We start from the raw sequence: 57671 nt of genomic DNA, 5'->3' as shown, positions 1-57671 counted from the left end.
CGGTCGGGTTGTCGAGGTTTCAGGTGTTATCGATCCGGCTGGCGAGCCAGTCGAGGACATCGCGGACGCCCTGGTCGTAGCCGGTCTGGTGCACACCCGAGGTGAAGAACTCCGCGGCGTCGCCGCCTTGGCGGGCGAGGTCGGCCATATCCGACAGCGCGGCGCTGGTGGCGGGGTCGGTGCGGGCGGTGAGATCGGCGGCGAGTCCGGTGAGCTGGCCGGCTCCGTCACCGACGAGCGCTGATGCGGCGGTTGCCGCGAGATCGGTCGCTACCGGGGCGAGTCCGGTCAGCTCGAGGCCGGCGCCGACGGGATCGCCGGCGGCGAGTCGGTCCACGGCCCGCCAGGCAACCTCTTGGGCGAGGCCGATATTCGTGGCGATTCGGCCGATATCGACCCGGGCGACGATATCGACGACTTGCGCGGCCACGGCGGTCCAACCACTGGGGTCGGCAGCAGCGGCCAGCGACAGCGCCCGCGCCACCAGGCGCAGGTCGACCTCGTCGGCAACCTGGACCAGCGGGTTGAACAGGTTGTTGAGCTCGCCGCTGATCCAATGCGCGCCGGGAATGTCACCGGCGAGCACGGCGTGGGGGAGCCGGGCGACGTTGTCACCGATCGAGGGAAGGTTCGCGGTGAACTCGGCCAGCCCGCCGAGCACGAGGATCACCTGCCGTGCTACCGACGCCGGATCCAGCACGCCAGATGAACTCGCGGCGGCGGGATCGTCGAGCAGTGCGGTGTTGCCGGTGAACGCACGCCCGACCGCCGCGAGGGCGGGCGAGGTTTCCGGGGAGGTGGCGCAGTAGAGGTCGCCGGCCGCACATACGGTACGGATACGGTCGGCGAGGCTGCCGAAGTCCTCGCGCGGACCGGCGATTCCCTGCCCGTACACCGGTTGGCTGAGCTGTGGTGTGCGCGGGTCGCGGTTCGGGTCCGACAACAGCCCGGCGGCAAGGACCCGTGAGTCGGGGATCGGGCCGCGGCCGTGCCCGATCCCTGCGAGCACATCGCCGACGATGTCCGCGCCTTGGGAGTACCCGGCCAACACCACCTGCGTGGTCGGGCACAGCCCGGCCAGTGCCCCGGATAATGCCTGCACGCCACCGGATTCCGACTGCTGATACGGCGCGGGTGCGGCGGCGTACGGCAGGGACCGCACGTCGATATCGGCGCCGTAGCGGGTGCGTAGGCCGTCACCGATCGGCGCCAGCATCCCCACCGCCGCGCCCGGGTCCGCGCCGGGGGTGGTTTCCCCAGTGCCGGGCACCAGGACCGCGGTCCAGCGGGGACAGGTGCTGGTATCGGTGGGTTCAGCGCTGGCCACCCCGGTGGTGGTTGTGAGGGTGGCGGCGCCGATCGCGACGGTGGCGGCTGCCGCTACCAGCCGCGCGATCCGCGGATTTGTTGCCGTGCCATGACGGCGTATGGGGGCACGTCGGGGTGTGTGTCGGTGGTTGAACATGAAGGGCTCCCAGCGGGTGTCGTGTCCGGTCGTGCGGGCAGGTGGTGTCGCCGTACCGGGGACTCCGGGTTTTGCGACGCCTTTTGGACACGAGTGGTCGGCAAACCCCGCCGACCACGCCACACGAGTTGCCGGACACCGCGCTGGGCGGCTCGGGAGCCCCGCTGGAGCGAGGCGAGTACGGAAAGAGGGGCATGGATTCTCTTGGCCTGGAGCCGAAGACGGGAGCCGCACACCCTCGGCAAGGGGGTGCGCGGCTCCCGGGTGAAGAGGCTGTGTGGGTCAGGGCTGTGCGGGCTGGGCGAGCATGAACTTCTTGGGTCGTTCGGTGGTCATCTGTGCGACCCCGGTACCGACCAGCCGGAGCAGGGCGTTGTAGACGGCGCCGGACGAACGTCCGCCGAGGGCCTTGCCGATCTGATGCGGCGAGAACTCCTGCCCGGGGTGATCACGCAGGTGATCCTCTACCAGCCCCCGCAGCGCCCCAGGAGCGAGTTTGCTCACCTCCGGTGCCTGCTCGCCGTCGGCCTGTCCCGGCGGTTGCTGCCCCACACCGGTTTCGGCGCAAGCGCCGGTGTCGGAGTCGGTATCGGTTTCGGCGATTGGTTCGGACGGGGCGGTCTCGGTCGCAGGTTCGGTGTCGGCGTCGCCTGTATCCGAGGTGCTGTCGTGTTCGGGCGGCTGTCCCGAGCCGGAGGGTTCGGGTTCGGGTTCGGTGCTGTCGTGGGTTTCGGTGGGCAGTGCCCAGCGGGCGGCGGAGCGGGGGTTGGTGTCGTTGGTGTGGCGGGTGACGGTGCCGTCGGTGGCCCACTGGTTGAGCAGTTTCCGAGTTTTCGACTGGCTGATACCGGCGGCGATGGCCAGCTCGGTGGCGGGTGTGGGTTCGGTGCCGATGACCGCCCAGAGGGCGTCTTCGACAGCGGTGCGGGCATATTCCGTCGTGGAATTGGACATGACTGGTCCTCCAAGGAAAGTGGTGGCTGGTGGTGATGTTTCGTCATGTCCCGGCCGGGACGGCACCCCGGAAAATATTGGATTCGTTGGGCGCCGGTATCCATGGACGCTCGATACGGGGTGAATTGTCAAGCGGAATCGGAGATAAGCAGCCATGGCGGTGTGGCCGATGTGTGGAATCGGTGAATATTCGCGCGGGGAACTGTTTTCTCGTGTCTCGGATGCGGGGTTGACAAACGGGCGGCCATCGAGCGTTCATTGGTGCGGAAACCCCTGCGTTTCGGTATTCACGCCGAACGTGGAGGCGACCTGCCCCGGCCGGGACATCGCACACGGTTCACTCACCACTGATATCCGGAGACGAGTCATGTCCACTGACAATGCGCTTTTCGATATGTCCGGCCGCACGACAGCGGCCCGAAACATGGTGTGCCTGCGGTTCGAAGGTTTCCTGACCAATCAGTGAGGGTGGCCCCGACCTCGCCCTAATACGGCCCGAATTCTTGGAGTGTTTCTGATGGATACCACTGTTCTCATCGCGCGTCTGGACGAGTCGTACACTGTTTTCGGCACCGGCGAATTCGTTCACCGGGTCAGAGAAGTTGTATTCCAGGTGACTTCAGCCGATGAGTGCAACCACCGTGACGGCTCGATCTGTACTGGGTGCGCTCCGTCGTGGCAGCTGGACTACGAATTCGACGAGCCGTTCCCCTTCGAGCGTGTCCGGCGGGTCACTGTGGCGGAGCTGATCGGGGCGGGACGGGTGAAGGTGGGCGATCGAGTCGCCAGTCCCGAGTTCGACGTCACGGCGGTAATCACCGCCTGCGGTGGATTGATGCTGCCCGACGGCCGCATCTTCACCAACCCTTCCGCCGCCGCCCACGCCGCCCGAGCTGCCTCCGCTGAATAACACCACGGTCCACCTCCTGACCCGCGGTCTCCCCCTTTTTTCGGGAGACCGCGGGTCGCTCATACGGAGTGCATCATCCGAGCCATGGCGGCTACCTCTGCCCTGTAGATCTGATTCACCCGTGTTGGTAATCCTCGGACGGCCGGTGATACGACCAGGGATGCTCGTTGCGATTGGTGTGGCGATTCTGTTGTCAGCAGCCAGTCAACTCCCGGTTGGTGGCCCTACAACGGGGAGTTGACTGGCCGTGAAAGCAATCCTGTCGCAACAGGAGTGGCGTTCAACAAGCCGCACGCATGGGGCTTTTCAGTTCATCCGCTAATCCAGTGGTTGTGCGGCCATCCAGTGAAGAATAAATTCGCACCCCTTCTCGGTTAGCTCGACCTGCTTGGAGTTCAACCGTGACTCCTGTTCAGAAAGTACCTTGCTGCGAAAGGTATCCCGGAATTCTATGAGTCCATCGTCGAGAAGGTTCGTAAATGCCCACGTCATCGGTTCATAGATACGGATCCTACCGCCCTGGATCATACTTTCCTGGTCCTGAAGTGTTATCCGCTCCGGACTCCAGCCGTCTTCTAACCACTCCTGGGGAAGCCAGGGGTCGTTATCGTCAATGAGGCTTTGTACCCACTTCTTTGTGTCATTCCACCTACGTATAAATGCCCTGAGGAGCTGTCGTTCGAGGTCCGTGTACCGATAGTTTAGAATGTCGAGATTCGCCTTATACTGGAGCATCGCTTTGCGGTCGATGTCACCATGGTCGAATCGCGTGTGACAGGTGGGGCATAGCGCGATGAGATTGATGAAAGTGTGCTGCTTGACCTTTGCCCATGGCGTTATATGGGCCAGTTCGACTGGTGTCTGGCGGCATGTCGGGATGGCGCATCGGTGGCCGGCCTCGACGAGAACAGAGCGCCTGAGTTCGGCGGATATTTCCGGTCTTCCTTCGGGCATCAAATGATCTTATGTTGCAAGCTGGGTGAGTCGGGCTCGGATATTTGTGCTCGCGTCGGTCATCGCGTCGCTGGTATCGCGATGTCTGCTGGGTACCGTGTGGTCACGGATCGGTGGTGTTGCGATATTGCTTGCCCCAGGGCAGGGATTCGGTGAACAGGTGCTGGGAGGTCCAGGTGTGGGCGCAGTGGGCACAGAGAGTGTCGTGGTGGGTGCATTGGCGGGGGTCGGCGAGGGGGATGTCGACTTCTTCGATGTGATGGACGAGTTCGGTGCTGTCGGGTGGGATGTTGGCGAAGTCGACCAGGGCTCTGACGGTTTCCGGTGGCTTCATTCGCGATCTCCCTTCGAAACGTGACGCTCCGCGCACGGCAGCGGGTCTACAGTTGCGGGTCGGGTGCTGGGGCCAGGGCGGCGGGCCGGGTTGCCGCGTAGTAGTCGTCGCCGGGCCAGCGGTAGTCCGAAATCTGCACGGGCTGACCGAAGGTCGGTGCGTGCAGCATTTTCCCTGCGCCTAGGTAGAGGCTGACGTGGTGGACGTCGGAGGCAGTGCCGTAGAACAAGAGATCACCAGGCTGGAGCTGGTCTTCCGGGATGCGGGGACCGGTGTGGACTTGGTCATAGGTGGTGCGCGGGATCGTGATGCCGGCTTTGGCGTAGGCGGCTTGGGTGAGGCCGGAACAGTCCCATCCGCCGGATTGTTCGGGTCCGTTGCCGCCCCAGACATAGGGTTGGCCAAGTTGCTGGCAGGCGAACGAGATCACCGTCGCGGTGGTGGGGTTCGCGGCCCGGATGTCGGTGCAGTCGCCGCTGCCGGGCGGTGGTGTGGTGGCGTGGGTGGAGTAGCGGTCGGCTTGAGCGAGGACGTCACGGACGTACCAGTCGGCGTGGTTGTAGGCGAAGATCGCCGCATACAGGTCGGCGGGTGCCCCGGAGTCGCACAGGTAGTGGGCGGCGGCATGGATGGCATCGTGGGGGTCGTACCGCGAGGGCGGCGTCGCTCCGCCCGGTGGTAGTGGATGGCGGGCGACGACGGAGTCGAAGGTCGGGGCGAGGAACTGCATCGGCCCGCCTGCTCCGGCGAAGTTCTCCCCGGAAGCCACACCTGGTAGTGGTGAACGGCCGTGGTCGGTTTCGACCTTGCCGATCGCGGCGAGGATCGACCAGTCCAGGCCGGGACACGAGCCGGCGCCTTGCTGGTAGAGCACCAACATCTCCGGTGGGATATCGGTGAGCGCTTCGGTACTCGGCGCAGTACCCGGTCCCGGGGTGGGAGTGTGGTCGAAGACAGCGACGGTGGCCACGACTGCGGCGATGACGACCGAGCAGAACACGACCGCCGCCGCGCCCGCCCCGAGTGCCTTGGCGAACATCACCGTTCTCCCTCGACGCTGGGCGGATGGGGCGCAGGTGCAGGCAGCACTGTGGGGCCGTCGTCGGCGGGCGCGCCCGGCGTGCCGGTGGATGCCGGTGCCGAGAGGAGATATGGCCACGCGGCCGGGAGCCGGTGCAGCGCAACACGTCCGCCGCTGGTGTCGTCGAGTGCCAGCCATACCCGGTCGGCGGGGCTGGGATGTGGGGCGGTGGGGTCGAGGAGGTCGGCGGCGGCAGTTGCCACCGGCACTGCTGCGGGGTCGGGTAGCGTGCGCCAGGTGTCGAGCAGTGCGGGCCGGGCGGTGGTCTCGCGGCGGGTGGTGGGCACCCACAGCAGGACGGGGGTGATGATGCCGGTGGAGCGGGCGAGTTCGGCGTAGCCGGCTAGTTTGTTCGCCACTGTGGACAGGGTGATGGTGCCGAGGTCGTATTCGAGGAAGAAATCCAGCACCGTGTCGGGGTGGGTGTAGCGGCCGTAGGCGTCCGGGCGTACAAGGTCGCCCCAGAGGCGGCGGCAGCGGGTTTCCGACCACCACGCCAGCACCCGCCCGCCGCCTGGTGCGGTGGTGAGGGCGGTGAACCATTCGTTGACGCCGACGGTGTGGGCCAGGTGCAGGCTGTGGGCGATGCCCATGGCCTGTTCGTGGCGGTAGTGCAGGTCACGGACCTCGACACCGGCTTCGGCGGCCAGCACAGCGGCCCCGGCCGGGGCGAGGACCCAGTGCACGGGGGCGCTGCCGCGGGTACGCAAGGGCCGGAACCGGTCGAGGACCCTGTAGCGGTACAGCGTCAGGAGGCGGCTGCGTGCCTTGGCGTAGGTGGGGAATCCCAGCGCCGCGAGTTGGAGGGTGGTCAGGACCCGGTGCTCGTGCAGCATCCGCAGGATCCACCGATCTCGGGTGGTGAGTCGCACGACCAGCCGGGCATGGTCGGTAGCCGGTGCCCGGCCGGGCCGGGGGGCTCGCAGGTCGGACTGGCGCAGCGGGCGATTGATCATGTGAACCGACCTCCGAAATGTCGAGCAACGGTGCTGGCCAAAGCGATTACTGCCGTTTGCGTGGCGGCGAGCGTTAGGAACGGCGGGGATCGCTGGCGCTCGCCGACCGAGTGCGGGGTGTGGCGAGACCCGGTCCTGGTTCGGCAGCCGGCGCCGACGGTGGTGGTGTGGCGAGGCGTGCCCGCGCGGCGGCACGGATCTCGCGGGCACGGCCCGGCACCGCTGGGGGCAGAGGTTTCGTGGTGAGCGTGAACGGTGGTGCCTGCTGGCCGCGGACCAGAACCCGGGCCGCGGCGTGGTAGGCGTCGAGGTGGGTCAGGTCGTGCTCGGACAACCAGGGGCTGGTGTGGCGGGCCAGGTCACGAGCGTCTTCTGGGGAGGCGGTGAAGATGACCTTGTTGCGGGCGTTCGCCGAGACCGCGGCCCGCATATCCGAGGGCAGCTGGCCGAGGTTCTGGTGCGCGAGGACCAGCGACAGGCGCAGGCCGCGGGCTTCGGCGAGCATGTCCTCCAACGGAGTGGCCAGGTTCAAGAAATTGTGGGCTTCGTCGAGAGCGAGGGTGGCATCCGCGCGCTGGTCGGGGTGGGTGCCGACGCGGGCGGTGGTGGCCTGCCAGGTGCGGGCCACCAGCAGCGATCCCATGAGTCGGCTGGTGTCTTCGCCGAGGGAGCCTTTCGGTATCCGAGCCAGGCAGATTCCACCCTGATCGAGCACTTCGCCCAAATCGACCGTCGAGGGGCCGGCGGCGAGAGCGTTGCGGACGAATTGCCGGAACAGGAAGTGCCGCAGCTTGTTCAGTAGCGGTCCGATGACCTGGTTGCGGGCGGAATCGGTCAATTCCTCATATGAGGACCAGAACCCGCGCAGCACCGGGTCGGCGGTGGCGCGGGTGACCCGGGCCCGGAACGCCGGTTCGGTCAACAGCCGGGGGAGGTCGGTGAGGGTCGCGACCCCGGGTTGGCGGCACAGGGTGAGCAGGCTGGCCCGCAGTACGTCGTCGGTGCGCGGGCCCCACCATTGGGCGAAGGTGCGGTGAAAGATCGTGGCCAGGTTGTCGACCACCAGGTCGGTGCCCGCACGATCCGCGGGGGTGTCGAGGGGATTCAAACACGGTGGCTGACTGCGGGAATCGGCATCGAACAACACCACCCGATCCGCGCAGCGCTGAGGCAAGCGGGCGAGGATATCGGTGATGAGGTCGCCTTTGGGGTCGACGACGACCACGCCGCGGTCTTGGTCGGCCTCGTCGAGGATCAACTGGGCGAGCAAGGTGGATTTCCCGACGCCGGTCGGGCCCAGTACGTGCAGATGGTGGCGGGCATCGGCGACCCGCACCGCAACCGACCGCCCACCCGGAGCATCCGAGAGCCCAAGAGATTTCGCGTAGGTGCCCGCGACCGGGATCTCCGGTGTCGGAGCAATAGCGCGGGCACCTGCCCGCTGAACACCCGGGATCGCCGGATCGTGCGGAAGGTGCGCAACCGCGGCGAGTTCCGGGACCGAGAGCAGATCCCCACGGCCCAGTCGCCTGCGCGCAAGCGCCGAGCCGAGTCTGCGGTGTCTGCGGTGCCGATAGTAGTTGTGGTCGGTACAGGACCCGAATACCACTGCCAGCGCATCCGCCCGCCCCCGCGCAAAAGCCCGCGCCGCGCCCCGGTCACCGGTCTCGGGCACAGGGACGGTGACGGCGTAGCGGATGACGCTTTCCCAGTGCGCGCCCCGGGCTTTGTCAGCGGCAGCACGGTGCTCGGTGTTGTCCTGCATGGCCGCCTGAGGGTCTTTGACCTGTGTCGCAGCGGCGGCGCGGGTTCGCCCAGAGCGGCGGACCGGGCCCGGGGTGAGGAGATCCAGAATCTCGCGCAGCAGTGGCACCGGCCACGCCGCCGTTCCGCTGCGGGTGCGGGTGCCGCGGCGCACGCGTCGGCCGGTGACCGGCCGCGCTAGCACTTGTACGCAGGCGGCCTGGCCCGGGGTGAGGTCGTCGGCGGCGGAAATGAGATCGCGGACGAGATCGCCATTTCCATAGTCGGTACGGATCGGCAGCACTTCCCGGCGCCCCAACCGGAGTTCACCGCCCGAGAGCATTCTCCGGACCTTGGGGCCGGGGAGGGGGAGAGGGTCGGTGGTGGCGTGACTGGTGCGGGTGTGCGCGCCCGGCCATGCCGAGGCCACCGCCCGCTCCACCAGTCCCGGCGGAACCTGTCCGGGTACCCAGATCCGGATGGCGACACCGGCTTCCGGGGTCACCGTGTATTCGAACCCGAGGTGCGGTTGCCCGAACACCATGCGCCGCCAGGCTGGGCGCAGTTGCCCGGTCAGATGCGCCCACAACGCTGCCGCGCCCTTGGGATCGACCTCGGGTGGGGTGAGGACGGTGACCTGGCGGGCGCCGGCACCCAGCCGGCGCCGGCGCACACCGGTGAGCACCCGTGCCAGCGCGAGCACCACCGCGGCCAGAAGGACGCCGGTGACCGCGGCCGGACCGGTCACCACCGATATAGCGGTGCCGAGGAGATCGCGCAGCGTCGCGGCAGGGTCGAGCAGGAACCTGCCCAGTTCGTCCTGGGACGCCGAGAACAGCAGGCTCGACATGGCCTATGCCGCCTGTACATCGACGTAGACGTCGCCGTCGTCCTCGCCGTAGCTGTCCTCCTCGCCGGTGCGGGGACCGTCTGTGTCACCGTCGGCGGGCAGGGGGGCGGCGAGGTCGAACTCGGTCTTACTGCTGTCGGTGGTGTCGGCGAGTTCGCTGGGGTCGGTGGTGATCAGCGCATGTTCCGCAGGCGAGGCCATAGCCGCGAATACGGCGCGGTCGGTGCCGAGGGCGAGAAGTCCTTGGCCGCGGGCAGCCGAGAGCAGGAATTGGCGTTCGCCGTCGGAGAGTTTGAACGCGCCCGCGACCTCGTCGATCGCCTGCGGCGCCTGATGCAGCAAGATCTGGGTGGCCGCGTTGGACACAATCGCTTTGCCCAGATCTGTGCCCAACACGTCGGCGCAGTCCTGAGTTGCGACAGTGAGACCGGCCCAGTACTTGCGGAACGATTTCGCGGCCCGGAACAGGAACTGCGCCCCGGCCGGCTGGCGCATGATCAGCCACGCCTCGTCCACGGTCACCATCCGCGGCCGACGGACGGCCGGGTCAGCGACTCGCCGCCAGGTCGCGTCCAACACGAGCAGCGTGCCGACGGGTTTCAGTTCATCGGGCAGCTCTCGCAAGGAGTAGGTGACCATTGCCGCGTCCGGGCTGACGGTGGTCGGCCCGTCCAACAGTCCAGCGAACGCCCCCTGGCCGACGAACGGAGACAAACCGGCGGCGAGATCGTCGGAGACCGCCGACCCGAGTGCCGTCAACTGCTCACGCAACATGCCCAGCGTCGGTGCAGGCTGCGTCCATGTGGCGGGGTCGTCGGTGATGCCTGCGCTGGTGTAGGTGGCGGTGACCGCGGTGTCCAGGGTGGCACGCTGCGCGGCCGTCTGCTCGCCGAGCAGGACGGCGATGATGGTGTGGCAGAAGAGCTTTCGCCGGTTCAGTGCATCGGAGGGTGCGGTGCGGCGGCCGTCAGGTCGGGTGTGGACCTCCAGATCGAAGGGGTTGAGGCGGATTCCGGGGGCACCGAGGTGGATGTAAGCGCCGCCGACCGCCTCGGTCAAGGTGCGGTATTCGTCTTCGGGGTCGATGATCACCTGCTCGATCCCGCGGAACAGCGACCGCAGGATCTCGGTCTTCACGAAGTAGCTCTTGCCTGCGCCGGAACGGCCGAGCACCACTGCGTTGTGGTTGTCGGCCTCGGCGCCGAACCGGTCGACGAACACGAAACCGGCTGCCGCGTCGCGGCCGTATAGCACGCCCTCCGGGGAGGCCGCGTGTGCCGGATCGCCGACGGGAAGTTGAGGGCTGGAGAACGGGAACGCCGCGGCGAGGGCGTTGGTGTCGAAGGTGCGCCGCAACCGCACTAGGTCCAGGCCCAGGGGCAGCGTGGACACCCAGCCCTGGGTAGTGCGGTAGGACAGGGTGCAGGTGTCGACGAGCAGGCTCGCCGCCAGGGCCCGTACCGCGGCGATTTCGTCGGCGAGCTCGGCTTCCGAGCTGGCGTGTACGGTCAGGTACACCCCGACTCGGAACAGGCGGGCTTCGGCGCGTGCGACACGGGCGGAGAGTTCGGCGGCGTCCTCGGCCGCGACCTCGACCAGCGGGTCGCTGCGCCGTCCGTAACCGGCGTCGTGCAGTCGCGAGGATTCCAGTCGCGCGAGCTGGCGCCGCAACCGCGACGCCGCGGTCACCGGATCCACAGGATCGACATGCACCGCGACATCGAGACGACCGGGGTGCGACAGCAGCGGCGCCAGCCATCCGGCGGTGACTTCCCGCGGGTAGCCGGTGACGGCGAGGGTGGCTACCCACCCGGAGCCGACCTCGAGGTGACGAGCCTCGATCGCCAGCGAATCCGGACCGAATTCTCCTGCGGTAACGGGGGCTCGGCGACCGGCTCCGGGGAAAAGTCCATGCTGTGGAGTGGTGGCCCCGGTGGTGTCGTCAGTCGGTGCGATTTCGCGGTTCGTGTGCTCGCCGCCGCCGGTGGTGGTGATGACGGTGTGCGGGCCGGCGATATCGGCCGAGGATGGTATGAGGCTGCCTGGGTTGCAGGCTCCGGTTACCACTGCGGTGGCCTGGAGATCATCGAGCGGTGTCACGGTGACACCCATGGGCGCGAGCAGGTCGGTGGCCTCGTACACGCGGCGCAGCAACCGTGACTCCGCGGCACGGCGCGCCGCCTCCGACAATTCCCGGCGGGCGCGGCGCCGCCCCGAGGCCAGCCAGCCCAGCATCGCCGCCGGCGATGGCCCACTCAAACTGTCACCGGTGGTGGGAAGGTCGAGGGGTTCACGCCAGACAAGCAGCACTTGCCGGTGCATCAGATCTTCGCTCGCGGCGAGGCCTTCCAGATGGTCGGCGTGTCCGTGTGCGGCAGCGGCCAGCTCCGGCGACATCTGGCCGACCGACTCCCGCAGCCGCGCCAGTTGGCCGGTCAGATCCAGGCGGGTCGAGCGCAGCAGAATCTGCACCGGCTGCCGCAGCGTGTGCAGCCAGCCCCCGAGCTGAGCCATCAGGCTGTCTTGTTCCTCGGGGGTGCGCAAGGCGAGGTTGACCGTCCCGGCCGCGGCGATCACCGCGAGCCCGTCCGAGCCGAGATCGACCACTCCGATGCCGCTGTTACTGGTGATCGACTCGGGCAGCTGTAATTCTCTGGCTGACAGCTGTTGCGGGGCCGGGGGTTTCGGTTGTCGTCCGGCAGCGTGGGTGACCCAGTGCGGCGGGGACGCGATGCCTTCGGGTGCCGACACCAGGCGGCGGGGTCGTAGCCGGTGCCGCAGGGCGGCCAGCAGCAGCCGGTCGGCCGACAAACCGTCGCGGGTGGCCAACACCAGCGCCGCGACCACCGCGCCGACCGGGACCGCGGCGGCGACGAACACCGCGGGCGGAATCACCTCACGTGTCGCGGTCCATACGAGGTAGAGCAGGAGCGCGGTGACGGCGAGTACGGAGAGTTGGCGGGCGGTGAACGGGCCGATCAACCGGTCCGGCCGGTCGACGTCGGCGGGAATACGAACGGGTGTACTCATCGAGTGTTTCCTCCTCGGGGCGAGCGGCGGGCACGGCGGCGCACCGGCAGATCAGGGAGCGGGAGATGCAGCTGGCGGCCCGTTGGTGGTGAGGGCGGAGACGCCACTGGCGGTGGTGGTGGGCTGGTTCGTTCGGTGGGCTGGACCCGGGGGACCGGGAACGGGAGCCGGTACTGGCCGCTGCGCAAGGACCGGTTGCCCTCGTAGGGGTCGGGTGGGTCGAACTCGAACGCCAGCTGCGTGCCCCGGCGAGGCCTCGGCGGGGACGTAGCCGGCGATTGAGGTGGTGGTGTAGACCGTGTGACCGGGGCGGGTCCCGGTGTTGGACGTTGGGCTGGGGAGCGCGTGGCGCCGGGCCGGGCTCGGGTGACCGGGATCGGCAGCGGGTATTGGCCGCGGTGGTTGGCGCGGATCCCTTTGTAGGGGTCCGGTGGGGTGAAATCGAAGGCCAGCTGACGCCCGCGCCGTGTCTTTTGCCCGGTCGCCGCTGGAGGCACGCCGGGCGGTGCGGTGCGTGCCGAAGCAGTGGTGCCCGCGTGCTGTGGTGGTGCCGAGGCCGCCGGAGTCGGCCGGACACGGCGCACTCCTTCCAACGGCAGTATCAGCTGCCCGTCTCTGGTCGCCCGTGTTCGCGCATACGGGTCGCTATCCGCGGCAGTGGGGACAGCGGCCGGACGGGGTCTTTGGAGCCGTGCTGTGGAAGGCCGGGCGGTATGGCCGGGCGTGGCGGCGGCTGGTGTGGGCCGGCGGACCGCGGAGGCGACGGCCTTCTCCCCGCCCTTGAGCAGGCCGAAGGTCTTGTAGGTGACGTAGCCGCGGGCCAGGGACCCGATCATGCTCCGGCCACCACCGGTGCCGATTCTCATGCTCGACAGCAGCCAGAACGGGACCTTGATCAACACCGCCATCAGGGCGAGTCCGATGATCAAGCTCACCAGCCCGTCGGCGTTGGGGCCGAAGAACTCCCAACCGCCGGGAGTGAGGAACACCCGCAGCGCGGTCACCAACACCAGCGACTGCACCACCTGGATCGCCAGGCACGCGGCGAAGGAGCGCCACCACCACCGTGCCAGCGCATCCAGTCCCGGTAGTACGTGGCACATCAACGCCAGCGGGGCGGCGACGACGAGGATGATGGTGATCGCCACCCGGATGACGTAGGTGATGAGCAGGATCACCAGCAGCACCACGAGCGCGACCTCGAGCAGGATGACGAAGATCCCGGGTCCCGCGGCCGGGCTCACCAAACCTCGCACTGCGGTGATGGTGGCGAGCTCGCGTAGGGCGGCGCCGGCGGAATCGGGGTCGAGGCCGTCGCCGGCAACAGCAGTAGCGAGAGCGTTGGCGAAGCGGATCGCCTGCGAGGCGACCAACAGACTCATGGCACCGGCGAGGAACCCGACCACGATCCGCGGCGCCAAATCCTGGACCGAGTACCGGGTTTGCAGGGTTTCGCGGACCATCAACAGCACCCCGGCCGCCATCACCAGCAACCCGTAGATCGCCAGCATCAACTGCCACGACGAATCCCACAATTCACCGACCCGCGGCAAATCACCCGGTTCTGGAGTCGTCAGCAAGGTTTGCGACAGGAGATCCAGCAGCGGGTTGAGCGCGGATTCGACCAGGCGCTGGAAGAACCCGTCGATCGCCTCGGCGACACACGCGGAGATATTGCGGACCCCGCACTCGGAGTCCTCCCCGCCCGACGGCTCGACCGGCGGTGCCGTCGAATCCGGGCTCGTGGGCGACGGTGCCTGCGATGGCCGGGGGACCGGAGTTTCCGGCGCGGCCGGACTGGTGGGCATCGGAGTCGTGGGTGCGGACTGCTCAGGAGAATTCGACGGGGGCGGCGGCCAGTGCGGTGTCGTCGAATCTGGCGGGGGCGGCGGTGTTGTGGGCTGCGCCGCGACGGTTCCGCCGAGTCCGAGCCCGGTCACGAGCAGCAGGACGGTGACGACCAGAACCCGGCGAGTCCAGGTCGACCTGTGGCCTGGTGGTGAGGTGCCGATGGGGTGCAGGGCCGTCATGGTCAGGCACCCACGATCGACTTGAGGACGGCGACGATCACCGGGGCGAGCATCGCCAGCCCGTACCCGATACACGCCGCCCGCAGCGCGGTCTTGGACTTCTCGACCTCTCCCGGATCACCGGAGGCCAGTACGTAGCGGGCGCCACCCACGGTCACGCATACGGTTGCCAGGCCGGCGAGAATGCCGACCAACCAGTTGCGGATGTTGTCGAGCACCTGATCGAACGACTCGGCGATGGCGAGCACCACGACCGGGTCGGCGGCAGCAGCACCTGCGGTCACAACGAGCGCCGCCATCGCCACCGCAAGTGCGATCGCCCAGGCAAATGCCCGCCGGACCGGACCGGGCCGGGTCTGGGTTGAGGGGTTCGCGGACAGAACGTTGGGGATACCGATCATGCGCATCGGCGATTCACCTCCATAGGAGTTGGCGAGTGCACGGGGGCAGCCGATGTCCGCCCGCACTGGCTACTCCCTGATTGCGGGCCTGTTTTGGACTCCGCAGTGTTCGGCAATTCGCGCGATGCACTGATCCGTGCCGCTGTTTGCGGTGCGGCGGCTGAGGTCGTTCGTGACCGATCCTGCGATCGTTCGGGCGTCCGGTGCTCGGTGGCGGCGATCTCGGATCCGAGCGGGGACAGGGTGTAGCGCCATGGCGGCACGCCCCGCAGACCCGGGCTTGAGTGGGTCCTGACTCGGGTCAGCACGCCACGGCGGGCCAGGGCGGTCAACCGTTTGCGGGCGGTGTCGACGCTGGGGAACAACCGCTCACCGACTTGGGCGGCGGTCAACCCGCCCACGGTGTCGAGAAGGAGAAGCAACTGCAGATCGCGGTCGGTGAGCTGAAGCTGGGCCAAAAGTCCCGTCGACCGGTGGTCTTCTGTGCAAGCCAGGTCGTGCAGGGCGCGGTGCTCGACGATGCTGGTGCGGGCTGGATCGCTTCCGGCGGTTCGGGCGGTCAGCCACGCCCGGAGGTCGTGTTCGCCGCGTCGGCGTGCCTTATGCAACGCCCAATGCGACGAACCTTCAACTTCTTCGGCGAGTGAGGTCACCGAGCGGCCCTCCAACCGGGTGACGGCGATCAGTTCCGCCACCTGGGGGGTGATCACGTTCTCCGCGACCGCCTCGGCGAGAAGGTCCTCGGGATGCCCTGGCGGTGTGCACATCGCCGGCACGGTTTTGCCCCAGCCGGCATTGAGGTCGGTGCCGATGTCGGGGCCTGGAGCCGGTGCAGCCGCTTCCTGCCGTACCCAGGCCCGGCCGCCACGGAACACTGCCCACCGCAGCCGGAACCACAGAAACGGTCGCTCCACATCGATACGCCTCAGTTCGGTGAAGAACGCGGTCAGTAGGTCGGCTTCAACGTCGGCGCGGTCCTCTCGCCTGCGGGGGCCGAACGTGCTCGCCATCCCGGCCAGCATCGGCACAGCCATCCCCGCGCACACCAGCGCCGCGTCCGAACCCTCGACCCGAGACCGCTTGATCAGCCACACCCAGACCGCATCCACCACCTGGATCGGCAACCCAGGATCCGACAACACCCGCCGTAACTGCCCCCACGTCGTAACTGCCCTACCCAGCCCCGCTACCCGTGCGGCCTCGCGCGGTACAGGGTCGTCGGCGATCCGATCGAACGCCGACCGCACCACCGAAAGCGGCGAACTGTCCCCAGAGGCGCTCTTCTTCGCTGAAATACCGGTATCCGTATTCATGGCTACTCGTTTCCTTTCGTGCGGAGAATCCGACATCGCAAGGACACCGAACGAGCGCCACCAAAACGCGTCGGAAAAGACTCAAAAAAACCTCGGGATGACCTCCGCGCTCTCACTCGAGCCGGATATCGGACACCGGATCCTGGTTAAGTGAACGACCAGTGAAAGCCCCGACTACCAGGGGCTGTGTACGTTCTGTGGCGATCCGGTGGCGCACTACACAACGCGCGAAACACGGAGGAGAACTAGAAACCGAAAAATCTCCCAGCGACGTACCGGCCGATAACTCTCGATATCAGATGCTGCCGCCGCCGTCCTATCTGAATTTCGCGATGGGCCATGTCCAAAAACGGTGAATTCGCAAGGAGTCCACCAGTGCAACCTCCCACGCACTGGATAGGAAAAGGGCACTGCCCATGACCGAACACACTCCCACCCGCCGCCGTCGCACCGGGACCTCGGGCACCCGCCCATCAAGGGCCGAGGTGCCGTCCACCATCTGGGCCACCGGACCCGACCCACTCAACCACCGCGACCCCTGGCCGACAGTGATAGTGACCCGAGCCGTCATAGAATTCTCCCGACCCGGCGACCAGGTACTCGTGCTGACCCCACCAACTTCCACAGCCGGCCGGCGCCGGATCTCGGGCGCTCGGGACGCGCTCACCCCCATCGAGGGACTCGCACGTTCCGGCGCGATCGAACATCTCGGCGACCGCCGCGGCCCGTCCCGCACTTGCACCCAGCGCGAAGCCGACGAGGCCGGTCTCGTGCTGGCCAGCCTGCTGCCACCCGAGGACGTCGCAGTGTCGGTCGTGGACCGGATCGTCACGCGGGCAGCAGCCCGCCTGGCCGCGGGCGGTGTGCTGGCCGTGTTCACTCGCGCCAGCCGCAGCCGGGACGGTGTTCTGTTGGATCCGACCGGCGTCATAGTGGCTGCTGGTCAAGCTGCCGATCTGCTATTCCTTCAGCACATCGCCGCCGTTCCCATCGCCGACGGCGCCATCGTCGCCCCGAGAGTCGACGCTTCCCAGCGCGCGCCCTTGCACGGGATCGCCCACACCGACGTGACCGTTCTCCTGCGCCCCTGAATTTGCTGGCGGCGACCCACCACCTTGTGCAACCACCCCTCTGACTCCGGGTGGAGCTCTGCGCGCCCGAATCCCGAAATGAGGCACGTTCGATGACCGCAATCCGCGAACCCAGAACCGCAGTCCGCACCACCATCAGCGCAAACGGGGCGTCGGTGTGGGCGACTGCGCAAGCCGCGCCCGCTACCCAACGGACGGGCCGCTACCACCCCGACAGCACCAAACACCCCGCGAAAATGCTGCCCGCTATTGCCGCCCACGCCATCGAGGCATACAGCCGGCCCGGGGACCTGATCCTGGACCCGATGTGCGGGATCGGCACCACCCTCGTCGAAGCCCTCCACACCGGCCGCCGCGCCGTCGGCGTCGAATACGAAACCCGCTGGGCCGACCTCGCCCGCACCAACATCGACCTCGCCCGCACCACCGGCAACGATCTGGACGCCGCCGTCTACCAGGGCGACGCCCGCAAGCTCCCCGACCTGCTCCCCGAGGCACTGCGGGGACAAGTGGACCTCGTGATCACCTCACCCCCATACGGCGACTCCACCCACGGCCACGTCCGGGCCAAACCCGGCGAAGGCGTCCACAAATACGACCACCGCTACGGTGCCGTCCTCGACCGCGGCAACCTTGCCAACGTCGGCATCGGCCGACTGCTGTCCGGGTTCACCAAAATCCTCACCGGCGTCGCCGACTACCTCAAACCCGGCGGCCACGTCGTCATCACCGCCCGCCCCTGGCGCCAGCACGCCGAGCTCGTCGACCTACCTACCCACATCACCACCTGTGGCACGCTCGCCGGGCTCACCCCCGTCGAACGCTGCGTCGCACTTCTGGGCCGGCTCGCCGAGGACGGGATCGTGGCCCGCAGCAGCTTCTTCCAGCGCGACTTCATCGTCAAAAACCGCCGCGAAGGACTCCCCGTCCACCTGATCGCTCACGAGGACGTGCTCGTGTTCCAGCGTCGGCAAGCCGTGAGTTCATCGGAACTTCAACGTTTTCCGCGAAACCCCGTCTGGGGACCGGCTGCATTCTGGGAGACGGACGCTTGGATCGGCAAGGAGGCCGGGGATCTGGCGGCGTAAGCATTCTCGAGGGAAGCACGGCAAAGATCGGCCGAACTGGAAGCCGATCCGGGACCGGCCGGGAAGTAGTGGCGGCACCGCCACGCATCAGGGGTTATGCAACTCGGCGGTGCCGCCGCTCGTCGCAGCCATGAGCTGCGGAGCGGACCAGCCAAAGGGGGGGGCGACCGGCCCGGGGTCAGGCTAGCACCGGGTATCGGCGCAGCGCCGCATGGTAGGTAGCTAATCGGCTGCTGCAGACGGGACTTCGATTGGGTGTCCTGGCGGTCACGCGTTTCCCCTTCGTTTCGCGACGGGATGCCGACGCGGCGTCATATGCGCAGTGCGTCGCGCATCCAGGTCAGGAAGGCGGGGTAGTCGACCGTGTTGGACACCTGCATCGGCCGTCCGTGGGGTGTGCGGGACAGACGTGCATCAGGGTGTATTTCGATTCGTTCGGTGCGAAACGTAACGAATGGCAGCCCGAGCGTGGCGCTGAGAGCCAAGGGATGCCCCAACCAGGTCCGGGGTTCACGGACAAGCCATGCGCGCAGGTGGATCGCCAGCAGTTGCGCCCACCCCGGCGCGGTTGGCTGTTCGAACGTCGGAAGGAGTGGGAAACCCGGAGTGATCTGGGTGGCGTCGGAGTCGGTGTGCTCGCCTCGCACCAGACGCGGCGTGTGGAGTGCGCGCAACGCCAGCCCGGCGGAGACGGGATCGACACGGAAGTTGTGCGATACGGGCGTCTTGCCGTGGTGATGGTTGAGTGCCCCACCCAGCTGGGTGACCATCACGCGGTCGGCGATCTCCGGCAGGCGAGAGACAACAGCCGTGATATTGGACATCGGGCCGAGTCCGACCCACCGGATTCGGCGAGTGGTCTCGCAGAGTTCGACGATGGCGGCGATCATGCGATCGAGACCGCGGATACGTTCGAGGAAGTCCTCACTGAATGCTGGGGACCGGTGGTGGTTGTCGAGGAGAAATCGGTCCTCACCTCCTAGATCGAACCCGGCAATGACCCGGACGTCGGTACGGTCGAGCAGGTTCAGGGCGTGGCGGGCCAGCTGGGCGCGGCGGCCATGAGTTTCATCGGCGGTGACCACGACCAGATTCGGCACCACACGCGCCGCGATCGCTAATGCTATGAGGCCTCCTGGGCGCCACCCGATATCGGCATCGAGAATCACCAGGTCGTCGGCTGTCCCGAGGAATGGGGAGGTCCGGTGGCCAGATGCAGGTAGGCCGGGAATGGAAATTTCGAGGCTCCTTGCTTTGTGGGTTGTCGACCCCGGTGGTCATGGGATTGGTGTGCAAGGCAGGCGGAGTGCCCGGTGTGTGACTGCGGTCGTCAGGTCGGTGTAGTTGTCGCGCAGTTCGGCGAGCTGGTACCACGCCTTGTGCACGCTGGGATGAGAAGGCTCGATCGTCATGAGCAGGTGAAACGCGAGCACCTGTGTTTCAGCGAGGCGGTCGATCACCGTTCCCATCGACTCGGGATGCAGCGTCGATGCCGGATGCGGGGGAGGGAGATGGTTCGCGACCCACTCGTCTACCCTGCGGATCAAAGCGTTTCGGTGGCGGCGGTCCGCAGGTTCGTCCAGGTGAAGTTGGCGCCGGTGCATCCGGCCGAATTCACGGGCCAGCCCAGTCAGGGGATGGGCGGAGATACGGTGGCCCCGTACGGCGGATAGCAGTTCCTCGCAGGATGGGAACGGGGTCGTCGCACTCATCGCGGTGACGGTGTACATGGGTTCACCGCCGTACGGACGAATGCGACTGCAGGTGCAGCAGATGACGCGTGGTTGTGAGTACCGCGGTCCGCGACGGCAATGCCCTGGCGTGACTGGGCGGCGATACCCAATACCATTGGGTGAAGCTGTCACTCATCGGGAGCCATACCCGCTGTCCGGACATCATGATCCGTACTCCGGCAGTGTCGAACATATCTCGGGTTGCGCGGCCGAGACTGCGACCTATACCGGGGCCGACCAGGTAGACCCACTCTCGGTCGGGGCGGTGGAAGCTGATGATCGGCGCATGGATCGCGCGCGGTCCGTCGGTGAGTGCGCGGCGTACGTCGGCGCCCAGGGCGGCTGGCATCGCTACCGCTCCGAGTGAGTTGGATGCGATCAACGCGACTCGGTGGAAGATCAGTGACGCGTCGAATCCCATCGCACGATATACATGGGCAACCTCATGCGCGCTGTGGCACTGCTCGAACATTACGCCTCCAGCCGGTGACGGCCGCCGGTATCGACAGAGCGCAACATGTGAGATCGCGACGCCCGCCGCGCCTGCTTCGCTACTCTCCGTCCCCTGGCTGCTCCTGCGCTGAACATGATGACGAGAGCAATCGAAGCCTGCCGATCAGTCAGCGCCCGATGGTTTCTCATGCAGACCACCGCCCTGCCCCGTCACCGAACCGACGAAATGTGCGTCGTGTGGCGACTGCGGTTACTTCGCCGGGTGGGGGCTCTTGGGCCGCCAGGCCGCAGGCTTCGAGAACGGTCAAGCCCAGGTACCTGGCCAGCACGAGGTTGTCGGCGACGGATTCCGCGATCTGCATGGCCGCGGTGGCTTGTTCGGTCGAGAGCGTGCGGCCCGGCAGGAAACTGACTACCCACTGCTGGTCTCCGACGCTTCTTGCTTGATGCCCGCACCGGTCGCTGACCATCAGTGTCCGGTCGATGACTTGTATCGGCATGACTTCTCCCTGTCTGACACATGTGATCCGAACTAGTCGGATGTAGTGGCCGATGTCATGTCTGACGGTAGCTCTGACAAGTTGTCAGCACAACTGCCAGACCGGTATTTCAGGCGAGGGGTAGGATCGCTTCGACCCCAGGGAAGGAGCTGACGCGTGAAGTCACCGACGGTCGCCCGTTGGGAGTTGCTGCTTCGGATCAACCAGTGGAAGACCGCGCAGCAGATCGACGTCAAGACCGCCGCCAAGGCGCTGGGTATCACCACCAATCACTGGCACCAGCTCATGAGCGACCGGCGCGCCCTGACCGACGACAACTTCCACGCGCTCCTGAAACTGTTCGGCATCGCCGCTGCGGACAATGAGGAACGGCAACTACTCGAAGCCCTCCGTGCCGATGCCCGCGAGCGCGGCTGGTGGATGGATTACTCCGCCCTCTTCGACACCGAGACCCTCAGATTGTTCGGCCTCGAACATGGCGCGAAGGCCATTCAGAGTTATGAAGGGTTGATAGTCCCGGGTCTGCTACAGACCGTGGACTACGCCCGCGCGATCATGGACTCCGATATCGCCCGAATTCGCCCGGTCGACGCGGACCTGTACATCGACGCCCGGATGAAACGACAAGAACGATTAGCCGGCGAAGACCCACTGGAGCTGACCGCGCTGATTCATGAGGCGGCACTTCACCAGCTCACCGGTAGTCCTGAGGTGGTGGCCGGCCAGTTGCGTCACCTCAACGAGATGGCACGACGCGACACGATCGAGGTCAGAATCGTCCCCTTCACCGCTCCCAGGCGCCCGATCCTGTCGGGATCGCCGTTCCACATCATCCACTTCGCCAGCCCCATGCTGCCGTCCCTGGCATGGCACGAATCGGTCGCCACCCGGGGAATCATCGACGACGCATCCCGAGTCCGCGAACTGCGGATCCTGTTCGACCGCCAACTCGACCTGGCGCTGAGCCCAGAGGACTCCGCGGCCCTGATCCAGCAAGTGGCAGATAGGATAGCCTGATCAGTATGAGCACAGATAGGCCCGTCACCAGCAACAACGGTGATTTCTTCAAGTCGTCGTACTCCAACGACGGCCCCTCGTGCGTCGAGGTCAAGTTCCTTGGTGACTGCGTGCTCATCCGAGACAGCAAACAGAACAGCGACTACGCCGACGCGCCCGACACCCAGCCGACAATCGCGATCCCGACCGCCTGCTGGACCGCTTTTCTCGATCTCGCACTCAGCAGCCGGCCCGGCACAGTTGGCACCGCCGAGGTCAGTGTGAACGCGGATGGTTCCGCCGAGCTGGCCGCCGCCGACACCGCCTCGAGGATTGTCACGCTGCGCTACACCGCTGATGAATGGGAAGCCTTCGGCAAAGGTGTGGCCGATGGCGAATTCCGCCGCCCGTGAGCTGGTTCGCAAGGATGTAGTGGCTCACGAGGCGCATCTCGTTCCCAGTCACCCGGTGATAGTTGCGGTGGCAATGGAATAACCCTTGGAGTCGCGCCACAGTTGGTCCGGATGGGTCATGAACCACTGTTCGATCTCGCTGGTGATGTCGGCGAGGATCTGAACGCGGTGTGGCGAGTCGGGTGCGATACCGCAGAAGGTGAACAGCGCCTCAGCAAAGGCGATCAGCGGTCCGGGTCGGTCGAAAACCAGCGCGTTGTCATGGGTTTCGATCGTCGTGTTGCCGAAGATGTCCTGCATCATGTCGGGCAAGGTGTCGCTGGTTACGGTGCGGTTGATCATTCCGTCCGGCGGGGTGATGCTGTAACTGCTTGCATGCGCGGCGACGAGTTGGTGTGTGCGATGGCAGGTTCGGTCGTGGTTGACGGTGACAGCGACCGTCCCGCCGGGTCGGGTGATCCGCCGGAATTCCGAGAGTGCGACGAGTGGGTCCGCGACGTGGTAGAGCATGTGCCGGGCGGTGCAAATGTCGACCTCGTCGTCCCGTAGCGGTAGATTTCTGGCCTCGCCGTGGAGCGCGGTGACACCGGTGATCGCCGCCGCGGCGGCGACCATGGTGGGTGAGGTATCTACGCCGACGAGACGACCGGTGTGGCCCGTTTCGCGCAGGTGTGCGAGGAAACGTGCGTCGCCGCAGCCGATATCGGCGAGGTCCTCGCTGCCGGTTAGGCCGAGGGCTGCGAGGACTTCGGCGACGGGGTCGTCGGGGTATTCGGAGTGGTGCTGGTGGGTGGCGATGCGGACCTGTAGCGGCGTGAGGTCTGCGTATTCGGTGTCCAGCGAGGGGGTGGTCATCGGTGTCCTGTTGGTTCGGTTACCGGTGGGTGCGGTGGAATGCCCAGGCGTCGGCGACGATGTCGGCGATGTCGGGTTTCTCCGGTTTCCATCCGAGTTCGCTGTGCGCCAAGTCCGATGATGCGTAAAGGACGGCGGGGTCTCCGGGCCGCCGTGGGGCGTTCTCGACGTCGAATTGTGCTCCGGTGACTTCGCGTACGGCCTGTACGACTTGGAGGTTGGAGAAGCCGATACCGTTGCCGAGATTATAGATATTGTGTTCGCCTGGCGCGATTGTGTCGAGTGCCAGCAGATGGGCGCGGGCGAGGTCGGTGATGTGGATGTAGTCGCGGACGCAGGTGCCATCGGCGGTGGGGTAGTCGTCGCCGAACAAGGAGAGTTTGTCGCGGTGGCCGAGTGCGGCGTCGAGGGCGAGGGGGATGAGATGGGTTTCGGGGTCGTGTCGTTCGCCGAGCATGGTGCCGTCGCCGCAGGCGTGGGCGCCGGCGACGTTGAAGTAGCGCAGCGAGGTCGCGCCGAGGGTGCCCGTGCGGGTGTAGGACGCGATGGCGCGGTCGACGGCGAGTTTGGTGTCGCCGTAGGTGTTGACCGGGTTGGTGGGTGAGGTTTCGGTGAGGGGCAGTTCGGTCGGTTCGCCGTAGACGGCGGCGGTGGAGGAGAACACCAGTTTGCCGACCTCGGCGGCGCGCATGGCGTCGAGGAGGGCTAGCGAGGCACGGGTGTTGTTGTCCCAGTGCCATTCCGGATGTGCCATGGATTCGCCGGCGGCGATGAGGCCGGCGAAGTGCAGGACCGCGTCGAAACCGGCCTCAGCGGTGAGGACATCGGCGATGTCGTGGACGCGTAGCCGCGCGAAGACCACGCCGGAGGGGACCTGGCGATCGTCGTTGCGGGAGAGGTCGTCGACGATGACGACCTGGTGGCCGGCGTCGCGTGCCATGCGAGCGACGGTGGCGCCGACATAGCCCGCACCTCCGGTGACCAGCAGTTTCATACAACCTGCACTTTCATCGCCAATAGATGGTCGTGAATGTCCTGCTTGTGGCGGCGGAAGTAGTCTTCCGGGCTGGGCTGTATGTGGGTGCCGTCCCAGCCGGTGTATTCCGCCCACGCACGGTGCTTCACCGTAGCCAATGCCCGCGGGTCGCCTGTGACGAGCCATGCGTCAGCCATTGCCCGCGCCAACTGATGGGCCGCCTGGTGGTGACGGGCGACGATCCGCCCGCTGCTTGTCGTCGCGTACCGGCTGTAGTTGACCGCATCAGCTCGCCGTTGCCCGAATTCGGTATCGAAACGCGTCAGTGCCTCGGCGAGATAGGTCCAGAATCGGCCCGCGTCCATAGGAGGCTGCGACGGGTCACGGCGCCAGCGCAGTTCCGCGCGCATCCGGTCCGCGATCGGCCGCGGCATACGGTCGAAGTCGTGGTGCGCGTAGGCGCCGTCCAGCATCGCGGTGGCGCGCAGGATCTTCATGCACAGCCGGTTGGTCACGAGATGGTGCTGCGCAGTGTTTTCGCCGTTGAGCCACGGGCCGTGTAGCCCGCACCAGAAATATGCTTGCGTGTAGTAGAGCAGGATCTCGTAGGCGTCGCGGGCATCCAGCTCGACAGGGGTATGGCCTGGGAGACCGGTGTCGGTGAGTGCTATACCGAGGTTCTTGAAGTCGTAGCCGAGCGAGGTTTGGACGCGGCGGTAGCCGGACAGCGGAAGAACCATGAGATCGACAGTCGAAAAGTATTGTTCGGCCATCTCGACCAGCTCCGCTACCGGCATCGATGGCCGCTGTCCGGAGTGGACGTACAGGAAATCGATATCGGAGACCAGCACATGCTGCTGGTCGTGCCGCACGAATGTCGGCTCGCCGCGGGCGAGGGAACCACCGACGATCAGCCAGTCGTCCGGCGGTACGCGGTGGCCGATCGACAGGAGGCGGTCCGCGATGTCGGTCGCCGCATCGTCGAGTTCGGCGTAATCGGGAAGGCGCCGCACAATGCTGTGCCGTATAGCAGTGGCCAGCATGATCAGTCCTCCGGCTCGATAACGGGCAAGGACCGTACTGCCGAGGCTGTGACCGGCTTCTCGTCGTCTTTGTGGACGATGACGAGTGGGCAGTACTTGCCGCAGATCGTGCACGGTGCGCCGTCTTTGAGTCCTTCGCGGATGAACGCCTGGTCTGCCAGGTCCGGGTACAGCGCGAGCTCGGCCTGTTCGGCCCAGGAATTGCGGCGCCGGGACTGCCCCATCGCGCGCTGCCTGGTGGTCTCGGACTCCTTTCCGCGAGCCAACTCCAATGCAGTGATCGCGACCCGTGCGAACCGGATGGCTTCGGCGGTATCAGGTGCGGTCGGCATCGCGTAATGCTCGTTATGGGTGATGGAGGCGAACATGTCCCCGCCCCACTGGCCGGCGGCGAGGATACCGAGGGTATTGACGACTTGGTCGAGCGTGACGGCATTGTCGATCACCATGGGCCCGGCCAGCCAGAGCGGCGCACCGCCCAGGGCCTCCTTGTAGGCGGGGATGAGCTCGGGGATCAGATGGAGTGGGATGTGCCCACCGCTTTCACACAGCACCTGCACGCCGCCGCGCAGTATCTCGGCGCGTAGCTGGGCCAGCAGCCGCAGCTCCATCCACTTCAGTTCATCGTTGGCGGCGTCCGCAGTACAGGCAGACCGGAAGATGTCGCCGAGGTCGAGTACGACCTCGCGGCGTCGGCAGATCTCGATGATGCCGTCGAGGTGCTCGATCAAGGGGTTGTCGCAGTGCTGTATCCGCATGTAGCGGTCGATCAGTCCGCCGCCGCGCGAGGTGGTGGGCACGATTCGGGTCGATTTCTTCATCGCCTCGGATATCGCCGGGGTGATACCCATATGGACAAGCACGTAGTCGACCCCGGTTGCCAATCCTGCCTCGAATCGTTCGAGGAATTCCGCACGGCTCATGCGCCGGCGGGGGTCGGTGAACAGGTCATAGGTCAGGCAAGCCCCGAGTGGAACGCCCATGATCTCTTTGAGGTCGGTGCGTAGAGCGACACCCTCCGGGTTGGTCGTGAGGTCCATGACGGCATCGGGGCGTGCGGCGAGGATGACGCTCATCGTGTCGACGATGGCGTGCCGATCGGTGTCACGCGGCCCCAGCCCGATCAGGCCGCTGATCTTGGGCCTGGTGCCGGTGCCGACAAGGAGGGGTTTGAAGTTCTCCATATGCTTGCTGGCTTCGGACCGGAGAAAGACCATCGTGCCGTTGGCTACCGAGCGGGCGGCTTCGGCCGGGTTGATTCCTTCCTCTCGGCACGTTTCAGCGAACTGGGAATCTGTTTCCGGTGTGAGCATTACGGGCTCACCTCTCACTCGAATGGACCTCCTCGCCTCGGGTGAGGTCGGTGCCGGAAATGGTCAGCAGGTCACGACGCTCGGCCGTCGGCGACGAGGAGTCGCGTACTCGTGACCAGCGTCGTTGGTGAGACCGAAAGTAGACACCGCGGTCCTGTCCTAGTTCTGCTGTAGTTCTGCGTAGCGGTGTTACGCGGCAGCGTCGCCTGACCTGGCGTTGGCCCGCTTCATGGATTGCAGTCGGTCGCCAGGCCCTGGCGTGCGATTCCTGAACAAGGATGAGCGGCCGGTGTCAATGCAGGGGCCAACGAGGCGAATCGGATACGGGAGAGCCTATTCCAGGGAAAGCGCGTAGACAGCTCGATCTCGGCCTGGGCCTTTGAAGTCGTTGGTGACGGAGACCCCATCGATCTCCCTGTCGCCCTCGAGGTTCTCGAACCCTAGTGCGATCCAACTGGAGTGTGCTGCGCGGTTTTCGGGTTCAGACGTCAAGTACAGTCGCGTGCAACCCCATCCCGCAGCTCGCGATCGCACTGCGCCGAGAAGCGTTCGTGCGATGTTGCGGCGGCGGTAGTGCGGATGAACCATTACGTCCTGTACGTACACGTCGGCGGGTTCGTCCTGGCTTCGGAAGGCGATGACTGCGCCGGCGAGTGTGTTCTCCTCGTCGACTGCCACGGGGCAGGTGGTGGAAAACAGCGTCGCATACAGCCAGTAGTCCGACAGGGTGCGCGCGCTGATGTAGGGCTCCCCGAGCTGCATGAGCTGTCGGACTTCGCCGATGTGTTCTGGCTGCAGCGGCGTGATGATCACGAATGCTCCTTGGCGCGGATCTTACGGGCAAGGGTGGCCAGCTGGCCGGCAGTATCGGCCGGTGCTACGGCGTCGGCAATGCTGCGACCGATTATGGCTATGTCCCATTCGTCACTACTCAGTGCGTCGTCGCCGGGGCTGAAGCCGCCGGAGACCGCGACGGGCAGTTGGCTGTATCTGCGGACCGCGGCGGCGGTGGCCAGGGGGTGATTGCTGCCGACACCGAGGTCGATATTGGTGGTGACTACGAAACCGTCGATGCCGGTGCGTTCCATATCGCGCAGCCAGGCGGGCGTGGCGTGCTCGGGTGTGGCATCGAGGGTGAGTGCAACACCGAGGCGCCGGGCTGCTGCGACCGCGGTAGAAACACTGGCCATCGATGCAGGACCGATCAAGAGGATGACATCAGCGCCGGCTTCAGCGGCGAGTTCGACCTGGTCCCGGCCCCAGTCTGCGGACATCATCTCAGCTACGACGGCGGTGTCCGGCGCGCACTGCTTGATCGCTTCGATTGCCGCGATGCCCTCCCGTTTGATCAGCGGGTCACCGACCTCGATAAAATCTACGTCGGCCTCGACGGCCACGTAGGCTATCTCGGTTGCCCGGTCGAGCGAATGAACATCGAGGGCCACCTGGAGCGAGCGCCTGCCGCGGCGCCGTCGATACCACTCCTGGATGCTGGGTGTTCCGGACTCATGTCGCCGTCGGACCGCTTCGGCTTCGCGCGCCACGAGCCAATGAGAGGACTCCTGACCACAGCGGACCAGGGCTTGCTCACGTTCGGGTGGCAATGTGATCCAGCCGGACCGAACTTCTTTGAGAAGCCCGATCAGACCGGTGTTTTCCCGGACTTGTAGATCCCGAGTGGTTGTGCCGCTGAGCATATGTATTCGGGTGATGAGCTTCGCTACGTGCACGGGGGGTCTGAGCCAGCTCTTATCAGTGGAGATGATGGCGAGGACTTGGTCCGTGAACGCTGGATCAGGCACCGGGTTCTGTCGCGCCGCGGTGATCGACTGGAGTGCTTGCTCGCGCACATGCCAGTTGTTGTCGGTGAGCATTAACCGAAGGACACGCTGGCAAGCGGCGGTGTCGAGGGCGCTGATCGCCCTGGCGAGGCCTGCTCGCACTTTGTAGTCGTAATCACCTGCGAGTTGCTCGATGAGGGAGTTCACCTGTGGAGGGCTGAGCGTGCCGCGTCCTGGCAATGATTCGGCGAGGGCCGCGCGTACACGCCAGTCGAGATTACGAACGAGTTGCTGCAGTAGATCGAATGGGTCGTGGCCCGCATTCGTGAACAGGTCGAAGTAGCGGGCGAGGAAGGCCGCTTCAGCAGGGCTGTCGAGGTCGATGCAGCTGACGATTCGAGTGCTGATCTCTACATTAAGGGCATCCTCGACATGTTTGGCGATGGAAGGCCAGAGCTGCGAGCCGTGAGTGCGTAGTTGTTCGACCACCCAGGGCGCGTGCTGATCGCCGAGGATTTCCGGGAGGTTCGGTGTGGCCAGCACCGCTTTGGTCAGTGCCTGCGACTGTGTACAGCGGTGGGCGGAGGAACGAATAGCATCTTCTGCCAGTACGCCGTTGGTTGCCATGGTTTCGAGCAACATCGGGAGCGCTACGTCCATCGTGATCGATGGCGCCAAGGCGATCACCTCGATGAGGTGGTGCGCGCGGGAATCGAGTGCACACACCACAAAATCGAACACATTGCGCGCCGCGGCGGACTGCGATGCGCGAACGGCCAGTTCGTTGAATGCGATGACGGTCGCGGCAGACCTCCCGGTCTCTGCTAACCGGTCCGAAATCCAGGTAGCAAGGAAGTAAGCACGGAAGATGTCGTGGGCGAAACGCGCACCTCCGTCGGAGGCCCGCTCCACGAAAAGAGGAGTCGGCTGCGGGGGCTCGGCGCGGTAATTGGTCTTCTGTGAAGGGGTGGTCAGAGACGGCGGAATCGCGTTCGGATCCAGTGCACGGGCTACCTGTATGAGGCTCTCGATGGTTGGCTCGATGGGTTGGGCGTTGCGGCCGAGAATAGTCCGCACGCAATGGTCGACAAGGCGAAACCCATTCGCCGGACCATTGCGAATTCCCTCCTGGAGGGGTTCTCCGGCGCTGTGAAGCAACTGCGAATACAGCGGGATAGATGCCAGGGATTGCAGCGGCCCCGGTAGGCGCGAGAACGGTATTTGGCTGTTGCGGCGCGTGCCGTCCCACCATTCGCGTGTCTCGGTCATCGTCCAGGGTGCAAGTGTGTACGAAGCCGTTGGTGACGCACTGATCTGTCTGAATGTAGAGGCCGCCAGGATCGGAAAAGGGGAGAGGTCGAGCTCGGGCGGTGTCCGGACGACGAGGACAAACCGAAGGTGATGGGAGTCTGTTTGGCGCAATATGCCATCGACTTGCCGACCGACGAAGGAAAGATGCTCCTCCGACGAAATGCCATCGATAACAACAACGCACGGAGATGCGAGCGCGCCTACGACACGCTCCAGAGTGAGTAACGCATCATCACCGCTCGATAACGAGGAATACCGCAGAACTTCGGTAGCCAGATCCGTAGTGGGCAGAACCCACGTCTGGCAAAGGTGAAGTTGGAAATCCACCGTTTCCCGGCATTCGCGGACCAAGTGTTGAGAGAGGCAGGTCTTTCCGCTACCCACACCGCCCGCGATGACGAATACCCTTGCCGTTGAGGCGAGGAACTGGCGAAACCTCCCGACTGCTGCATCATCGACCCGATACGGTACCTCCATGAGGACCGGCGTCGCTGTATCGAGGAGAGCCGCCGTTCGCCGCCTGGACCGGAGTCCGAAGTCAGGCCCGCTGGTCGCTGACTGATTCGGAATCGGTCCTGTTCCAAGGGGAGTGTCTTCCGCTTCGTGCTGAAGGATGAACTCGAACCTGGCTACTACGTCCGGGCCAGATCGGGCGAGTTCAGTATCGAGAATCTGCTGAGTCTCATACCGTAGCTTGGCTTCGATTCCGCGCCGTTCCCAGTTGGAGACCGCTGCATCGTTCACACCCAGGTGAGCAGCGAACTCGCGAACGCTCATCCTTGTGGCCTCACGCAAGGCGCGGGCTTCGTATCCCGTCCAGCGGGCCACCACTGACGCCATAGGCCCCGTTCATCCCCCTTATCGGTCGCCATCGAGACTGTCCGTCGAAACTCGGTCGAACACGAGAGTAGGACAAGTCTAGGGCAGCGGCTCATGTTCGCGAATCCTGTGCTCTGCCAGCCTGAATCTGCCTCAGCCGAACGTCGAACACCACAGCATTCCAGCCCTCCCGACGACGGCGGCGCCACGTGTACCGCAGGGGGACACGTGCATTCGATTTCTATGTATCCCTTGGAGTGTTTGTGAAGAGGTCTCTTGCCCGTCCAGCACAGACCCCATCCGGAGAATCGGGGACTGCGCAGGGCTCGCCGATGGCGCCGGACGGCCGGGCGGTGCCGCTATGGGGTGCGGCGTTCGCTGCCGATCCGGACCGCTTCTACCAGCAGACGCGGAAGCAGTTCGGACCGTTGGTCCCGGTCACGCTGGCCGATGATGTGCCGGTCACGTTGGTGACGGGCTACGGCAAGGCATTGGAGGTCCTGCGCGATGAGTTCTACTCCGCCGACCCGCGGGTCTGGCAGAAAGGTGTGCCAGGTGAATGTCCGGTGCGTCCGGGCTTGGAGTGGCGGCCGACCGCGGCACGCAGCTCTGGCGCCGATCATGACCGGTACCGGCGCGTGGTCGTCGATGTTCTGAGCGGGGTGAACCTGCACATGGTGCAGGCCCAGGTGGAACGCGTCGCGGTCGGCCTGATCAACCTGTTTTGTGACCGCGGGCAGGCTGATCTGCGCTCCGAATACGGTGTGCCGCTGGTGTACACGGCGCTGGGCCAGATCGCCGGGGTGCCCGAGGACGCGAATGCGCAGCTGTATCAGGCAGTGACCGAGCACCTGACCGCAGATGATGCCCAGGTCGCAGTGCAGGGATACGACCTGGCCACGGCGGTGCTGGCCGAGGTGGTGCGTCAGAAGAAGGCCGCACCGGCCGAGGACATAGCGACATGGCTTATGCAGCATCCGGCCGGCTTGACCGACGACGAGGTCGTACACCAGTTGGCGGAGTTCTACCTCTCCGGGGCTGAGCCGACCGTGTCGTTGCTGGTGAATACGTTGCGGCTGTTCCTCACCGACGACCGCTTTACCGGTGATGTCCTCGGCGGGGCGCTCGGGGCCCGCGAAGCGGTCGAGGAGACGTTGTTCCTCGACCCGCCGGTGGCGAACGGATGCGTGCGGTATCCGACCGCGCCACGGCTGGACGGAGTGTGGCTGCCTGCGCATCAACCGGTGGTCATCGGCATTCGAGCGGCCAACGCGGATCCGGCCATTCAGGCCGCCGAACGCCACGGTAACCGCGCGCATCTGGCGTGGGGCGCGGGCGCACATCAATGCCCGTCCAGTGTTCTCGCGCTGCTCATCGCCACTACCGGACTCGAACAGCTGCTTGATGCGCTGCCGGTGATGAAGCTGGCGATTCCCGCCGAGCAGCTCAGTTGGTTTCCGACCCCGTTCCTGCGTGCGCTTTCCGCGCTTCCCGCGACGTTCCTCCCCGCGCCGCCGCTGCACCTTTCGTAAGGACCATCCCGTGCAATCCCATTCGCTGCACACCAGTGCACCGCAAATCACCGCCTCTCAGTCGTATCCCTCGATCGAGAGTTTCGGGCCCCGCTACCGCATGTACGACCAGGCGTTCGCCCAAGACCCTCACGCGGTCTACCAGCGGATGCGTGCCGGTGCCAGACCGATGGTGCCGGTGCTGCTGGCCGAGGACGTGCCGGCAACTCTGGTCATCGGCTACGACACGGCGAAACGGGTCCTCAACGACGATGACCGGTTCCCGGCCGACCCGCGGACGTGGCAGAAGACGCTGCCGACCCGGCATCGGTTGCGGCCGATGATGGAATGGCGCCCCAACACGCTCCGCGCGGCCGGCGACGAGCACGGCCGATACCGGAAAGCGCTGAATCGCGGATTGACGGTGGTCGACCTGCACTACGTGCGCGCGGCCGCCGAACGCACAGCGATCTCGCTGATCAACAGCTTCTGCCGGGACGCGAGCGCGGACCTGGTCAGTCAGTACTTCTCGCCTCTCTTCACGTCCGTCCTGACCAGCGACATCATGGGCTGCCCGCCCGAGTTGCTCGGCGATGTCCTGACCGCGACCGCGGCGATGTTCGACACCGACGCCACCGTCGATGTCGAGGCGATGCTGGGCAGTGCGCTCGGCGCGCTCATGGCCTCGAAAAACGGGTGCCCGGCGCACACCGATGTCACGGCCAATCTCGTGCACACCGCCACCGACCTGGCGCACGAGGAGAAACTGCACCAGCTGGTGACGCTGCTGACCGCAGGTATCGAGGTGCCGCGTAACCACGCCGCCAACACGACCCTGCTGATGCTCACCAACGACCGCTACCGCCACAACGAGGCAGGCTTCGCCCCACCGGTCGAGGACGCGATGGTCGAAAACCTGACCACCGACCCGCCGATGGCGAACTACGCCCCCCGCTATCCCCGGGCCCGCACCCTGCTCGACGGTATATGGCTGCCCGCGCACCAGCCCGTGCTGATCAGCATGGCCGCCTGCAACAACGATCCCACAATTCGCCGGACCAACGACAGCGACTGGGATTACGGCGGCGGCAACGGCTGGCACTTGGGCCACGGAGCCGGTCGGCACCGCTGCCCGGAGATGACCCGCCGATCCTCGGACCTGATAGTCGGCGCGGCCATCGGCCAACTCTTCGACGCGTTGCCCGATATGCAGCTGGCCATCCCGCGCGAGCAACTCACCTGGCGCCCGGGGCCCTTCCACCGTTCACTCACCGCGCTGCCGGTCGCGTTCCCACCAGCAGAGCCTTTGCTCATCCCGTAGCCGCACGTCCGCCTGTACCTCGGCACCAGTTCGAATGATCCGCTCGATTGAGCACTACCGAAATGAGTTGTGCACCATGACAACAACACTCGACCAGATCAGCCCCATCGGATACCAGGGCGACGACCCCACCGTGGCCGCTCTGCGCGACTCGATCTACGGCCCGTACCTGGCGACCTACCGTAAAGCGCGCGAGCTGATCATGCGGCTCGGCGACGTCCCCCAGGATCACCTGCCCTACGCGCTGGAAGCCGGAATCGCCCCGGACCTGCTGCGCAGCGTGCTGTCCGAGGTCGGTGTCCCTGCACGCGAGATCACTGCCGATACCCACCTGCGGGGTGCGCTGGGCGACTGGGCCGCGGTCGCCGCCCCGCACTTGCTGACGGTGTGGACCGGGCATTTCGACCTCGCGATCGGCGCGATCGCGACCCACGGCACCGGCGCCCCCTACCAGCAGCAGTGCCTCGCCGACCTCGACACCGGCGCAGCCGTCGGTGTCCTGGCCCTGACCGAGCTCGGCGGCACCAACGGTGCCGACCAGCAGATGCAGGCGGTCTGGGATCGCGACGCGGACGGATTCTGGCTGTCCAGCCCCACGATCGGGTCGGTGAAAGGCCCGCCGAATATCGCCGACAACACTGTCCCGAAGATCGTGGTGTTCAGTGCGCGCCTGATTTTCGAGGGCCGCGACGAGGGCGTGTTCCTGTTCCTGTCCCGCCTGCGCACGGTCGAAGAAGGGTTGGCCGACGGTGTCGAGGTGGGCGAGATGTCCAGCAAACTCGGCGCCGCGATGGACCATGGCTGGGCCCTGGCCGACCGGCTGTTCGTCCCTCGCGAGGGGTTCCTCGGCGGGGAGTGGGCCACGATCACCGACGACGGCGAGTTCCGCTGCGATGAAGCCGATGCGCGGTGGCGCTGCCATCGCTCCATCAGCCCACTCGTCGGTGGCCGTCTCGATCTGGCCACCGCCAATATCGCCGCCGCCCGCGCGGGAGTCGCCGGACTGGTCAACTACAGCAAGCAGCGGCCTCACGGTCACAGTGACGTCCTGCAACGCGACCTCGTCACCTCCGCCGCACACGCCTACGCGGGCAGCGTGCTGGGCCGGCTGGTCCGCGACCTGTCCACGGACCCCGGCCAGCAGGAGCGATTGCCGCTGTGGATGACGGTGGTCAAACCGGTCCTGACCACGATCGCGGAGAAAGCGCTGCGCACGTGTAGCGCGCGTGGGGGTGCCCAGGGGCAGCTACGCTGCAACTACTACCCCGACTGGAACGCCAACGCTCGCGGCTCCACAACCGCCGAAGGCGACAACCAAGTCCTGGAGAAATCCGCCGGACGCACCCACCAAGCCCTGTCGACGCTGATCCTGCCCGGAACCCCGACCGTGCGACCGTGGTGGCTCGACATGATCATCACCCGCGAGACGATCCTGGCCACCGACCTCTACACCGCCACAGGAATCGATCAGGCCGGCGAAAACTACGAACCCGACGGCACCGCGCTGGGCATTGACTCGATCAGGGCCGACCTCGCCCGCACCACCGGTGCCAGGCTCATGGCAACTGCTGCCCTGATCGTCGCGGAGGAGGCTACCGACCCGACCGCCGCGACCGTGGCCCGAGCATGTGCGGCGGTGGTCGCGCTCACCTACCTCGACCGGCACAGCGGTTGGTACAACGCCCACCGCCAGCAGGCCCCGGACCTGGCAGAGGAGATCCACGACGAACTGCGACACAACCGCGTCATTGTCACCGCCAACCAGATCCTCCTTGCCGCCGCCTTCGATATCCCCGAACTTCCGGACGCCCCGATGTTCGCCCCCGACTACCTACAGGCATGGAGTGACCGCGCCGGCTGGGACAAGGCAAAGCTCGCGAACCGATGAACACGGTGCCGTACCGTGTGCGTGCCGGAATCGCCGATCGTGATCGGTGGCGGTCCTGGCATGCAGATTGCGCGGAGGGGGAGCCGTCATTCGCCTGCTACGAGGAGGCGGATTTCGTCCGTCGGCTGCACGGCGGCCACGGTGCGGCATGCGTGCGATTCGCTGCCGCGGTTGCATGGCTCGATGGCCAGGCCGACGACGACTACGCATAGCCCCGGTTGCGGAGATGATCCTGCGCATTTTGGCCAACCCGGGCGATCGGACCGGCGGACACCACGATTCCCAGCCCCTGGTCGTCGTTCCGCAGTCGTTGGAGAACACCTCGAAGCTGGTTGCCTCGCCATTGTCGGTTACGACTGTCACCGACGGTGCAATCGTGAGACACCCTGGGCGACAACTGTTGTCGATTTGCCTCGGTGCTGATGCACTGTGTGTTTTCCTGGTTGTATGGGAGGAAGTGGCCGGGTAGACGGTGCCGATTCCCCAGGTATGAGGCCGCCGCGGCCTGGGGAGGAGACGGCGGCTGTCATGGTCACCGTCAAGACCTATCCCAATCCGAGCGACAGCTACGGCGAGACGGTATGTGTCGCCGGCGTTCGACTCGATCGAGGCCGTCCGGAGTGGATCCGCCTGTACCCGGTGAAGTTCCGCAACGCGGACTTCGACAGTCAGTTCAGGAAGTACGAGATCATTCGAGTGAATGGTACGTATCACCAGGTGAAAGACAACCGGCCGGAGTCTTTCCGGCCGCGTCAGGACGAGTTGGTGCGCGTTGAGCTGCTGGACACGAGCAGGAATTGGCAGCGGCGGCGTATGAACCTCGGCAGCCTTGTCGGCGGGACCACGATGTGTGAACTCCTCGACCGGAATCCGGTGGGCGGTATGGGTATCCCATCACCGTCGCTGGGGCTGATCAAACCTGTCGATATCGAGACTGCGGTCGTCGATGGCGACTCGTGGACCCCGGCCGAGCAGGCGAAGATCGACAGAGCCTCGGCGCCGGACTTGTTCGGCAGCTCGCTCGAGCCTCTTCAGCCCGCGCCGTTCGCGGTCCGGTACAAATACCGCTGCGAAAGCCCGAAGTGCCCCGGACACAAGCAAAAGGTTCTCGACTGGGAGGCCGGGCAGAGCGGCAGAAAATGGTTGCGCGACTACGGGGATACCGGCGCCAGGGAAGCCATGCTGAAGAAATGGCGCGACGAGATGCTGTCGGCGGACAACGATGTGCACTTCTACGTCGGTAACCAGAATCGTCGTCGCCGCGCCTTCTCCGTCCTCGGTGTCTGGCGTCCGAAGATCGAGAACACCTTGTTCTGACTAGATGTGGACTACGGCCGCGTTCGGTCGAGCCTCGAGAAGTCGGTGCACGACGATGTTCCGGTGACACTCGGCGTGGTTGTGCTCGAAGCAGAGCAGCGCCACCGCGCCGTCGTCGAGAAGTTCACAGACGTGGGCCAGCGCGTCATGCGCCGCAGCGCTGTCGAGGACCTTCCTATACCGGGTGCGGGAGGCCGGATCACCTGCGCGGAAGCCGGCACGATTGTCTTTCGGATTGCCGAGCGCTCGGTGATGGACATAGCCGATGCCCGCTGCGGCGAGGGCCTCCGACAGCTTGGTCTTCGACAATCCGGGTTTACGGCTGAGCGGGGTGAGGCGCACGTCGACGAGGACACGGACGTCCTCGTCGAGCAGTTGAGCAACGAGATCATCGACGGTTTTCCCCTCGTAACCGATGCTCACCAGGGTTCCCTCGGGGGTGTCGTGCACAGCGTTGCTGTCAGCGGCTTCCATGGCTCCCTATCGTGCAACACCGGCGTCGGCGGGATTGCAATAACCCCCGGTGACGCGATGCAACCGTGACGACAGTCCAGAAGGACGGGCAACGCGCGGCGGTGCATGTCCTGGACGTCCTGAGCTTTCGCCGAGCCGCTCACGATGCTTCGTCGCCCGATATGGCGAGCAAGTGCTCGCCATATCGGGCAACGGAGCGATTTTCTCGATCAGGTGTGCTTGGTCAGGCCCTGCAGGGCAGTATGTACATCGGCCACCTCGTCGAGGAGGGAATTGAGCCGGTCGAGCAAATTCGCCCGTCGTTGGTGAGCGCTGACCGTCTCCGCTTCCGGTAGTTCGGTAACCTCGCGTGGCTGGACACGTGTAGGCGTCGCTGAGGTGTCGTGGCCGAAGATCTCACTGCACAGCCGGCGGACATGGTCCTCGTCGCTGCGGGCGAACCGCCACACGTCTGAGTCCGGCGTGAGCGTTCCACCGAGTTCGTCGGCCGCATCATGGAAGCGTGGGTTGTAGGGTGCTTCGACTTCCACCTCGGCTCCGACCGAGATGATTACACTTTGCATGGCGGAGGTCCTCTCTCCGTGTCTGCCCCGGCCCGGTGTTAGCCCACCGGCCGGGGCGCATTAGATCTGCCGGGCCCGACGCTATATGTCGTCGGCCGAGGCGCTCAATACATTCTGGTGAAAACTGCTGTACATCAGCGCTTTTCGTTCTTTCCGCCGGAAAGTGGCGGATCCGGCTCGGTCAGGGCAGGCTCCTGCGATTCGATGTCGCTCTATTCGGCTGCGAGCTCTCTTCTGCATGTATCAGGGGGTGTGGTTCGTTCGTCAAGACGGACAAGGCGGCAGCGACTTCATGAAGGTTGGCCTTGACATAGGTGGCGGTAGTGCCTGCCTTTTTGCTGGAGTGTCCGGCGTATTCCTTGGCGATCGCGTAGCTGAACGTGCGTTCGACCCAGGTGAGGGTGGTGTGGCGGAGCCAGTGGGTGCTGACTCCCTGGGTGAGGACCCAGGGCAGGTGTTCGTCGATGCGGTTCCAGAGGTGGTCGTAGCGGCGGTGCGTGATCGGTTTGCCGTTGCGGTAACGCAGTAGTTGCTCCGATTGCGGGCTGTGGCGGTTCTGGGCGTGGGCGGTGAGATGGGCCATCAGGGTGGGGGAGACCGGTTGCCAGCGGTCGGTTCCGTCCTTCTCGCGGAGGTAGATCAGGCATTGGGTGGTGTCGAGGTCGTGGGGGCGCAGTCCCAGCGCGCCGCTGCGGCGGCAGGCGGTTTCGATATGCAGCCGCAGCAGCAACGAGTCGAGTTCTTGGTCGTTGCCGGTCGTGGCGGCGATACGGCAGATATCGGCGAGTTGGTGGGTAGGGATTGCGTAGCGGTGTGATTTGCGGCGGGTGGGGCGAGTGAGGGTGCGTGCGGGGTTGTCGGCGGGACGGATCCAGCCTTTCTCCTCGGCGTGGCGGTAGACGCAGCGGACGGTGGAGATGAAGTGTTCGACCGCGCTGGCGCCGCCGCGGGAGGCCCGGTTGACCCGTACGGTCGTGCGGACAGATTCGGCCAGCTGGTCGAAGTCGGGTTTGGTCACTTGGTCGAGTCGGCGATCACCCCAGCACTGTTCGAGTCTGTCGAGGTGTGTGCCGTAGGTGCGGCGGGTGCCGGGGCGCAGGGTTGCGCGCACCGCAGGGACGATCTCGGCGAAGGTAGGTGCCGCAACGGTAGGCGTGAGCAGATCCGCGGGGGAGAGACCCATCTGGGTGAGCAACAGCCTGGCCGCAGCGAGGGTGTCGGCCGGGGGAGTTGTGGACTGGTGGGTTGATGTCATCGGGTCACCTGCCCAGGAGTTCGATGCGGGCACCGAGCAGGTTCTCCAACGTCGCGGGAGGATGCACGAGAAGGCGTCCGCTGCTGCGGCGGCCGATCAGCAGTACCCGGTCGCCGACGAACAAGTGGACACGGCGTCGCTGGCGGAACGGAACCCGGAAGAAGCCGCCAGGGGTGACGTGGACCGGCCCGTCCAGGAGCTGCCCGACGAGCAGTGCATCGTCGGTGACGTCTATATGCAGGCGTGTGCCCGGGGCCCAGCCGAGAGCAGCGAAGAGGTGATGGTCGAGGATCCGGCCTGCTTCGCCCACCGTGCAGATGCCGTAGACGACATCGCCGTCGGCTACACGATGCGCTGGGGCGACGGGTGCGGAACCGTGGACCAGTTGGTCCAGCGGTGCCTGTGGGGGGATGAGTGCCGGGATCATCGAACCTCCTGGCGGTGGCTGCCGAATCGCGGCGCCGAGGAGCTGATGGCGGGTATGGTTGGCGAATCTGCCAGAAATTTCCGCAGGTCAGTAGGCATATTGCCTGGTCCCTTCGTGTGTTCGAGTGCGCTCGAACACACGGCACGCAAACCCAGCAAATTTGCTGGGTATTTGTGCGCGAGGGGGGAATCGCGCACGTCGGGAACGTGAATCCGTAACTGACAACCCCGGCTGACACGGGGTCACTTCGTCTGTTTTGAACCACCGAAATGCTCCGTCGGCCTTAGCTTCTGCCGATATCCAGGACCTTCCGCTGCTTCAGTGCGTGTGCGTAGTGGTTAATTCCCCCTCCGGACACAGACAGTACGCACACGGGTGGTTGTGGAGAAGATGCTCCTACGACCACCCGTTTTCGTGGTCGTAGGAGAGCTTCAGGCCGAGTTGCCGACCCGACCTCGAGGTGGTCGTGGGTTCAGCCGCCTCCCGTACGTGGACCGCCCGCCAGTGACATCACAAGCTGGCGACCTGTCGTCGATGCGTGCCGCGATGGTGTGGCCGCGCCCGCAGGATCTCTGCGGCCGAGACATCTTCGGGCCTCGGCGACCTGGAGCGCAATGTGAGGCACCCTGCCGTCAGTTTTCCTGCGGGGAGCGAGCTCGCGTGCGACAGTAACCGGCGTGGGAAGGCGGATCGCGGGGAACCTTCCAGTGGAGGTGACCAGCTTCATCGGACGCGACGGGGACGTCGCCGCGGCGAAACGCCTGCTCGGCGGCACCCGGTTGCTGACGCTGACCGGGGTGGGCGGCGTCGGGAAGACGCGGTTGAGCCGTCGGGTCGGTGCGGTAGTGCAGCGGGCGTTTCCCGACGGTGTCTGGTTGGTCGAACTGGCCCACGTCAGCGACCCGGACCTGGTCGCGCCGACTGTGGCGCGCGAGCTCGGGCTGCGCGACGACACCAGCGCGCAGCCGGGAGCCCTCATCGACTATCTGGCAGGCCGGGACCTGCTGCTGATTCTCGACAACTGCGAACATGTGATCGGCGCGTGCGCGATGCTGGCGCACCGCATCACGGCCGCGACCACGGGGCTACGGATCCTCGCGACCAGCCGCGAGCCGCTGGGCGTGCCGGGCGAACAAATCATGCCGGTGGCGCCGCTGTCGGTGCCCGACCCGGAGTCCGGCGATCTCGACGGGCCCGCGGCTCGTCTGCTGGTCGCCCGCGCGCAGGCGGCGGACCCGGGATTCCGGCCGAGCGCGGCGAATGCGGTTAGCCTCGCCGCGATCTGTCGTCGACTCGACGGCATCCCGCTCGCACTGGAGTTGGCGGCGCTGCGGCTGCGGATGTTCACCCCCGACCAGGTCCTCGCCCATCTCGACGATGCGATGGCCTTGCTGACCACCGGTCCGCGGACCGCTCCGCACCGGCAGCAGACCCTGGCCTCAGCCATTCGCTGGAGCTATGACCTGTGCACCTCCGACGAGCAGCGACTGTGGGAACAGCTATCGGTCTTCGCGGGCGGGGTCACCCTGGACGCTGTGGAAGCAGTGTGTGAGGTCGGTGCGCCGGAGCGGCTGCTGACCGCGCTGACCGGTTTGGTGGACAAATCCGTGCTGATCTACCGGCTCGGCGAGGAGGGCGCCGGGCGGTACACGATGCTCGAGCCGCTGCGTCAGTTCGGCCGTGACGGGTTGCGCGAACGGGGCGCCGAGTACGCGGTCCGGGTGCGACACCGCGAGTACTACTACCGCCTCGCGCGGCGCGGCAGGACCGCGTACTGGAGTGCCGCCGACGTCGAATGGTTCGCAGACGTGGCGCGCGAGCACGCGAATCTCCGTGCGGCGCTGCACTTCTGCCTCGACGACCCGGATGGTGCACGGCGCGCTCTGGAGATCGCGACCGAACTGTGGCCGTTCTGGGAACACTGCCATCTCCTGCTGGAGGGTTATCGCTGGTTGTCGGAGGCACTGGCGAAGAACACCGAACGCACCGTCGACCGAGCCAGGGCGCTGGCCGCGTCCTCGGTGATCGCCTCGATGCTCTCCGACACCGAGACCGCGGCCGACTACGCCCGTGCCAGCGCCGATATCGCGATCGAATGCGGGTCGGCGCAGGTGCGGGCCGAAGCCGAGATGGCGCGCGCGATGCTGGCCTTCGGAACCGGTGATCTGCGCGCCGCCCTGGAGATCGCCGTGGCCGTCTCGGTGAGTGCGCGCGAGTGCGCCCATCCGCGGGTGGAGATGGAGAGCCTGGCGTTCGCCGGTGTCTGCGCGCTGACCCTCGATGACCCGCTCGCCGGCGCGATGGCCGACCGTCTGGTGGCGCTGACCACCGAGCACGGCTCCCATCTGCTCGGCGGTCTCGCGCACTGGGCTGTCGGCACCCGGTGCTGGCGGGACGGCGATCAGCGGCGCGCGGTCACCGAGCTGCGCCGCTCGATCGAGCTGTTCCGGCTCGTCGACCGGTGCGCCTGGATCGCTACCAGCGTCGACGGCCTGGCCTGGGCGGCCGCCGCCCAGAACGATATGGTGCGGGCCGCGCGTTTGATGGGCGCGGCCTCGACTATCCGCCACGGCAGTTCACAACGGCTCGGGCATGCGATCACCCAACTCACCGGCCGGGAGGTCCGTGCGCGGGTCGAGGCCGCGCTCGGCGAACGCGAATTCGACGCCTGTTTCGACGCGGGCGCCGCGCTCACCCTCGACGAGGCCGTCGATTATGCGATGGATGCGGTTGCGCCGCCGGTGACAGTGGTCGAAACCACCGGACTCGACGTGCTGACCCGCCGCGAACGCGACGTGGCCCGCCTGATCGCTCGCGGTTACGGAAACCGCCGTATCGCACAGGAATTGGTGATCTCGGTCCGCACCGCCGAAAGTCACGTCGACCACATTCTCGTCAAGCTCGGCTTCTCGTCCCGGGCCCAGATCGCCGTCTGGGTCAGCCGGAACACCTGACAGCGCCGGGTACGTGCGGTGCCGTTGCGCCGCAGTCGAATCAACGCTGGGGTCATGCTGCCCGGACATGCCGGGGGCGTAGATCCGTAGTCATCCGGGGGATCTCCGTAGTTTCCAGGATTCCCGCCCGCCGCCGCGACGGCATGGTGAGTGCGACACCAGTACGCGGCGATGAGGTAATCCATGACAGTCGACGAGCTCGTCCCGGCCGGGTCGTTACCACGGCGTGGTCAGGCACCGGCCTCGATGATCGAGCGGATGACGCTGATCCTGAACGCCTTCGACGGGCCCTCTCCGGTACGCACCCTGCTCGATGTGGTGGACCGCACCGGCCTCCCGCGCTCCAGCGTGCACCGCATCATCGATCAGATGCTCCGGCTGCGCTGGCTGGCACACGCCCCCGGTGGTTACCGCCTCGGAACCCGCGCGCTGGAACTCGGCGGACTGGCTGTCGAACACAACGAGATCAGGCACGCGATGCGGCCACTGCTCCAGGACCTGTGCAGCCGCACCGGCATGGTCGCCCACCTCGGCGTGCTCGACGGACCGGAGGTGCTCATCGTCGACAAGGTCGCCGACCGCTGCTGCGACGACATCCCGACCCGGCTCGGCGCCCGGATGCCCGCGCATTGCACCGCGCTGGGCAAGGCACTGCTGGCCACGCTGCCGCCACGGGTGCTCGAGCTGGCGTGCCGGGAGCGGCTGCCGCGGTTGACTCCGCGCACCATCGGACACCGCGCCGACCTGCACCGCGAACTGGACCGGGTGCGCTGCCATCGCGGGGTCGCCGTCGATCGTGCGGAGTCGTTCAGCGGTGTCGTGTGCGTGGCGGTAGCGATCCGGGCGGCCACCGAACATGCTGGGGTCGCCGCGCTGTCCCTGTCGGGCAGGCTCGAGGGTGGGCGCGCGCCCGGCACGAGCCGTGCCGCCGAGCATCTCGTCGAGGTCGTACAGGCGGCCGTGCGGGCGGACGCACTCTGCTATGGGGCGGGTCGTCGATGCCGCGCCTAGGCGTTCGGCTGGGCACACGCCTGGGTGGGTGAAAGCTGTTGCTGCTCTCACCCACCCAGGCTCGGTGCGACTGCTAGCCGACGAGGTTCTTACGCAGCTTCATCAGCGTCGCCGGGTCGAGTCCGAGACCGTCGGTGAGGAACTTGCCGAAGCTGCCGTACTGCTGTTCGAGCTTCGAGACCGCCGTGTCGAGGTATTCGTTGCGGACTTCCTGGAGCGGGATGAGCAGGTCGGGGTTCTGCATGTAGCCGGCCCGCTTCACCTGTTCGCGCAGCTTCGCATCGGCCGCCGCGCGGAATTCGTTGGAGCGCAGATAGTCCTGGCGTGCGGTCGGTTCGGGGACGCCGACGGCGCGCAGAACCACATAGGTCAGGAATCCGGTGCGGTCCTTGCCGGACGTGCAGTGGTAGAGCAGCGGTCCCTCGGTGGCGGCGAGTTCGCGGATGGTGGTGCCGAAGGCGTGCCGCGACTCGGGTGCCAGGAAGCTGGCATAGACACCGTGCATGATCCGTTCCGCGCCGCCGTTGCCGAGAACTTCCTGCTGGCGAACCGGATCCTTGGACTGGATGACCTGCATCATCTGGGTGAACAGCCCGGTGTCGTCGATCGGGCGAGCGACCAGGGGAACGCCGGAGGGCAGCCGGTCGGCGCCCATGAACTGCACCTCGCCGGGAGTGCGCAGGTCGACAACGGATGTCAGGTTGCGGCCCGCCAGCGTGGCGATGTCGGCGTCGGACAGACCGGCGAGGGCATCGGCGCGGATCGCCTTGCCGGACTTGACGGTCGCCCCGTCATAGGTGCGGAAGCCACCGAGGTCGCGGACGTTGACCGCGCCTTCCAGCGGAATGTGACCGCCGGCGGTGGGAGCGGCGACCGCGGTGGGTTGCAGAACGGCAGTGGCGGCGAGTGCGAGGGAGGCCAGGGTGGTGGTCATCAGCGAGATGATCGCCCTGCTACGAAGTGCTTTCATGCGCAGCGACTGTATCGACGGACGCAGGTGGCTCAGACAGTTTGCTCGATGATCGGGATTGCGCCTTGACATCGCCATATCGCGCGTTCGTCAGCGCGTGCCGGAACCGGACACGCCAAGACCGCCCGCCGAGTCCGCGCAGCCGTGGGCCGACCACTTAGCCTGTCGAGATGACCACTCCCGTCCATCTGACGATCGGCGCAGGCCCCGGTCTCGGTGTCGCGGTCGCGCGCCGCTTCGCCCGCGCGGGCTACCATGCGGCGCTCACCGCGCGCACTACCGAGGACGCCGCCGCACTGGCCGACATGCTCACCGCCGACGGCTTCTCCGCCGAGGGCGCCGCCATCGATCTGCTCGATGCGGCCGACATCAGCCGGGTGGTGACCGAGATCGGCACCCGGCACGGCCGGATCGATCTGCTGCATTTCAATCCCAGTGCGTGGCGGGAGAAGGACCCGCTACACCTGACTGTGGCCGAACTGCTCGACGACGTCACTCTCGGTGTCGCGGCACTGCTGCCCGCGGTTCAGGCCGCACACCCCGTCATGTCGCGCGGCGCGCGCATTCTGGTGACGGGCAGCGCGGCCGCCGACAAACCGTGGCACGGCGCGGCCTCGCTCGGTGTGCAGAAGGCAGGCGTCCGCAACCTCGTCACCAGCCTCGACGCCACCCTGGCTCCCGAAGGAATCCGCGCCGTCGCCGTCCAGATCAACGGCCTGCTCGCCGACACCGGCCCGTTCTCCCCGCCGCCCATCGCGGAAGCCATGTGGGCGGCGGTGAATCGGCCCGAGGGGGAGTGGACGCCGCACGTGTCCTACGACGGGTGACGGCAGGTGCTGAGGTCTACCCGGCCGCTCGCGGTCCGGCCGGTGCGGCGGTCACCGAGGTCATCAGGGCCGCAGATGCTCGATGGCGAGGCACTGCCGCCTCCGGCATTCCGAACCAGAGGCGGCGCAGCGCACATCAGTCGACGGCCGTGGCCTCGAGCTCGACCATCTGGCCGGGGATCGCCAGCCGGGTGACGCCAAGCATCGTGGTGGCGGGCGCGGCTTCGGCGGCACCCAATCGTGCCGCGAGCACGCCGTAATGCTGGAAGAGCAGGTCGACGTCGGTGGTGTAGACATTGAGCCGGACGAGGTTCGCCAGCGACATGCCTGCCTCGGCGAGCACGGCCTCCACATTGTCGAGACTCAGTGCCAGCTGCGCGGCCATGTCACCGTCGTGCTGGGGCCTGCCGTCCGCGCTCATCGCGGTCTGACCGGAGCAGTACAGCGTCCGGGTGTGCCCGGCGACGACCTCGCCCTGATTGAACCCCATCTCCAGCGACCACGTCACCGGGTTCACTGCCGTTCGTTGCGCTACCACTTGTGCTCCATTCGATTCGTTGAACTCCGCCGCCAGGCGATGGCGCCGTGGTGACGACCCTGCCAACGAATCACGACATCCTGTGTCACCTATTTCTGCGAAGATTTCGGCATGCGCGCTGATCGGTTGGTGTCGCTGGTGCTGCTGCTGCGCCGGCGTGGCCGGTTGACGGCGGCGCAGCTGGCCGACGAGCTCGAGGTATCCACTCGAACGGTGCTCCGTGATATCGAGGCGCTGTCGACGGCCGGCGTTCCGGTGTACGCCGAACGCGGCAGGCACGGCGGTTTCGCGTTGCTACCCGGGTTCCGGACCGAACTCACCGGCCTGAACCGTGATGAGGCACTCGCCCTGCTCGTCGCCGGATCCCGGTGCGGCGCACAGGTTTTCGGGCTCGGCTCGGCGCTGGCGTCGGCGATGCTCAAGGTGGTCGACGCGCTACCGGACGACTACCGGGCCACCGCCGACGAGGTCGCGGAGCGACTGCTCGTCGACCCAGAGACCGATCTGCTGTCGCGCAGGCTGATCGAGGAGGAGGTGCCCGACGAGGTGGTCGCCGAGGTGCGGCGCGCCGTGTTCACCGGACACAAACTGCGCATCCACTACGCCGCCGCGAACCAGGACCCGGCGTGGCGCACAGTGGACCCGATCGGCCTGGTCACCGTCCGCGACCACGTCTATCTGCTGGCCACCAGATCCGGCGCGGACCGCACCTACCGGCTCTCGCGGATCCTGGCCGCCGAGCAACTTCCCGAACCCGCGCAGCGGGCCGGCCGAGTCGATCTGGATCGCGTCTGGCAGGAGCGCAGCCGACGCTTTCGCTCCGGCGGAGACCAGGTCACGGTGCTTGCGCTGGTGGATCCCGCACGGCGCGAGGATGTGGTCGGCACCGCCCTCGCTGTACATGCCGAAACCGCCGACGCCGACGGCCGCTTACGCCTCGAGGTGAGCTTCCAAGACGCCCGGCACGCCGAATGGGCGCTGTGGCAACTCGGCACCGATGCGGAAGCCCTGGAACCGCCATGGCTGCGTACTCGGATGCGTGATCGAGCGGCTGCCGTGGTCGCTTCGTATGACAAACCCCTGTGAGCCGATCACTGTGCGCTCGGGGCAGGGTGTGGTCCGCGTGCGCCGCCGCGGAGCCGGAGCCGCCGTGCGCGCACCCCTGCTCGTGATCTTCCGCCTGGTACCCGGGTGCACTAGTGTCGGACGGGGGCGTATAGCACCCAGGAGGCGACGTGGTGATGCGTCGGCGCACGAGGTTCGGGGCTTTCGCAGCTGTCGTGGCTGCGGGGCTGGTGATGGGTGGGTGCGGGGGAGAGGAAGCGGCGGAGCCGGGGAGTGCCGCGACATCGGGGACCGGTTCGGTCATGCCCAACCAGGTCGCGGGCGTCGAGGTACCGGATGGCCGGGTCACCGAGGCGGTCGATCGGGTCGGCGGGCTGGCCGAGGAGCTGATGACGTCCTCGGGGATCCCCGGGATGGCGGTGGCCATCGTGCACGACGGCAGGGTGGTCTATAGCGAGGGCTTCGGTGTCGGCAATGCCGACAGCAAGAGCGAGGTCGGGCCCGACACAGTGTTCCAGCTGGCGTCGGTGTCGAAATCGGTCGGTGCGACGGTCGTGGCGCAGCAGGTGACGGCGGGCAAGGTCGAATGGAATACCCCGATCAGGGAGTTGATGCCCACCTTCGCCCTCGGCGACCCGTACGTCACCGACCATGTCACCGTCGGCGATCTGTACGCCCATCGGTCCGGGCTGCCCGATCACGCCGGTGACCTCCTCGAAGACCTCGGCTACGACCGCGACCAGGTTCTCGAGCGGCTGCGTCTGCTGCCGCTGGGACCGTTCCGCGATTCCTACGAGTACACCAACTTCGGGGTCACCGCCGCCGCCACGGCAGTGGCACGCGCCGGCGCCACCGACTGGGAGACGCTGTCGGCGCGGGAGCTGTACGAGCCGCTCGGCATGAACTCCACGAGTTCGCGCTACAGCGAATTCGCCGACCGCGCGGACCGGGCGGACGGCCATGTCTTCGTCGACGGCGAATACCGGGTCAGCAATCCGGGTCGGCAACCCGATGCGCAAACGCCGGCCGGGGGAGTGAGCTCCTCGGTGAGTGACATGGCGAAGTGGATGACGATGGTGCTCGCCAACGGCTCAGCGGATGGACGCACCCTGATCGAGCCGGACGATCTGCTGCCCGCGATCTCGCCGCAGTCGGTGTCGAATCCGCCGCAGGCTGCCGACGCGCGCGCCGGCTTCTACGGCTTCGGCTTCAATGTCGGCGAATCAGCCGCGGGCCGGGTGATACTCAGCCATTCGGGCGCCTTCGATCTGGGAGCGGCGACCGCGTTCACCCTGATTCCTTCGGCCGGCGTCGGCATCGTGACGCTGACCAATGCGGCACCGGTCGGCGTGCCCGAGACGCTCAACGCCGAGTTCGCGGATCTGGTGCAGTTCGGCGAGGTTCGCCAGGATTGGCGGTCGCTCTACCGGCAGGCGTTCGCGCCGATGAGCGCACCCACCGGAGAATTGGCAGGCGCAACTCCACCTGCCGACCCGGCCCCGGCCCGTCTGCCGTCGGACTATGCGGGCGTCTATGCCAACGCGTACTACGGCCCCGCGACTATCACCGAAACCGCAGGCGCATTGACCCTGACGCTCGGACCGAAGAACATGTCCTTCCCGCTGACTCACTGGGATGGTGACACGTTCGTCTTCACCCCCACCGGTGAGAACGCTGTCCCCGGCACGGTTTCCAAGGCGACATTCGATGGCGACGAGCTCACGCTCGAGTATTACGACCAGGAGGGACTCGGGTCGTTCGACCGGGGGAGCTGAGCGGTGAGGCGGTCGTCCCGCCACCGAAACAGGGGAGGGGTAGCAGACGCTCAGTCGGCCTGGGGCAGGGGAGTGAGGCCTGAATGGTGGGTCTGGCTATCTCGTGCACCGCGGGTAGAGGCGGAGATCAGGGCCGATCCAAGATGCTTCTGGCCATTCAACTCACGCATTGGCGATACGTAGATATGCGCATCACAACATGTATTCCCTCTCTAGAAAACCTCGCCAACACACCAACTCACTCCTAAAGATCACAAGGAAGCGGATGGCAGGCTCGCTGCGGTTGATCAGAGTCGGTCGACAGCCAAGCCGGTGCACGAGCAACGCATCAGCCGGCGATACCCCGCGCTGCGAGGGCAGTGGAGGGATGAGCGCGGACTACCGTTTATCGGCGATTACGTGACGCCGGAGGGTTCGAGTACGACCCCGCCTCAGCGTTCCTGTCCGCCGCCGGTCCGTCCGGCGCTGCTTGTCTCCGGTTCGACAGCCGGGTCCGGTGTCGTGAAGCGGCCCGAAACGAACTCCTGGGCGGCGATTTTCGCGCGGACCACCGGCTCCCGGTAGCGGGTTTCGCGACTGGCGGCCTTCCCGAGTTCGGTCGAGTCCTGACGGTAGCGCCACCGCGCCCAGGGTGCGGTGGGCCTGCTGAGCCGGATGGCGCCGACGAGCAGCAGTGGCGGGAAGAACAGACCGAGGAAGCCGGTCCAGTATTTGCCCTTGAGCAGGGTGATGGCGGCCAGGCCGTATTGGATGGTGAGGCCAGTGATGGAGGCGATCAGGGTGGCGACTTCGCCGTCGTCGGTGTATTCGTCGAAGTCGTCGGCGAGGCCGAGTGGGTGGACGCCCAGCAGGAACAGCACCGAGATGGCGAAGGCGACCATGACCGCGTCGATGCTGCTGCGGCCTTCTTCGGTCCAGTAGACGTCGCGGACGTGCAGGACGAGGGCGAATTCGTCGAGTACGAGCGCGGACCCGATGCCGAAGAAGGTGGCGAGCACGCAGTTGAGGACCGGTGTTTCGTGGGCGGCGAGGGCGACCAGCAATAGACCGGATACCAGCATGGTGACGAGTCCGAAGATCACGTGATGGATGTGCAGGCCGCCGGGGGCGACGTTGCCGGGCCACCAGGAGACTTCGGCGCGGATCATCCGGGTGCTCATCCGGATGAACAGGAACGTCAGCACGAAGGCGACCATCAGGAACAACAGCGGCAGGCGGCCGTTGTCGACGATGGTGTCGGTGAACCAGCGTGTCATGGGAGGGCTCCGGGAGTCCGCCCGGGTGTGCTGGTTCGGCCGCGGTGCATCGGTGCGGTCCCTTCCCAGGGTCGGCTCTGGCCGGTCGGGGGCGATCGGCCGCGGCCCCCTGGTTTTCGTCGTTCACTGCAAACTGTAGTTTGCTCGGCGGTGTGGTGGCTCGATTCGGCGGTCTGGTGTGCGAATTCTGCACTGGTGGATATTTCCGGTGGGCGTCGGGTGAGTCCCGGCTGGCTTGCGGACGTGTTCGCACATTTCCATGCGGGGGAATGTGGTAACGGAGCATTTCGAAATATGGGTGTATCGACTGGATCTCGATGTGGTGCAGCGGGTTTGCGGGGCTGCGGGACTTCCGGTTATGCGTCGGCTCCTCAATTGATCAGCATTCCTGTCCTTTTTATTGCCCCTGTCCGAATGGTCGCTTGGTTGATCCAACAGGCATGATCACCCGTATTGATCAACTCGAGTCGCAGGTGCGAGAATCGGGATGCCAATGATTTGCGCCGGCTGTAACAGGCCGGGTGAGCATCCGGATTTATTCGTTGTGGGGGTCCACAAGGCAACACTCGGAGTTGGTCTCAGTGCAAGCGGGCGAATCGCGGGGTCCTCGGGACCGGAAGCAATATCTGTGGGTGTTGGGGCTGATTGCCCCGGGTTGTGCGCTGCTGCCCTCACAGTTGGTGCTGCGCACCGGATCCGAAGTGTTCTGGTGGATCGGTCCGATCATCGTATTGATCGTGATCCCGATCCTCGATCTGATCGTCGGCGAGGATGGGACCAACCCTCGCGACGAGGACTACGAGGCGCTGTCGAACAACCACTATTACCGGTGGTGCACCTACATGTTCCTGCCGATCCAGTTGGTCAGCCTGGTGATTGCTTCGTCGATGTGGGCGGGCGATGAACTGAGCTTCGTCGACAAGCTGGGCTTGGGGGTGACGCTGGGGTTCGTCAGCGGTATCGGGATCAACGCGGCGCATGAGCTGGGGCATCGAGCCGAGCATCTGGAGCGTTGGCTGGCCAAGATCGCGCTGGCGCAATCGGCCTACGGCCACTTCTTCGTCGAACACAACCGCGGCCATCACGTCAGGGTGGCGACGCCGGAGGATCCGGCGAGCGCGCGGCTGGGGGAGTCGCTGTACGAGTTCCTGCCGCGCACCGTGACCGGTGGGTTCCGCTCCGCTATCGCACTCGAACGTGAGCGGTTGCAGCGGCATGGTCAGGGCTGGTGGTCACCGCACAACCACATCTTGCAGGCCTGGGCGATGACGGTGGTGTTGTTCGGTTCTTTGATCGCGGTGTTCGGTCTCTCGATCCTGCCGTGGCTGCTGTTGCAGGCGGTGATCGGCGCAGCCCTGCTCGAGACGGTCAACTATGTCGAGCACTACGGCCTGCTGCGCAGGCGCCGCCCCAACGGCCGGTTCGAGCGCTGCTCGCCGCGCGACAGCTGGAACAGTGACAGATTGGTGACCAATATCTTCCTGTTCCATTTGCAGCGCCACAGCGACCATCACGCCAACCCGGGCCGGCGCTACCAGACCTTGCGTAGTTCCAGCGAATCCCCGCAGCTGCCCGCCGGGTACGCCACCATGATCTTGTTGGCCGCGGTTCCTCCGCTGTGGCGGCGGGTGATGGATCCGCGGGTGCTCGCCCATTACGACGGGGACGTGACCCGGGCCAATATCGAACCACGCAAGCGGGAACGGATCCTGGCCGCGCATGGCGTCGGTGCGGGGAACCGTTGAGGCTCGGCCGGTGCCGCTGTCAGTACGCGAGCGGATAGTCGTCGTCGGGTAGCGGGGTGATCCAGGCTTGATCGATGCGGTCGACGGTGTCGGCGTTGTCGAAGGCTTCGCGGATGCGGGTGGTGAGTGGGGGTACCGCGGTGTCGAGTCCGGCTTCGATGTCGGTGGCGTAGGCGAGGGTGTGCTGGTCGCTGCGGTCGGCGTCGCTGCCGGTGGGGAACGGGGTCATCGCGTTACCTCCCTGCGTCCGATCGGGTGACGGGCCGAGGGCGGCCCGGAGGGTTCCGGGTCGCCCCGCGAAGAGTGACTGTGTTCGAGATGGGTTGCTGTGAGTCCGTGTCGAACAGGGGCATCACCTCACTCGTGTCGATCTCGGCTGGCCGCGGCGGCACCGCGCGATGAGGCGGTCCGCGCTGGGTCGGCTGTACGCCGGGCGGTAGGCGCCCGCGTAGCGTCGCGACGAGCGCGGGATGCGCGGGTGCGCGCGGTGGTCGCTCGGGCCGGACCCGTTGGCGGGGGTGCTGTGGTGCCTGCCAGCGGGCCAGCGCTTCGGCCACAATGGCGTCCATTTCGGCGAAGAGCCGCTCGTTGTCGGGGTCGAGCAGGAGCAACCCGGTGTCGAGCAACTCCTCGCGCGAGGTGGTTCCGATCATTGCCCTGCCTCCTCGACGGAGTGCCGGGCCGTGCCGGATCAGGCGTCGATGGCCTGACGCCGTTCGGCCCGCTCGACCGCGATCTTGCGGGGTTTGGCCTTTTCTGCGACCGGGATGGACAGGCGCAGCACGCCGTCGGTGTAGTCGGCGCGGATGTGATCGGTGTCGAGGCCCTCGCCGAGGAACAGCTGGCGGCTGAAGACGCCGCGGGAGCGTTCCGCTGCGATCATCTCGCGGTCGCCCTTCAACTCCGGACGCGTGGCGCGCACTGTCACGACATTGCGTTCGACATCGAGATCCAGCGATTCGGGGTCGATGCCGGGTAGGTCGAACTCGACCAGGAATTCGTCGCCCTCACGCCAGGCGTCCATCGGCATGACGGCCGGGCGGGCCACTGTGCCGAACACCTGCTGCGTCAGTCGGTCCAGGTCACGGAACGGATCGGTGCGCATCAGCATGGTCGCCACCTCCAGAGCACTCCATTCTGTGTAGTAGTGAGCAGATAACCTATGTCATCTGACATAGATTCTTTATAGCTCGGCGGTGAGATGAGCGCAAGGGCTTAGAATAGAAAATCTGAAAGGAATGGCAGGAGTGAGGAGAACGGATGACGCAGGAGAGTTACGAGCCTCGTCTCCCCGACTCGACGCAGGCGGTCTATGCGATCTCGGTGGCCGCCGACCTGGCCGGCATCGGGGTGCAGACCCTGCGCCTGTACGAGCGGCACGGCCTGATCACCCCGGCCCGTAGCGACGGTGGAACCCGTCGCTACAGCGGCGAAGACCTGGCGCGGCTGCATCGCATCGCGGCGCTGGCCGCCGACGGGGTGAATCTCGCGGGCATCGGCCGCATTCTCGAACTCGAAGACGCCAATGCGGCCCTGCACGCCGATCTGGCGCGGCTACGCCGTCGCAACAACGGCTGAGCCGGCGGTCAGGCCGCTCGTTCGGCCAGGGTGAGGCCGATGCGTTCGATGAAGTCGCCGATGTCTTTGGGGGAGCGTGAGGTGATCAGCGGGTAGCCATGCGTGTCGTCGAGGACGACCGAACGGTCCACCCAGTCGGCGGCGCCGGCATTGCGGATGTCGGTTTTCAGGGAGGGGAACGAGGTGAGCGTCTTGTCGGCGACGATGCCGGCCTCGACGACAAGCCAGGGTCCGTGGCAGATCGCGGCGATGGGTGTGCCGGCGGCCGCGATCCGGCGGGTGATGTCGACGGCGGCGTCGTTGAGGCGCAGCGAGTCGGCATTGACGGTGCCGCCGGGAATCAGCAGCAGGTCGTAGTCGGCGGGGTTCACCTCGTCGAGGGTGATGGTGGGTTGGACGGTGGTGCCGGGATTCTTGTCGTGCACCAGGGTCTGGATCGCGTCGCCGGATTCGGCGGCGATGTCGACCGTGGCGCCGGCGTCGCGTAGATGCTGCACGGGGACCAGGAGTTCGTCCTGCTCGACGCCGTAATTGGTGACGACCGCCAGAATGCGGCGCTGGGTGAGATCGGTGCCGGCCATGCTCACGTTCCTTCCTTTTCGATGCCCGGTGCGCGTGTTCGGTTCTCGCGTCGCGAATCGTGTGACTCGCTCCCGGCATACCCGGGTGTGCGGCGCCGACACGTCCGGGCAGTTCGTCGCGGGGTGAACGTCGGCGTATGCGGTCACTTTTCGATTACGGGGAAGTGGGTACCCCTTATTCAGGTCGAGCCGAACGCCCGCCGATTGGGGAACCGAGGAGGCCCAATGAACCAGTCGAAGCACGCTCAGACCACCACAACCGCATCGGCAGCCCGATCCGTCGGAACCGGCGCGGGGAAACACGGAGAATCTCAGGACACCTACGAGAACATCGAGCCGTGGTTCGACAAACTCGAGTCATTGGACCCCGGCGACCCGCATCGCGCGCATGTCCGCGACGAGATCATCGAACTGTGCCTGCCGCTGGCCGAGCACATCGCGCGTCGCTTCAGTGGGCGCGGTGAATCCTTCGACGATCTACAGCAGGTCGCCCGGGTGGGCTTGATCCAGGCGGTGGATCGTTTCGATCTCGGCCGGGGCAGCACGTTTCTCGCGTATGCGGTGCCCACCATGATGGGTGAGGTGCGCCGCCACTTCCGCGACCGCACCTGGGCGGTGCGGGTGCCGCGCACGATGAAGGACATCCAGTTGCGGATAGGGCCGGCCACCGAAGCGCTGTCGCAGCGGCTGGGACGGGTGCCGACCGCGCGTGAGGTCGCCGCCGAGCTCGGGGTGGAGCTGGCCCAGCTGACGCAGGCGATGGTCGCCGCGAACGGGCATACCAGCAATTCGCTGGAGTCGATCGCCCGCGATGACGATGACGCGGGCAGTGCGGTGCAGCGCAGGCTCGGCAGTGAGGAACCCTGCTACGGCCTGCTCGAGGACGCGATGGCGGTGCGACCGCTGATTGCCGCGTTACCGCGGCGGGAACGTCAGGTGCTGGTGTGGCGGTTCTATGGGTCGATGACTCAGAACCAGATCGCCGAGCGGCTCGGGGTGTCCCAGATGCAGGTGTCGCGGATCTTGTCGCGGACGCTGGCGAGCTTGCGGGAGCGGGCGCTGGCCGAACCGGCCGCTGCGTAGCTGTTGTCCGGTCCGGCTGAACGGCCGGTTCTTCTTGCCATATTTGAGACACCGATGCGTTTGTGACTGCTATCACACCCGATTGGGGCTGTGTAGACGCTTCCCGGCTGGCATCTTGCTTAGGCACGCTAACGTTCAGGACGTTGCTCGACCGGCCAGGGAGGCACCAACACCATGTCGATCGAGTCGCCGGCAGCTCGGCGCATGCAGCGCATCGCTCAGCTCTACAGCGACGATCACCAGGCGCGCGCCGCGGCGCCGGATGAGACAGTGCTCGATGCCGTGCGCACGCCCGGCATCGGCGTCGCCCAGATCGTGGCCAGTGTGCTCACCGGCTACGCCGAACGTCCGGCCCTCGGATCGCGCGCGTTCGAGATCGTGCGAGATCCGGTCACTGGGCAGCATGAACGTCGCTGGCTGGACCGCTTCGACACCATCAGCTATGCCGAGGTGGCCGATCGGGTCGACGCGGTAGCCGCCGCGTTGCGGGGCACGGCCGGAGTCGAGCCGGGCACGATGATCGCGATTCTCGGTGTGACCGGTGTCGAGGTGACCATCGTCGATCTGACCTGCGCGCGACTCGGGGCGGTGGTGGTGCCGCTGCAAGCCGGTGCGCCCGGTTCCGCGCTGGCCCGGATCGTCGCGGAGACCGAACCGCGGGTGCTGGCGTCCACACCCGAACTGCTCGACCGCGCGGTCGACTGCGCGCTGGCCTGCCCGGCGCTGCGGCGACTGGTGGTGATCGATCATGTCGCCGAGGTCGACGCGCACCGGTCCGCGCTCGCCGCGGCGCGTGAACGACTGGCCGGCACGTCGATCACGCTCGAAACCTTGGCCGAGGTGATCGAGGCCGGGCGCGATATGCCCAGGCCCGCACCGTATGTCGCCGACCCGGACACCGACCCGCTGGCGATGCTGATCTACACCTCGGGCAGCACCGGCACGCCGAAGGGTGCGATGTACACCGATCGGCTGGCCGCGGGGATCTGGTTGCAGGGCCTGGCCCGTAAGGCGGGCTCGAATCCGCCGGCGATCAGCGTGAACTACATGCCGTTGAGTCATCTGGCCGGACGGCTGGCCCTGGCCGGGGTGCTGGTGCGCGGCGGCACCGCGTTTTTCACCGCCGCTGCGGACATGTCGACGTTGTTCGACGACATCGCGCTGGTGCGGCCCACCGAGATGGTGCTGGTGCCGAGGGTCAGCGAGATGATCCACCAGCGGTATCAGAGCGAGTTGGCCGGCGGGCGGACCGATGAGCAGGTGCGGGCGCAGCTGCGTCGCGAATTGCTGGGCGGCAGGCTGATTTCGGCGTCGACCGGTAGCGCGCCGCTGGCGCCGGAGCTGAAGACGTTCATGGAGTCGCTGCTCGAGATCGAGGTGCACGACGCCTACGGGTCCACCGAGGCCGGCGGCGGGCTGGTAGTCGACAACCGGGTGCGCAGGCCGGTGGTGATCGACTACAAGCTCGTCGACGTCCCCGAACTCGGCTACCGCACCAGCGATCAGCCCCATCCCCGCGGTGAGTTGCTGCTCAAGACCACGACGATGATTCCCGGCTACTACCGGCGCCCCGATATCACCGCGCAGGTCTTCGACGCCGACGGTTTCTACCGCACCGGTGACATCGTCGCCGAGCTCGGCCCGGATCGGCTGCGCTACCTGGATCGCCGCAACAATGTGCTGAAGCTGTCCCAAGGCGAGTTCGTCGCTGTCGCGCAGCTGGAGGCGGTGTTCGCGGGCAGCCCGCTGATCCGGCAGATCTTCGTCTACGGCAGCAGTGTGCGCGCCTACCTGCTCGCGGTGGTGGTGCCGACCGAGGCCGCGCTCGCCGCGGCCGCCGATACCGAGGAGTTGACGGCGTCGATCGCGGCGTCGGTGCGTGCCGTGGCTGCCGAGGCCGGGCTGGAACCGTATGAGATTCCCCGCGAGTTCATCATCGAGACCGAGCCGTTCACCATCGAGAACGGGCTGCTGTCGGGGATCGGGAAGTTACTGCGGCCCGCGCTGGAGCGGCGGTACGGTCCGCGGCTCGAGCAGATGTATCGCGACCGCGCCGATGAGCGTTCGGCGCAGCTGCTGGCTTTGCACACCAGCGCGGGTGAGGTCGCCGTGGTGGAGACGGTGGTGCGTGCGGCGCGCGCCCTGCTCGATTGCACGGCCGAGCAATCGAGCCCGCAGGCGCATTTCGCCGATCTCGGCGGTGATTCGCTGTCGGCGCTGTCGCTGGCGAAGGTGCTCACCGAGATCTTCGGCGTCGACGTGCCGGTCAGCGTGGTGACCAGCCCGACTACCACCTTGGGTGACCTGGCCGAATACATCAGCGCCGCACGGGAATCCGATGCCGAGGTGGTGTCGTTCGCCGGTGTGCACGGCGCCGGAGCCGAACAGGTGGCGGCCGCGGACCTGACGCTGGAGAAGTTCCTCGACGCCGACACTGTGGCGGCGGCACCGGGGCTGCCGGTGGCGACCGCGACGTCGACGGTGCTGATCACCGGCGCCAACGGCTACCTCGGGCGATGGTTGTGCCTGCTGTGGTTGCAGCGGATGCGGGCCGTCGGCGGGCGGGTGCTGTGTGTGGTGCGCGCGAAGGACGCCGATGGTGCGCGGCGCAGGCTCGACGCGGCCTTCGACTCCGGCGACGACGAGTTGCTGCGCCGGTATCAGGAATTGGCCGACACTCATCTCGAGGTGATCGCCGGTGATATCAGCGCACCCCGGCTGGGTCTCGGCGAACAGGCCTGGGACGGGTTGGCGCGGCGGGTGGACCGGATCGTGCATTGCGCCGCGCTGGTGAATCATGTGCTGCCGTATGAGCAGTTGTTCGGGCCGAATGTGGTCGGCACCGCCGAGATGATCCGGCTGGCGATCACCCATCGGCTCAAGCCCGTCACTTACCTGTCGACGGTGGCGGTGGCCGCCGACGTCGATCGCGCGGTGTTCACCGAGGGTGGCGATATCCGTGCCGGTAGCCCGGTGCGGGGCAACGGCGCCGGGTACGCCACCGGCTACGGCAACAGCAAATGGGCCGGGGAAGTGCTGCTGCGCGAAGCGCACGAGCTGTGCGGGCTGCCGGTGGCGGTGTTCCGGTCCGATATGGTGCTGGCCCATCCGCGCTACCGCGGGCAACTCAACATCCCGG

48 protein-coding genes (1 of these 48 only partly in view) are annotated in these 57671 nt (G+C 66.4%); 19 read left to right on the top strand and 29 right to left on the bottom strand.

All coding sequences use genetic code 11. From position 1 onward, the window contains the following. Nucleotides 1-19: 19 nt before the first annotated feature. A complete protein-coding gene (locus FEK34_RS15520) occupies nt 20-1465 on the bottom strand; it encodes a cutinase family protein (protein ID WP_068043524.1) in 1446 nt (481 codons plus the stop codon). Between the two features lie 282 nt (nt 1466-1747). After that, nucleotides 1748-2419, bottom strand: a complete 672-nt coding sequence (locus tag FEK34_RS15515; protein WP_068043522.1) for a hypothetical protein — start codon at nt 2417-2419, stop codon at nt 1748-1750. Nucleotides 2420-2936: 517 nt separating this feature from the next. Here FEK34_RS15515 and FEK34_RS15510 point away from each other — a divergent pair. Next, entirely contained in the window at nt 2937-3329 is a 393-nt protein-coding gene (locus tag FEK34_RS15510; RefSeq protein WP_068043520.1) for a hypothetical protein, read from the top strand. A 318-nt stretch (nt 3330-3647) separates the two neighbouring features. On the opposite strand, the gene FEK34_RS15505 is transcribed toward FEK34_RS15510, so the two are convergent. From FEK34_RS15505 to FEK34_RS15465, 9 genes are all read right to left on the bottom strand, one after another. Beyond that, nucleotides 3648-4283: an HNH endonuclease gene (locus FEK34_RS15505; RefSeq protein ID WP_084471187.1), complete on the bottom strand. Its 636-nt coding sequence runs from the start codon at nt 4281-4283 to the stop codon at nt 3648-3650. 103 nt (nt 4284-4386) lie between these two features. Beyond that, the gene (locus tag FEK34_RS15500; protein ID WP_068043516.1) at nt 4387-4617 is read right to left on the bottom strand and encodes a hypothetical protein; all 231 of its coding nucleotides are present in this window, start codon (nt 4615-4617) and stop codon (nt 4387-4389) included. A 46-nt stretch (nt 4618-4663) separates the two neighbouring features. Continuing rightward, the gene (locus tag FEK34_RS15495) at nt 4664-5656 is read right to left on the bottom strand and encodes a C40 family peptidase (protein ID WP_068043514.1); all 993 of its coding nucleotides are present in this window, start codon (nt 5654-5656) and stop codon (nt 4664-4666) included. Then, nucleotides 5656-6654: a replication-relaxation family protein gene (locus FEK34_RS31170; protein WP_068043512.1), complete on the bottom strand. Its 999-nt coding sequence runs from the start codon at nt 6652-6654 to the stop codon at nt 5656-5658. The genes FEK34_RS15495 and FEK34_RS31170 overlap by 1 nt, the downstream gene beginning before the upstream one ends. 73 nt (nt 6655-6727) lie before the next feature. Then, a complete protein-coding gene (locus FEK34_RS15485; protein WP_068043510.1) occupies nt 6728-9247 on the bottom strand; it encodes a type IV secretory system conjugative DNA transfer family protein in 2520 nt (839 codons plus the stop codon). Between the two features lie 3 nt (nt 9248-9250). After that, nucleotides 9251-12277, bottom strand: a complete 3027-nt coding sequence (locus FEK34_RS15480) for a PrgI family protein (RefSeq protein WP_068043509.1) — start codon at nt 12275-12277, stop codon at nt 9251-9253. Then, nucleotides 12274-14307, bottom strand: coding sequence for a hypothetical protein (locus FEK34_RS15475; RefSeq protein ID WP_138448541.1), 2034 nt, complete (start codon nt 14305-14307; stop codon nt 12274-12276). The genes FEK34_RS15480 and FEK34_RS15475 overlap by 4 nt, the downstream gene beginning before the upstream one ends. A gap of 2 nt (nt 14308-14309) precedes the next feature. Then, nucleotides 14310-14714 (bottom strand): pilin, encoded by a 405-nt coding sequence (locus FEK34_RS15470; RefSeq protein ID WP_245669408.1) that lies wholly within the window; start codon nt 14712-14714, stop codon nt 14310-14312. Continuing rightward, nucleotides 14705-15730, bottom strand: coding sequence for a replication-relaxation family protein (locus FEK34_RS15465; RefSeq protein ID WP_249359269.1), 1026 nt, complete (start codon nt 15728-15730; stop codon nt 14705-14707). Before FEK34_RS15465 ends, FEK34_RS15470 begins: the two co-directional genes overlap by 10 nt. Between FEK34_RS15465 and FEK34_RS30000 the strand changes: the two genes are divergently transcribed. From FEK34_RS30000 to FEK34_RS15455, 3 genes are all read left to right on the top strand, one after another. Then, the gene (locus FEK34_RS30000) at nt 15708-16175 is read left to right on the top strand and encodes a hypothetical protein (protein WP_171048228.1); all 468 of its coding nucleotides are present in this window, start codon (nt 15708-15710) and stop codon (nt 16173-16175) included. The genes FEK34_RS15465 and FEK34_RS30000 overlap by 23 nt on opposite strands. Nucleotides 16176-16437: 262 nt before the next feature. Then, on the top strand, nt 16438-17112 hold the full coding sequence (locus FEK34_RS15460) for a hypothetical protein (protein WP_138448540.1): 675 nt from the start codon (nt 16438-16440) through the stop codon (nt 17110-17112). Between the two features lie 92 nt (nt 17113-17204). Continuing rightward, nucleotides 17205-18200 (top strand): TRM11 family SAM-dependent methyltransferase, encoded by a 996-nt coding sequence (locus tag FEK34_RS15455; protein ID WP_068043503.1) that lies wholly within the window; start codon nt 17205-17207, stop codon nt 18198-18200. Nucleotides 18201-18511: 311 nt separating this feature from the next. Here FEK34_RS15455 and FEK34_RS15450 read toward each other — a convergent pair whose 3' ends face one another. Continuing rightward, the gene (locus tag FEK34_RS15450; RefSeq protein WP_051132900.1) at nt 18512-19369 is read right to left on the bottom strand and encodes a nucleoside hydrolase; all 858 of its coding nucleotides are present in this window, start codon (nt 19367-19369) and stop codon (nt 18512-18514) included. A 108-nt stretch (nt 19370-19477) separates the two neighbouring features. Next, nucleotides 19478-19930, bottom strand: coding sequence for a DUF4254 domain-containing protein (locus tag FEK34_RS15445; protein ID WP_083874090.1), 453 nt, complete (start codon nt 19928-19930; stop codon nt 19478-19480). A gap of 1112 nt (nt 19931-21042) precedes the next feature. Here FEK34_RS15445 and FEK34_RS15435 point away from each other — a divergent pair. Continuing rightward, nucleotides 21043-21903 (top strand): DUF5753 domain-containing protein, encoded by an 861-nt coding sequence (locus FEK34_RS15435; protein ID WP_040789266.1) that lies wholly within the window; start codon nt 21043-21045, stop codon nt 21901-21903. A gap of 5 nt (nt 21904-21908) precedes the next feature. Further along, a complete protein-coding gene (locus FEK34_RS15430) occupies nt 21909-22295 on the top strand; it encodes a DUF397 domain-containing protein (protein WP_040789268.1) in 387 nt (128 codons plus the stop codon). 48 nt (nt 22296-22343) lie between these two features. Here FEK34_RS15430 and FEK34_RS15425 read toward each other — a convergent pair whose 3' ends face one another. The 6 genes from FEK34_RS15425 to FEK34_RS15400 all read right to left on the bottom strand — a co-directional run bounded on the left by FEK34_RS15425 (nt 22344) and on the right by FEK34_RS15400 (nt 30351). Further along, nucleotides 22344-23150, bottom strand: coding sequence for a class I SAM-dependent methyltransferase (locus FEK34_RS15425; RefSeq protein ID WP_138448539.1), 807 nt, complete (start codon nt 23148-23150; stop codon nt 22344-22346). A gap of 19 nt (nt 23151-23169) precedes the next feature. Beyond that, the gene (gene galE, locus FEK34_RS15420) at nt 23170-24144 is read right to left on the bottom strand and encodes a UDP-glucose 4-epimerase GalE (protein ID WP_138448538.1); all 975 of its coding nucleotides are present in this window, start codon (nt 24142-24144) and stop codon (nt 23170-23172) included. Next, complete coding sequence (locus FEK34_RS15415; protein WP_138448537.1) at nt 24141-25169, bottom strand: hypothetical protein; 1029 nt, start codon at nt 25167-25169, stop codon at nt 24141-24143. Before FEK34_RS15415 ends, galE begins: the two co-directional genes overlap by 4 nt. A 2-nt stretch (nt 25170-25171) precedes the next feature. Next, nucleotides 25172-26482: a phosphomethylpyrimidine synthase ThiC gene (locus FEK34_RS15410; protein ID WP_138448536.1), complete on the bottom strand. Its 1311-nt coding sequence runs from the start codon at nt 26480-26482 to the stop codon at nt 25172-25174. Between the two features lie 333 nt (nt 26483-26815). Next, nucleotides 26816-27295, bottom strand: a complete 480-nt coding sequence (locus FEK34_RS15405) for a GNAT family N-acetyltransferase (protein ID WP_040789278.1) — start codon at nt 27293-27295, stop codon at nt 26816-26818. Continuing rightward, a complete protein-coding gene (locus FEK34_RS15400; RefSeq protein ID WP_157224087.1) occupies nt 27292-30351 on the bottom strand; it encodes an orotidine 5'-phosphate decarboxylase / HUMPS family protein in 3060 nt (1019 codons plus the stop codon). The genes FEK34_RS15405 and FEK34_RS15400 overlap by 4 nt, the downstream gene beginning before the upstream one ends. Before the next feature lie 374 nt (nt 30352-30725). Between FEK34_RS15400 and FEK34_RS15395 the strand changes: the two genes are divergently transcribed. From FEK34_RS15395 to FEK34_RS15380, 4 genes are all read left to right on the top strand, one after another. After that, on the top strand, nt 30726-31925 hold the full coding sequence (locus FEK34_RS15395) for a cytochrome P450 (protein ID WP_040789283.1): 1200 nt from the start codon (nt 30726-30728) through the stop codon (nt 31923-31925). 10 nt (nt 31926-31935) lie between these two features. Beyond that, nucleotides 31936-33225: a cytochrome P450 gene (locus tag FEK34_RS15390; protein ID WP_245550822.1), complete on the top strand. Its 1290-nt coding sequence runs from the start codon at nt 31936-31938 to the stop codon at nt 33223-33225. Between the two features lie 76 nt (nt 33226-33301). After that, nucleotides 33302-35113, top strand: a complete 1812-nt coding sequence (locus tag FEK34_RS15385) for a hypothetical protein (protein ID WP_040789285.1) — start codon at nt 33302-33304, stop codon at nt 35111-35113. A 528-nt stretch (nt 35114-35641) separates the two neighbouring features. Then, entirely contained in the window at nt 35642-36430 is a 789-nt protein-coding gene (locus FEK34_RS15380) for a hypothetical protein (RefSeq protein ID WP_040789290.1), read from the top strand. Here FEK34_RS15380 and FEK34_RS15375 read toward each other — a convergent pair whose 3' ends face one another. The 4 genes from FEK34_RS15375 to FEK34_RS15360 all read right to left on the bottom strand — a co-directional run bounded on the left by FEK34_RS15375 (nt 36431) and on the right by FEK34_RS15360 (nt 39149). After that, nucleotides 36431-36904: a DUF488 domain-containing protein gene (locus tag FEK34_RS15375; protein ID WP_040789292.1), complete on the bottom strand. Its 474-nt coding sequence runs from the start codon at nt 36902-36904 to the stop codon at nt 36431-36433. Between the two features lie 209 nt (nt 36905-37113). Then, nucleotides 37114-37434, bottom strand: a complete 321-nt coding sequence (locus tag FEK34_RS15370) for a hypothetical protein (protein WP_138448535.1) — start codon at nt 37432-37434, stop codon at nt 37114-37116. A gap of 214 nt (nt 37435-37648) precedes the next feature. After that, complete coding sequence (locus tag FEK34_RS15365) at nt 37649-38722, bottom strand: tyrosine-type recombinase/integrase (RefSeq protein ID WP_138448534.1); 1074 nt, start codon at nt 38720-38722, stop codon at nt 37649-37651. Nucleotides 38723-38726: 4 nt separating this feature from the next. Then, nucleotides 38727-39149 carry a hypothetical protein gene (locus FEK34_RS15360; RefSeq protein WP_051132904.1) on the bottom strand — a complete coding sequence of 141 codons (423 nt, stop codon included), beginning with the start codon at nt 39147-39149 and terminating at the stop codon, nt 38727-38729. Nucleotides 39150-39856: 707 nt separating this feature from the next. On the opposite strand from FEK34_RS15360, the gene FEK34_RS15355 reads away from it, so the two are divergent. Further along, nucleotides 39857-42103, top strand: a complete 2247-nt coding sequence (locus tag FEK34_RS15355; protein ID WP_138448533.1) for an ATP-binding protein — start codon at nt 39857-39859, stop codon at nt 42101-42103. 183 nt (nt 42104-42286) lie between these two features. Continuing rightward, nucleotides 42287-43114: an IclR family transcriptional regulator gene (locus FEK34_RS15350; RefSeq protein ID WP_138448532.1), complete on the top strand. Its 828-nt coding sequence runs from the start codon at nt 42287-42289 to the stop codon at nt 43112-43114. Between the two features lie 73 nt (nt 43115-43187). Here the strand turns inward: FEK34_RS15350 and FEK34_RS15345 are convergent, their stop codons facing one another. Next, entirely contained in the window at nt 43188-44084 is an 897-nt protein-coding gene (locus FEK34_RS15345; RefSeq protein ID WP_249358418.1) for a tyrosine-protein phosphatase, read from the bottom strand. A gap of 170 nt (nt 44085-44254) precedes the next feature. Between FEK34_RS15345 and FEK34_RS15340 the strand changes: the two genes are divergently transcribed. Next, on the top strand, nt 44255-44911 hold the full coding sequence (locus tag FEK34_RS15340; protein ID WP_138448531.1) for an SDR family oxidoreductase: 657 nt from the start codon (nt 44255-44257) through the stop codon (nt 44909-44911). A 136-nt stretch (nt 44912-45047) separates the two neighbouring features. Here the strand turns inward: FEK34_RS15340 and FEK34_RS15335 are convergent, their stop codons facing one another. Then, a complete protein-coding gene (locus tag FEK34_RS15335) occupies nt 45048-45401 on the bottom strand; it encodes a RidA family protein (protein WP_138448612.1) in 354 nt (117 codons plus the stop codon). Between the two features lie 159 nt (nt 45402-45560). Between FEK34_RS15335 and FEK34_RS15330 the strand changes: the two genes are divergently transcribed. Together FEK34_RS15330 and FEK34_RS15325 are read left to right on the top strand one after the other, a co-directional pair. Continuing rightward, nucleotides 45561-46535 carry a helix-turn-helix transcriptional regulator gene (locus FEK34_RS15330; RefSeq protein ID WP_138448530.1) on the top strand — a complete coding sequence of 325 codons (975 nt, stop codon included), beginning with the start codon at nt 45561-45563 and terminating at the stop codon, nt 46533-46535. Nucleotides 46536-46690: 155 nt separating this feature from the next. After that, entirely contained in the window at nt 46691-48289 is a 1599-nt protein-coding gene (locus tag FEK34_RS15325) for a serine hydrolase (protein WP_138448611.1), read from the top strand. A gap of 431 nt (nt 48290-48720) precedes the next feature. Here FEK34_RS15325 and FEK34_RS15320 read toward each other — a convergent pair whose 3' ends face one another. Further along, a complete protein-coding gene (locus tag FEK34_RS15320) occupies nt 48721-49545 on the bottom strand; it encodes a hypothetical protein (protein WP_138448529.1) in 825 nt (274 codons plus the stop codon). A 632-nt stretch (nt 49546-50177) separates the two neighbouring features. On the opposite strand from FEK34_RS15320, the gene FEK34_RS15315 reads away from it, so the two are divergent. Continuing rightward, a complete protein-coding gene (locus FEK34_RS15315) occupies nt 50178-51290 on the top strand; it encodes an alkane 1-monooxygenase (RefSeq protein ID WP_349292431.1) in 1113 nt (370 codons plus the stop codon). 19 nt (nt 51291-51309) lie between these two features. Here FEK34_RS15315 and FEK34_RS15310 read toward each other — a convergent pair whose 3' ends face one another. Together FEK34_RS15310 and FEK34_RS15305 are read right to left on the bottom strand one after the other, a co-directional pair. Next, entirely contained in the window at nt 51310-51519 is a 210-nt protein-coding gene (locus tag FEK34_RS15310) for a hypothetical protein (RefSeq protein WP_138448527.1), read from the bottom strand. Nucleotides 51520-51981: 462 nt separating this feature from the next. Beyond that, nucleotides 51982-52401, bottom strand: a complete 420-nt coding sequence (locus FEK34_RS15305) for an Hsp20/alpha crystallin family protein (RefSeq protein WP_130916557.1) — start codon at nt 52399-52401, stop codon at nt 51982-51984. Between the two features lie 149 nt (nt 52402-52550). Between FEK34_RS15305 and FEK34_RS15300 the strand changes: the two genes are divergently transcribed. Continuing rightward, the gene (locus FEK34_RS15300; protein WP_138448526.1) at nt 52551-52868 is read left to right on the top strand and encodes a MerR family transcriptional regulator; all 318 of its coding nucleotides are present in this window, start codon (nt 52551-52553) and stop codon (nt 52866-52868) included. An 8-nt stretch (nt 52869-52876) separates the two neighbouring features. On the opposite strand, the gene FEK34_RS15295 is transcribed toward FEK34_RS15300, so the two are convergent. After that, nucleotides 52877-53449, bottom strand: coding sequence for a type 1 glutamine amidotransferase domain-containing protein (locus tag FEK34_RS15295; RefSeq protein WP_138448525.1), 573 nt, complete (start codon nt 53447-53449; stop codon nt 52877-52879). A 360-nt stretch (nt 53450-53809) separates the two neighbouring features. Between FEK34_RS15295 and FEK34_RS15290 the strand changes: the two genes are divergently transcribed. Together FEK34_RS15290 and car are read left to right on the top strand one after the other, a co-directional pair. Next, on the top strand, nt 53810-54532 hold the full coding sequence (locus FEK34_RS15290) for an RNA polymerase sigma factor SigF (RefSeq protein WP_138448610.1): 723 nt from the start codon (nt 53810-53812) through the stop codon (nt 54530-54532). A gap of 174 nt (nt 54533-54706) precedes the next feature. Next, a protein-coding gene (car, locus tag FEK34_RS15285) for a carboxylic acid reductase (RefSeq protein WP_138448524.1) crosses the window boundary here: on the top strand, nt 54707-57671 show its 5' portion. 521 nt of this gene lie beyond the right edge of the window; only the first 2965 of its 3486 coding nucleotides appear in the window; it begins with the start codon at nt 54707-54709; its stop codon lies off the right edge, out of view.

This window comes from Nocardia cyriacigeorgica (genome assembly GCF_005863245.1).
In the GTDB taxonomy this organism is placed as follows: domain Bacteria; phylum Actinomycetota; class Actinomycetes; order Mycobacteriales; family Mycobacteriaceae; genus Nocardia; species Nocardia cyriacigeorgica_C.
The sequence above is the reverse complement of the archived record's forward strand: the minus strand, read 5'-3'. Positions and strand labels throughout refer to the sequence as shown.

Bases quoted from the DNA above. Each gene is read 5' to 3' on its own strand.
- FEK34_RS15520 (WP_068043524.1), bottom strand. From the start codon at position 1,465: ATGTTCAACCACCGACACACACCCCGACGTGCCCCCATACGCCGTCAT.
- FEK34_RS15515 (WP_068043522.1), bottom strand. From the start codon at position 2,419: ATGTCCAATTCCACGACGGAATATGCCCGCACCGCTGTCGAAGACGCC.
- FEK34_RS15510 (WP_068043520.1), top strand. From the start codon at position 2,937: ATGGATACCACTGTTCTCATCGCGCGTCTGGACGAGTCGTACACTGTT.
- FEK34_RS15505 (WP_084471187.1), bottom strand. From the start codon at position 4,283: ATGCCCGAAGGAAGACCGGAAATATCCGCCGAACTCAGGCGCTCTGTT.
- FEK34_RS15500 (WP_068043516.1), bottom strand. From the start codon at position 4,617: ATGAAGCCACCGGAAACCGTCAGAGCCCTGGTCGACTTCGCCAACATC.
- FEK34_RS15495 (WP_068043514.1), bottom strand. From the start codon at position 5,656: ATGTTCGCCAAGGCACTCGGGGCGGGCGCGGCGGCGGTCGTGTTCTGC.
- FEK34_RS31170 (WP_068043512.1), bottom strand. From the start codon at position 6,654: ATGATCAATCGCCCGCTGCGCCAGTCCGACCTGCGAGCCCCCCGGCCC.
- FEK34_RS15485 (WP_068043510.1), bottom strand. From the start codon at position 9,247: ATGTCGAGCCTGCTGTTCTCGGCGTCCCAGGACGAACTGGGCAGGTTC.
- FEK34_RS15480 (WP_068043509.1), bottom strand. From the start codon at position 12,277: ATGAGTACACCCGTTCGTATTCCCGCCGACGTCGACCGGCCGGACCGG.
- FEK34_RS15475 (WP_138448541.1), bottom strand. From the start codon at position 14,307: ATGACGGCCCTGCACCCCATCGGCACCTCACCACCAGGCCACAGGTCG.
- FEK34_RS15470 (WP_245669408.1), bottom strand. From the start codon at position 14,714: ATGCGCATGATCGGTATCCCCAACGTTCTGTCCGCGAACCCCTCAACC.
- FEK34_RS15465 (WP_249359269.1), bottom strand. From the start codon at position 15,730: ATGCTGGCCGGGATGGCGAGCACGTTCGGCCCCCGCAGGCGAGAGGAC.
- FEK34_RS15460 (WP_138448540.1), top strand. From the start codon at position 16,438: ATGACCGAACACACTCCCACCCGCCGCCGTCGCACCGGGACCTCGGGC.
- FEK34_RS15455 (WP_068043503.1), top strand. From the start codon at position 17,205: ATGACCGCAATCCGCGAACCCAGAACCGCAGTCCGCACCACCATCAGC.
- FEK34_RS15445 (WP_083874090.1), bottom strand. From the start codon at position 19,930: ATGTACACCGTCACCGCGATGAGTGCGACGACCCCGTTCCCATCCTGC.
- FEK34_RS15430 (WP_040789268.1), top strand. From the start codon at position 21,909: ATGAGCACAGATAGGCCCGTCACCAGCAACAACGGTGATTTCTTCAAG.
- FEK34_RS15425 (WP_138448539.1), bottom strand. From the start codon at position 23,150: ATGACCACCCCCTCGCTGGACACCGAATACGCAGACCTCACGCCGCTA.
- galE (WP_138448538.1), bottom strand. From the start codon at position 24,144: ATGAAACTGCTGGTCACCGGAGGTGCGGGCTATGTCGGCGCCACCGTC.
- FEK34_RS15415 (WP_138448537.1), bottom strand. From the start codon at position 25,169: ATGCTGGCCACTGCTATACGGCACAGCATTGTGCGGCGCCTTCCCGAT.
- FEK34_RS15410 (WP_138448536.1), bottom strand. From the start codon at position 26,482: ATGCTCACACCGGAAACAGATTCCCAGTTCGCTGAAACGTGCCGAGAG.
- FEK34_RS15400 (WP_157224087.1), bottom strand. From the start codon at position 30,351: ATGAGCGTTCGCGAGTTCGCTGCTCACCTGGGTGTGAACGATGCAGCG.
- FEK34_RS15395 (WP_040789283.1), top strand. From the start codon at position 30,726: ATGGCGCCGGACGGCCGGGCGGTGCCGCTATGGGGTGCGGCGTTCGCT.
- FEK34_RS15385 (WP_040789285.1), top strand. From the start codon at position 33,302: ATGACAACAACACTCGACCAGATCAGCCCCATCGGATACCAGGGCGAC.
- FEK34_RS15380 (WP_040789290.1), top strand. From the start codon at position 35,642: ATGGTCACCGTCAAGACCTATCCCAATCCGAGCGACAGCTACGGCGAG.
- FEK34_RS15375 (WP_040789292.1), bottom strand. From the start codon at position 36,904: ATGGAAGCCGCTGACAGCAACGCTGTGCACGACACCCCCGAGGGAACC.
- FEK34_RS15365 (WP_138448534.1), bottom strand. From the start codon at position 38,722: ATGACATCAACCCACCAGTCCACAACTCCCCCGGCCGACACCCTCGCT.
- FEK34_RS15360 (WP_051132904.1), bottom strand. From the start codon at position 39,149: ATGATCCCGGCACTCATCCCCCCACAGGCACCGCTGGACCAACTGGTC.
- FEK34_RS15350 (WP_138448532.1), top strand. From the start codon at position 42,287: ATGACAGTCGACGAGCTCGTCCCGGCCGGGTCGTTACCACGGCGTGGT.
- FEK34_RS15345 (WP_249358418.1), bottom strand. From the start codon at position 44,084: ATGAAAGCACTTCGTAGCAGGGCGATCATCTCGCTGATGACCACCACC.
- FEK34_RS15340 (WP_138448531.1), top strand. From the start codon at position 44,255: ATGACCACTCCCGTCCATCTGACGATCGGCGCAGGCCCCGGTCTCGGT.
- FEK34_RS15335 (WP_138448612.1), bottom strand. From the start codon at position 45,401: ATGGGGTTCAATCAGGGCGAGGTCGTCGCCGGGCACACCCGGACGCTG.
- FEK34_RS15330 (WP_138448530.1), top strand. From the start codon at position 45,561: ATGCGCGCTGATCGGTTGGTGTCGCTGGTGCTGCTGCTGCGCCGGCGT.
- FEK34_RS15325 (WP_138448611.1), top strand. From the start codon at position 46,691: ATGCGTCGGCGCACGAGGTTCGGGGCTTTCGCAGCTGTCGTGGCTGCG.
- FEK34_RS15320 (WP_138448529.1), bottom strand. From the start codon at position 49,545: ATGACACGCTGGTTCACCGACACCATCGTCGACAACGGCCGCCTGCCG.
- FEK34_RS15310 (WP_138448527.1), bottom strand. From the start codon at position 51,519: ATGACCCCGTTCCCCACCGGCAGCGACGCCGACCGCAGCGACCAGCAC.
- FEK34_RS15305 (WP_130916557.1), bottom strand. From the start codon at position 52,401: ATGCTGATGCGCACCGATCCGTTCCGTGACCTGGACCGACTGACGCAG.
- FEK34_RS15300 (WP_138448526.1), top strand. From the start codon at position 52,551: ATGACGCAGGAGAGTTACGAGCCTCGTCTCCCCGACTCGACGCAGGCG.
- FEK34_RS15295 (WP_138448525.1), bottom strand. From the start codon at position 53,449: ATGGCCGGCACCGATCTCACCCAGCGCCGCATTCTGGCGGTCGTCACC.